The 56,907-nt window shown below is 60.5% G+C and carries 53 protein-coding genes (2 of these 53 only partly in view); 10 read left to right on the plus strand and 43 right to left on the minus strand.

Annotated elements, in window-relative coordinates:
- The 6 genes from fdhF to ACIQJ2_RS18880 all read right to left on the minus strand — a co-directional run.
- Positions 1-2,710, minus strand: partial view of a formate dehydrogenase subunit alpha gene (fdhF, locus tag ACIQJ2_RS18855; RefSeq protein ID WP_400674277.1) — the 5' portion only. The gene continues 170 nt to the left of window position 1, outside the view; the window shows 2,710 of its 2,880 coding nt (coding positions 1-2,710); it begins with the start codon at positions 2,708-2,710; its stop codon lies off the left edge, out of view.
- Positions 2,711-2,715: 5 nt separating this feature from the next.
- Complete coding sequence (locus tag ACIQJ2_RS18860; protein WP_400674276.1) at positions 2,716-4,272, minus strand: formate dehydrogenase beta subunit; 1,557 nt, start codon at positions 4,270-4,272, stop codon at positions 2,716-2,718.
- A complete protein-coding gene (locus ACIQJ2_RS18865; protein ID WP_400674274.1) occupies positions 4,269-4,748 on the minus strand; it encodes a formate dehydrogenase subunit gamma in 480 nt (159 codons plus the stop codon). Before ACIQJ2_RS18865 ends, ACIQJ2_RS18860 begins: the two co-directional genes overlap by 4 nt.
- 164 nt (positions 4,749-4,912) lie before the next feature.
- Entirely contained in the window at positions 4,913-5,806 is an 894-nt protein-coding gene (locus tag ACIQJ2_RS18870; RefSeq protein ID WP_400674272.1) for a LysR family transcriptional regulator, read from the minus strand.
- A 63-nt stretch (positions 5,807-5,869) separates the two neighbouring features.
- Entirely contained in the window at positions 5,870-6,214 is a 345-nt protein-coding gene (locus ACIQJ2_RS18875; protein WP_199143607.1) for a metalloregulator ArsR/SmtB family transcription factor, read from the minus strand.
- 102 nt (positions 6,215-6,316) lie between these two features.
- Positions 6,317-7,087 (minus strand): SDR family NAD(P)-dependent oxidoreductase, encoded by a 771-nt coding sequence (locus ACIQJ2_RS18880; RefSeq protein ID WP_400674269.1) that lies wholly within the window; start codon positions 7,085-7,087, stop codon positions 6,317-6,319.
- 97 nt (positions 7,088-7,184) lie between these two features.
- Here ACIQJ2_RS18880 and ACIQJ2_RS18885 point away from each other — a divergent pair, with 97 nt between their 5' ends.
- Together ACIQJ2_RS18885 and glpD are read left to right on the plus strand one after the other, a co-directional pair.
- Positions 7,185-7,958, plus strand: coding sequence for a DeoR/GlpR family DNA-binding transcription regulator (locus ACIQJ2_RS18885; RefSeq protein ID WP_199143610.1), 774 nt, complete (start codon positions 7,185-7,187; stop codon positions 7,956-7,958).
- 115 nt (positions 7,959-8,073) lie between these two features.
- Positions 8,074-9,585 carry a glycerol-3-phosphate dehydrogenase gene (gene glpD / locus ACIQJ2_RS18890; RefSeq protein WP_400674267.1) on the plus strand — a complete coding sequence of 504 codons (1,512 nt, stop codon included), beginning with the start codon at positions 8,074-8,076 and terminating at the stop codon, positions 9,583-9,585.
- Positions 9,586-9,693: 108 nt separating this feature from the next.
- Here glpD and soxR read toward each other — a convergent pair whose 3' ends face one another.
- Positions 9,694-10,158, minus strand: coding sequence for a redox-sensitive transcriptional activator SoxR (gene soxR, locus ACIQJ2_RS18895; protein WP_400674265.1), 465 nt, complete (start codon positions 10,156-10,158; stop codon positions 9,694-9,696).
- Positions 10,159-10,231: 73 nt separating this feature from the next.
- Between soxR and ACIQJ2_RS18900 the strand changes: the two genes are divergently transcribed.
- Both ACIQJ2_RS18900 and ACIQJ2_RS18905 read left to right on the plus strand, forming a co-directional pair.
- The gene (locus ACIQJ2_RS18900) at positions 10,232-10,807 is read left to right on the plus strand and encodes an NADPH-dependent FMN reductase (RefSeq protein ID WP_400674263.1); all 576 of its coding nucleotides are present in this window, start codon (positions 10,232-10,234) and stop codon (positions 10,805-10,807) included.
- Between the two features lie 170 nt (positions 10,808-10,977).
- Positions 10,978-12,189 (plus strand): acyltransferase family protein, encoded by a 1,212-nt coding sequence (locus ACIQJ2_RS18905; protein ID WP_400674261.1) that lies wholly within the window; start codon positions 10,978-10,980, stop codon positions 12,187-12,189.
- A 38-nt stretch (positions 12,190-12,227) separates the two neighbouring features.
- Here ACIQJ2_RS18905 and ACIQJ2_RS18910 read toward each other — a convergent pair whose 3' ends face one another.
- Genes ACIQJ2_RS18910 through ACIQJ2_RS18920 form a run of 3 tightly spaced genes read right to left on the minus strand, consistent with a single transcriptional unit; the run spans position 12,228 to position 16,055 of the window.
- Positions 12,228-13,349 (minus strand): mandelate racemase/muconate lactonizing enzyme family protein, encoded by a 1,122-nt coding sequence (locus tag ACIQJ2_RS18910; RefSeq protein WP_400674260.1) that lies wholly within the window; start codon positions 13,347-13,349, stop codon positions 12,228-12,230.
- A 59-nt stretch (positions 13,350-13,408) separates the two neighbouring features.
- Positions 13,409-14,908 (minus strand): aldehyde dehydrogenase, encoded by a 1,500-nt coding sequence (locus ACIQJ2_RS18915; protein ID WP_400674259.1) that lies wholly within the window; start codon positions 14,906-14,908, stop codon positions 13,409-13,411.
- 1 nt (position 14,909) lies between these two features.
- On the minus strand, positions 14,910-16,055 hold the full coding sequence (locus ACIQJ2_RS18920; RefSeq protein WP_400674258.1) for an iron-containing alcohol dehydrogenase: 1,146 nt from the start codon (positions 16,053-16,055) through the stop codon (positions 14,910-14,912).
- A gap of 116 nt (positions 16,056-16,171) precedes the next feature.
- Here ACIQJ2_RS18920 and ACIQJ2_RS18925 point away from each other — a divergent pair, with 116 nt between their 5' ends.
- Positions 16,172-17,077: a LysR substrate-binding domain-containing protein gene (locus tag ACIQJ2_RS18925; protein WP_400674255.1), complete on the plus strand. Its 906-nt coding sequence runs from the start codon at positions 16,172-16,174 to the stop codon at positions 17,075-17,077.
- Between the two features lie 274 nt (positions 17,078-17,351).
- Here the strand turns inward: ACIQJ2_RS18925 and ACIQJ2_RS18930 are convergent, their stop codons facing one another.
- The 8 genes from ACIQJ2_RS18930 to ACIQJ2_RS18965 all read right to left on the minus strand — a co-directional run bounded on the left by ACIQJ2_RS18930 (position 17,352) and on the right by ACIQJ2_RS18965 (position 25,819).
- Positions 17,352-17,759: a F0F1 ATP synthase subunit epsilon gene (locus ACIQJ2_RS18930; RefSeq protein WP_400674253.1), complete on the minus strand. Its 408-nt coding sequence runs from the start codon at positions 17,757-17,759 to the stop codon at positions 17,352-17,354.
- Positions 17,760-17,836: 77 nt separating this feature from the next.
- A complete protein-coding gene (gene atpD / locus ACIQJ2_RS18935; RefSeq protein ID WP_199143636.1) occupies positions 17,837-19,267 on the minus strand; it encodes a F0F1 ATP synthase subunit beta in 1,431 nt (476 codons plus the stop codon).
- Between the two features lie 23 nt (positions 19,268-19,290).
- Positions 19,291-20,175, minus strand: coding sequence for a F0F1 ATP synthase subunit gamma (locus ACIQJ2_RS18940; protein WP_199143638.1), 885 nt, complete (start codon positions 20,173-20,175; stop codon positions 19,291-19,293).
- Positions 20,176-20,204: 29 nt separating this feature from the next.
- A complete protein-coding gene (atpA, locus tag ACIQJ2_RS18945; protein WP_199089786.1) occupies positions 20,205-21,734 on the minus strand; it encodes a F0F1 ATP synthase subunit alpha in 1,530 nt (509 codons plus the stop codon).
- Positions 21,734-22,300, minus strand: coding sequence for a F0F1 ATP synthase subunit delta (locus ACIQJ2_RS18950; protein WP_400674250.1), 567 nt, complete (start codon positions 22,298-22,300; stop codon positions 21,734-21,736). Before ACIQJ2_RS18950 ends, atpA begins: the two co-directional genes overlap by 1 nt.
- Positions 22,301-22,562: 262 nt before the next feature.
- Positions 22,563-22,946: a DUF4345 domain-containing protein gene (locus ACIQJ2_RS18955; RefSeq protein WP_199089784.1), complete on the minus strand. Its 384-nt coding sequence runs from the start codon at positions 22,944-22,946 to the stop codon at positions 22,563-22,565.
- Between the two features lie 109 nt (positions 22,947-23,055).
- A complete protein-coding gene (locus tag ACIQJ2_RS18960; protein WP_400674248.1) occupies positions 23,056-25,287 on the minus strand; it encodes a primosomal protein N' in 2,232 nt (743 codons plus the stop codon).
- Positions 25,288-25,441: 154 nt separating this feature from the next.
- Positions 25,442-25,819, minus strand: coding sequence for a hypothetical protein (locus tag ACIQJ2_RS18965; protein ID WP_400674246.1), 378 nt, complete (start codon positions 25,817-25,819; stop codon positions 25,442-25,444).
- A 266-nt stretch (positions 25,820-26,085) separates the two neighbouring features.
- Here ACIQJ2_RS18965 and ACIQJ2_RS18970 point away from each other — a divergent pair, with 266 nt between their 5' ends.
- Positions 26,086-26,544 (plus strand): hypothetical protein, encoded by a 459-nt coding sequence (locus ACIQJ2_RS18970; RefSeq protein ID WP_400746562.1) that lies wholly within the window; start codon positions 26,086-26,088, stop codon positions 26,542-26,544.
- A gap of 106 nt (positions 26,545-26,650) precedes the next feature.
- Here ACIQJ2_RS18970 and ACIQJ2_RS18975 read toward each other — a convergent pair whose 3' ends face one another.
- The 3 genes from ACIQJ2_RS18975 to ACIQJ2_RS18985 form a co-directional block, all read right to left on the minus strand.
- Positions 26,651-27,295, minus strand: a complete 645-nt coding sequence (locus ACIQJ2_RS18975; protein ID WP_400674241.1) for a uridylate kinase — start codon at positions 27,293-27,295, stop codon at positions 26,651-26,653.
- A 172-nt stretch (positions 27,296-27,467) separates the two neighbouring features.
- A complete protein-coding gene (locus ACIQJ2_RS18980; RefSeq protein ID WP_400674239.1) occupies positions 27,468-28,604 on the minus strand; it encodes an AAA family ATPase in 1,137 nt (378 codons plus the stop codon).
- A gap of 83 nt (positions 28,605-28,687) precedes the next feature.
- Positions 28,688-29,632, minus strand: a complete 945-nt coding sequence (locus ACIQJ2_RS18985) for a GNAT family N-acetyltransferase (protein ID WP_400674237.1) — start codon at positions 29,630-29,632, stop codon at positions 28,688-28,690.
- Positions 29,633-29,875: 243 nt separating this feature from the next.
- Between ACIQJ2_RS18985 and ACIQJ2_RS18990 the strand changes: the two genes are divergently transcribed.
- The 3 genes from ACIQJ2_RS18990 (at position 29,876) to ACIQJ2_RS19000 (ending at position 33,279) form a co-directional block, all read left to right on the plus strand.
- Positions 29,876-30,811 carry a tyrosine recombinase XerC gene (locus tag ACIQJ2_RS18990; RefSeq protein ID WP_400674467.1) on the plus strand — a complete coding sequence of 312 codons (936 nt, stop codon included), beginning with the start codon at positions 29,876-29,878 and terminating at the stop codon, positions 30,809-30,811.
- A gap of 231 nt (positions 30,812-31,042) precedes the next feature.
- On the plus strand, positions 31,043-32,134 hold the full coding sequence (locus tag ACIQJ2_RS18995; protein WP_400674236.1) for a TraB/GumN family protein: 1,092 nt from the start codon (positions 31,043-31,045) through the stop codon (positions 32,132-32,134).
- 119 nt (positions 32,135-32,253) lie between these two features.
- Positions 32,254-33,279 (plus strand): TraB/GumN family protein, encoded by a 1,026-nt coding sequence (locus ACIQJ2_RS19000; RefSeq protein ID WP_400674234.1) that lies wholly within the window; start codon positions 32,254-32,256, stop codon positions 33,277-33,279.
- Here the strand turns inward: ACIQJ2_RS19000 and ACIQJ2_RS19005 are convergent.
- The 20 genes from ACIQJ2_RS19005 to sdhC all read right to left on the minus strand — a co-directional run bounded on the left by ACIQJ2_RS19005 (position 33,257) and on the right by sdhC (position 55,065).
- Positions 33,257-33,769 (minus strand): DUF2867 domain-containing protein, encoded by a 513-nt coding sequence (locus tag ACIQJ2_RS19005; RefSeq protein ID WP_400674232.1) that lies wholly within the window; start codon positions 33,767-33,769, stop codon positions 33,257-33,259. The genes ACIQJ2_RS19000 and ACIQJ2_RS19005 overlap by 23 nt on opposite strands.
- Positions 33,770-33,924: 155 nt before the next feature.
- A complete protein-coding gene (locus ACIQJ2_RS19010) occupies positions 33,925-36,786 on the minus strand; it encodes a M16 family metallopeptidase (protein WP_400674230.1) in 2,862 nt (953 codons plus the stop codon).
- A gap of 111 nt (positions 36,787-36,897) precedes the next feature.
- The gene (gene lpdA, locus ACIQJ2_RS19015) at positions 36,898-38,304 is read right to left on the minus strand and encodes a dihydrolipoyl dehydrogenase (RefSeq protein WP_400674228.1); all 1,407 of its coding nucleotides are present in this window, start codon (positions 38,302-38,304) and stop codon (positions 36,898-36,900) included.
- A 27-nt stretch (positions 38,305-38,331) separates the two neighbouring features.
- A complete protein-coding gene (locus tag ACIQJ2_RS19020) occupies positions 38,332-38,970 on the minus strand; it encodes a LysE family translocator (protein ID WP_400674226.1) in 639 nt (212 codons plus the stop codon).
- A gap of 18 nt (positions 38,971-38,988) precedes the next feature.
- Positions 38,989-39,747, minus strand: coding sequence for an SDR family oxidoreductase (locus tag ACIQJ2_RS19025; RefSeq protein ID WP_199143669.1), 759 nt, complete (start codon positions 39,745-39,747; stop codon positions 38,989-38,991).
- On the minus strand, positions 39,744-40,265 hold the full coding sequence (locus tag ACIQJ2_RS19030) for a hypothetical protein (protein ID WP_400674224.1): 522 nt from the start codon (positions 40,263-40,265) through the stop codon (positions 39,744-39,746). Before ACIQJ2_RS19030 ends, ACIQJ2_RS19025 begins: the two co-directional genes overlap by 4 nt.
- 2 nt (positions 40,266-40,267) lie before the next feature.
- Positions 40,268-41,017: a DUF4241 domain-containing protein gene (locus tag ACIQJ2_RS19035; RefSeq protein ID WP_400674222.1), complete on the minus strand. Its 750-nt coding sequence runs from the start codon at positions 41,015-41,017 to the stop codon at positions 40,268-40,270.
- Between the two features lie 14 nt (positions 41,018-41,031).
- The gene (odhB, locus tag ACIQJ2_RS19040; RefSeq protein WP_400674220.1) at positions 41,032-42,255 is read right to left on the minus strand and encodes a 2-oxoglutarate dehydrogenase complex dihydrolipoyllysine-residue succinyltransferase; all 1,224 of its coding nucleotides are present in this window, start codon (positions 42,253-42,255) and stop codon (positions 41,032-41,034) included.
- Positions 42,256-42,285: 30 nt separating this feature from the next.
- The gene (locus ACIQJ2_RS19045; RefSeq protein ID WP_400674218.1) at positions 42,286-42,486 is read right to left on the minus strand and encodes a hypothetical protein; all 201 of its coding nucleotides are present in this window, start codon (positions 42,484-42,486) and stop codon (positions 42,286-42,288) included.
- Between the two features lie 11 nt (positions 42,487-42,497).
- A complete protein-coding gene (locus ACIQJ2_RS19050) occupies positions 42,498-45,482 on the minus strand; it encodes a 2-oxoglutarate dehydrogenase E1 component (RefSeq protein WP_199143674.1) in 2,985 nt (994 codons plus the stop codon).
- 174 nt (positions 45,483-45,656) lie between these two features.
- Entirely contained in the window at positions 45,657-46,541 is an 885-nt protein-coding gene (sucD, locus tag ACIQJ2_RS19055) for a succinate--CoA ligase subunit alpha (RefSeq protein ID WP_400746566.1), read from the minus strand.
- Positions 46,542-46,553: 12 nt separating this feature from the next.
- Positions 46,554-47,045 carry a DUF1579 family protein gene (locus ACIQJ2_RS19060; protein WP_400678217.1) on the minus strand — a complete coding sequence of 164 codons (492 nt, stop codon included), beginning with the start codon at positions 47,043-47,045 and terminating at the stop codon, positions 46,554-46,556.
- 5 nt (positions 47,046-47,050) lie between these two features.
- Positions 47,051-48,244 (minus strand): ADP-forming succinate--CoA ligase subunit beta, encoded by a 1,194-nt coding sequence (sucC, locus tag ACIQJ2_RS19065; RefSeq protein WP_112400497.1) that lies wholly within the window; start codon positions 48,242-48,244, stop codon positions 47,051-47,053.
- 27 nt (positions 48,245-48,271) lie between these two features.
- A complete protein-coding gene (gene mdh / locus ACIQJ2_RS19070) occupies positions 48,272-49,234 on the minus strand; it encodes a malate dehydrogenase (RefSeq protein WP_400677973.1) in 963 nt (320 codons plus the stop codon).
- 180 nt (positions 49,235-49,414) lie between these two features.
- The gene (gene zapE / locus ACIQJ2_RS19075) at positions 49,415-50,578 is read right to left on the minus strand and encodes a cell division protein ZapE (RefSeq protein WP_400677975.1); all 1,164 of its coding nucleotides are present in this window, start codon (positions 50,576-50,578) and stop codon (positions 49,415-49,417) included.
- A 164-nt stretch (positions 50,579-50,742) separates the two neighbouring features.
- The gene (locus ACIQJ2_RS19080) at positions 50,743-51,270 is read right to left on the minus strand and encodes a protease inhibitor Inh/omp19 family protein (protein WP_199143684.1); all 528 of its coding nucleotides are present in this window, start codon (positions 51,268-51,270) and stop codon (positions 50,743-50,745) included.
- A 288-nt stretch (positions 51,271-51,558) separates the two neighbouring features.
- Positions 51,559-52,338: a succinate dehydrogenase iron-sulfur subunit gene (locus tag ACIQJ2_RS19085; protein ID WP_015341415.1), complete on the minus strand. Its 780-nt coding sequence runs from the start codon at positions 52,336-52,338 to the stop codon at positions 51,559-51,561.
- 17 nt (positions 52,339-52,355) lie between these two features.
- Positions 52,356-54,212: a succinate dehydrogenase flavoprotein subunit gene (gene sdhA / locus ACIQJ2_RS19090; RefSeq protein WP_199143688.1), complete on the minus strand. Its 1,857-nt coding sequence runs from the start codon at positions 54,210-54,212 to the stop codon at positions 52,356-52,358.
- A 7-nt stretch (positions 54,213-54,219) separates the two neighbouring features.
- Positions 54,220-54,600: a succinate dehydrogenase, hydrophobic membrane anchor protein gene (sdhD, locus tag ACIQJ2_RS19095; RefSeq protein WP_184709753.1), complete on the minus strand. Its 381-nt coding sequence runs from the start codon at positions 54,598-54,600 to the stop codon at positions 54,220-54,222.
- A 66-nt stretch (positions 54,601-54,666) separates the two neighbouring features.
- A complete protein-coding gene (gene sdhC / locus ACIQJ2_RS19100; protein WP_184709750.1) occupies positions 54,667-55,065 on the minus strand; it encodes a succinate dehydrogenase, cytochrome b556 subunit in 399 nt (132 codons plus the stop codon).
- Between the two features lie 302 nt (positions 55,066-55,367).
- Here sdhC and ACIQJ2_RS19105 point away from each other — a divergent pair, with 302 nt between their 5' ends.
- Positions 55,368-55,769, plus strand: a complete 402-nt coding sequence (locus ACIQJ2_RS19105; RefSeq protein WP_400677976.1) for a hypothetical protein — start codon at positions 55,368-55,370, stop codon at positions 55,767-55,769.
- Between the two features lie 78 nt (positions 55,770-55,847).
- Here ACIQJ2_RS19105 and ACIQJ2_RS19110 read toward each other — a convergent pair whose 3' ends face one another.
- Both ACIQJ2_RS19110 and ACIQJ2_RS19115 read right to left on the minus strand, forming a co-directional pair.
- Positions 55,848-56,564, minus strand: coding sequence for a class I SAM-dependent methyltransferase (locus ACIQJ2_RS19110; RefSeq protein ID WP_400677978.1), 717 nt, complete (start codon positions 56,562-56,564; stop codon positions 55,848-55,850).
- Positions 56,516-56,907: the 3' portion of an EVE domain-containing protein gene (locus tag ACIQJ2_RS19115; RefSeq protein ID WP_400677979.1), read on the minus strand. It continues 40 nt past the right edge of the window; the window shows 392 of its 432 coding nt (coding positions 41-432); the start codon falls outside the window, past its right edge; it ends in the stop codon at positions 56,516-56,518. The genes ACIQJ2_RS19110 and ACIQJ2_RS19115 overlap by 49 nt, the downstream gene beginning before the upstream one ends.

Here is a 56,907-nt window from a genome sequence, read left to right on the forward strand (position 1 = left end):
CCTGCGTGTCCGGATGATGGAACGTCGTGTAGACGACACCGGGTGCCACGCGGTCTGTAATCAGCGCACGGAGCGTCGTGTCGCCGGAACGGCTGCTGAGCTTGATCCAGTCACCCTCGCGAATGCCGCGCTGCTCGGCGTCGTGCGGATGGATTTCCAGACGGTCCTCCGCATGCCAGACGACATTTTCGGTACGCCGGGTCTGGGCGCCGACATTGTACTGGCTGAGGATGCGGCCGGTGGTGAGCAGCAACGGGAAACGCGGGCCGGTGCGTTCGTCGGTGGGCACATATTCCGTGCGAATGAACTTGCCCTTGCCGCGCACGAAGCCGTCGACATGCATGATCGGCGAACCGAGCGGCGTCTTCTCGTTGCAGGGCCACTGCACCGAGCCCATCTTCTCCAGATAATCGTAGGAGACCAAGGCGAAGCTCGGAGTCGTTGCGGCGATCTCATCCATGATCTCGGACGGATGCGCATAGTTCCAGTCAAGCCCCATGGCCTGAGCCATCTTCTGCGTCACTTCCCAGTCGGCATAACCGTTGCGCGGGGTCATGACCTTGCGCACGCGGTTGATCCGGCGTTCGGCATTGGTGAAGGTGCCGTCCTTTTCGAGGAAGGTCGAGCCGGGCAGGAAGACATGAGCGTAGTTGGCCGTCTCGTTCAGGAAGAGATCGTGGACGACGACGCATTCCATCGCGGCAAGGCCGGCGGCGACATGCTTTGTGTCCGGGTCGGACTGAAGGATATCCTCACCCTGAATATAGATGCCCTTGAACGTGCCTTCGACGGCCGCATCGAGCATGTTCGGGATGCGCAGGCCCGGCTCGTTGTTGAGCTTCACGCCCCAGAGCTTTTCGAAGATATCGCGCGTGGCATCGTCGGAGATGTGGCGATAGCCCGGCAGCTCATGCGGGAAGGAGCCCATATCGCAGGAGCCCTGCACGTTGTTCTGGCCACGCAGCGGGTTCACGCCGACGCCGGGACGGCCAATGTTGCCCGTCACCATGGCGAGGTTGGCGATCGCCATGACGGTCGTCGAACCCTGGCTGTGTTCGGTAACGCCGAGGCCGTAATAGATCGCGCCATTGCCGCCCTTGGCAAAGAGGCGAGCGGCACCCCTTACGAGCTCGGGAGAAACGCCGGTATATTTTTCCGTTTCCTCCGGGCTGTGCTGCGGCTCGGAAACGAAGGCTGCCCAATCTTCGAACTCCGACCAGTCGCAGCGCTCGCGGATGAACTTCTCGTCGAACAGTCCTTCGGTGACGATCACGTGAGCCAGCGCCGTCATCATGGCGACATTGGTGCCGGGCTTCAGGGGCAGGTGATAGCTGGCTTCCACATGCGGCGTGCGCACCAGATCGATGCGGCGCGGATCTATGACGATGAGCTTGGCGCCCTGACGCAGCCGCTTCTTCAGGCGCGAACCGAAGACCGGGTGGCCGTCCGTCGGGTTGGCGCCGATGACGACGACGACATCGGAATGCTCGACGCTGTCGAAATTCTGCGTGCCGGCCGAAGTGCCGAAGGCCTGGCCCAGACCATAGCCGGTCGGAGAATGACAGACGCGGGCGCAGGTATCGACATTATTGTTGCGGAAGCCGGCGCGCACCAGCTTCTGCACCAGATAGGTTTCTTCATTGGTGCAGCGAGAGGAGGTAATGCCGCCGACGGAATCTCGGCCATATTGATATTGCAGCCGCTTGAACTCGGTGGCGATATGGGCAAAGGCGGCCTCCCAGGTCACTTCGCGCCAGGGATCTGTGACCTTCTCGCGGACCATCGGGTTGAGGATGCGGTCCTTGTGGGTCGAATAGCCATAGGCGAAACGACCCTTGACGCAGGAGTGGCCGCGATTGGCCTGACCGTCCTTCCAGGGCACCATCCGCACCAGCTCCTCGCCGCGCATCTCGGCCTTGAACGAGCAGCCGACGCCGCAATAGGCACAGGTGGTGACGAGGGAGTGCTCCGGCTGGCCGATCGAGATCACGGACTTTTCTGTCAGTGTCGCCGTCGGACAGGCCTGCACGCAGGCGCCGCAGGAAACACACTCGCTGTCGATAAAGTTCTCGTGCATGCCGGGCGAGACGCGCGAGCCGAAGCCGCGTCCCTCGATAGTCAGCGCAAAGGTGCCCTGCACTTCCTCGCAAGCGCGTACGCAGCGCGAGCAGACGATGCACTTCGAAGGATCATAGGTGAAATAAGGGTTCGACTCGTCCTTCGGCATCCATTTCAGATTGATGTCGTCGTTGTTGCGCGCTTTGACATGATTGTCGCCTTCATAGCCGTAGCGCACATCGCGCAGACCGACGGCGCCTGCCATGTCCTGCAGCTCACAATCACCATTGGCAGCGCAGGTCAGACAGTCGAGCGGATGGTCGGAGATATAGAGCTCCATCACGCCGCGGCGGATATCCTTCAGCCTGCCGGTTTGCGTGTGAACGACGATACCGGGTGCGACCGGCGTCGTGCACGAGGCCGGCGTACCGTTGCGGCCTTCGATCTCGACGAGACAGAGGCGGCAGGAGCCGAAAGCATCGACCATGTCGGTGGCGCAGAGCTTCGGCACCTGGATGCCGGCTTCCATCGAAGCACGCATGATCGAGGTGCCCTCAGGCACACTGATCTGGCGCCCGTCGATGGTCAGCGTCACCATGGTTTCGGAGGTGGAGGCCGGCGTGCCGTAGTCAATTTCTGGAACGAGGGACATGGGTCTTACTCCGCCGCTTCAATCAAGGGAGCCGGAGAAAAGTCCTCCGGAAAATGGGTCATGGCGCTCACCACGGGATAGGGCGTGAAGCCGCCGAGCGCGCAGAGCGAACCGAACTTCATGGTGTTGCAGAGATCGGCAAGCAACGCCCTGTTCTTCTCGGGCTCGATACCGTTGGCAATCTTGTCGGCCGTCTCGACACCTCGCGTCGAGCCGATGCGGCAGGGCGTGCACTTGCCGCAGCTTTCAACCGCGCAGAATTCCATCGCGAAACGCGCCTGCTTCAGCATATCGGCGGTATCGTCGAACACGACGAGGCCCGCATGGCCGATGAGACCGTCCTTGGCCGCAAAGGCTTCATAGTCGAACGGCGTGTCGAAGAGGGCTCGCGGGAAATAGGCGCCGAGCGGGCCGCCGACCTGCACGGCCTTGACCGGCCGTCCCGTTGCCGTACCGCCGCCGATCTTGTCGACGATATCGCCAAGCGAGAGGCCGAAGGCCGTCTCATAGAGGCCGCCATACTTAACGTTGCCGGCGATCTGCAGCGGGATCGTGCCGCGCGAACGGCCCATGCCAAAATCACGATAGAAGGCAGCCCCCTTGTCCATGATCACAGGCACGGAGGCGAGCGAGATGACGTTGTTGATGACTGTCGGACAGTTGAACAGGCCCTTGTGCGCCGGCAGCGGCGGCTTGGCGCGCACGATGCCGCGCTTGCCTTCGAGGCTGTTGAGCAGCGCCGTTTCCTCGCCGCAGACATAAGCGCCTGCGCCAGTGCGGATTTCCATGTCGAAGGCCTTGCCGGAGCCGAGTACGGAGCTTCCTAGAATGCCCGCCTTCCGCGCAATCTCGACGGCTTCGGTCATCGCAGCGATCGCATGCGGATATTCCGAACGCGTATAGACGAAGCCCTTGGTCGCCCCGGTCGCCAGACCTGCGATCGTCATGCCCTCGATCAGCACGAAGGGATCCCCCTCCATGATCATCCGGTCGGCAAAGGTGCCGCTATCGCCCTCGTCCGCATTGCAGACGATATATTTGCGGTCGCCCGGTGCATCGAGCACCGTCTTCCACTTGATGCCGGTCGGGAAGCCGGCGCCGCCACGGCCGCGCAGACCGGAATCGGTGACTTCCTTGACGATATCGCCCGCCGCCATGCCGATGGCGCGGCGCAGCCCCTTCAGGCCGCCATGGGCTTCATAATCCTGCAGAGAAAGCGGGTCGGTGACGCCGCAACGGGCAAAGGTCAGGCGGGTCTGTTCCTTGAGGAATGGGAGGTTTTCGACCTCTCCAAGACAGAGCGGATGCTCGCCGCCTTCAGCGAGCCCCGCGTCGAACAATGCGGATACATCCTTCGCCTTCACCGGCCCATAGCCGATGCGCTTGCCGTCGATCTCGACCTCCACCAGAGGCTCAAGCCAGAACATGCCGCGCGAACCGTTGCGAACGATGCGCGCATCGAGGCCGCGTTTGGCGATCTCTTGCGTGATCGCTTTCGCGACCTTCTCCGCCCCCAGAGAAAGGGCGGCAGCGTCGCGGGGGATATAGATGGTGAGGGTCATTGGCGCGCCTCCTTCACAAGGTCCTCGGCGCTTTCATCATCGAGCCGCCCATGAAGCTCGCCATCCAGCATTGCAGCCGGCGCACAGGCGCAGAGCCCGAGACAATAGACCGGCTCCAGAGTGACGCTGCCATCCAGTGTGGTCTGATGGAAATCGATACCCAATAGCCGCTTGATGCGCTCCGCCAGCGCATCGCCGCCCATCGACTGACAGGCTTCGGCGCGACAGAGCTTCAGGACATGGCGGCCGGCGGGATGATCGCGATAGTCATGATAGAAGGTCATGACGCCATGCACTTCGGCGCGGGAGAGGTTCAGCGCCTTGGCGATCAATGGCAGTGCGTCTTGCGGCACATAGCCAAACTCTTCCTGAATCCCATGCAGGATGGGCAAAAGCGGCCCCTCCATCGATTTCATGCTATCGATGATGGTTCCGGCGCGGGTTGCAACATCGCCCGCAGCCTGATTCAAACTCATTAGCAGCCTCCCGCGCACAGCTTCCGAAAATCGAAGGCGAATCTTCGGAAAACGCTTATGCGGCACTTCCTCCGTGGCGTGCGATCGACACGCCCGGCAATAAGGTCGCAGGGAGAGGGTCAGGGATCAATAAGGCAGTCCCGTCAGTTGATAGGAAATTTCTATCAAGCCTTGTCGCTCTCTGCGAGCAATCTTGCCTCGTGCAGCAAAGCGGAGACGAGCGGTGTAAACGGCTCGCGATGCGTGGCGACCAGTCCGACGAGATGCTCGGCATCCGGTTCGGTTATCGGGATCTTGCGGATATCGACCGGAAAACCGAAGGAATCGGCGATATTCTTTGGCATGATGCTCGCCCAGCGTCCGGTCTGGACATGAGAAAACAGCACGATCATCGAATTGGATTCAAGCGTCGGCGTTGCCTCGATGCCGGCTTCGGCCAAGTGGCGGTTGATAATCCGGCGGTTTTGCATGTCGGCAGTCAATAGACAAAGCCGAAGGTTGCCGACCTCCTTCCAGGTGACGCTCTGCCTCTCTGAAAACGGACTGCCGGCCGCGGTAATCAGATGATAGCGCTCGGCATAGAGGGGCACGCTGGTGACACGGCCGAGCGGCTCGTTTTCCAGATAGGTGATGCCGGCATCGATCTCGAGATTTTCCAGCAGGCCCAGCACCTGCAGCGAGTTGCGCGATATGATGGAGAAGGTGACGTCGGGGTGCCGCTCCTGGAAAGGCGTAGTGATCCGAGACACCATGGCAAGCGCCGTGGGAATGGCAGCGATCCGGATATGGCCGGCCAGGCCCTTGCGCGCCGCCCGCATCTCCTCGCGCATCGTCCGGCTATCGCCGACGATGCGTCGGGCCCATTCCAACACGCGCTGCCCTTCCGGCGTCAGCCCCTGAAAGCGCGAGCCGCGGCTGACGAGCATCACACCGAGCTGATCTTCCAGCTGCCTGATCGCCGCAGACAGCGTCGGCTGCGTCACGCCGCATTCCTCGGCGGCGCGGCCAAAGTGCTTTTGATTCGCAAGCGCGATGAAGAATTCCAGCTTGTCGATCATCCCACTCTCCCGAAACGAAAGAGTTAGCCCCGCGCGCCGGCGAGCGCAACAAGCAAGACTGCCTCAAACCTCGACAACCGCCTTGCAGAAAGCCTCGTGCAGCGAATCGACAACGGCGCAGATTTCCGAACGCGAAACGGCATAATGGATGAGCCGCCCCTCACGACGCGTATCTACCAGCTTATCCAGGCGCAGGCGTGCGAGATGCTGCGAAACCACCGCCTGTGGCAGATCGAGTATCGCCTCGAGCTCCATCACGGTCTTTTCACGTTTTGCCAGCATGAACAGGATCGCCAGCCGGGTTTCATGCGAAAGCGCCTTCAGCAAGGCGCTGGCCTTGCGCGCCTTCTCTGTCATTTCCTCGACGTTATGCTCTACGGCACCGCCTTGCAGTGGAGACGACGACATTTCACTGCCTCTAGTGAGAACTCACATAGAGGCATGCTTATAATATCATCAAACCGCAAGTTGATTTAAAAATGACACGAAAACCAAAAAAGGTCCAAGTTTTCAGCAGATAAGCTGGCCGCCATTGATCTCGAGCACCTGCCCGGTGATGTAACCGGAGAGCGTTGGCGCAGCGAGAAAAAGATAGGCGGGGGCGCAATCAGCAGGCGTTCCAAGCCGCTGAAGCGGGATGGATTTGCGCGTCTGCTCCAGCTTCTCCCTCGACGAATAACGCTCGTGAAAATCGGTCGAGATCGTGCCCGGCGAGACGCAGTTCACGCGGATGCCGTCAGGCGCCAGTTCACGCGCCAGCGCCTTCGAATAGGTGGCGACGAAGGCTTTCGATGCCGAATAGATGGCAGAGCCGGGACTGCCGCCGGTCAGTGCGGAAATCGATACCGTATTGATGATTGCGGCCTGCCCTGCTGCCCGCAGCAGCGGCAACACGCCCCGGGTCACCTCCATGACGGAGGTCTGGTTGAGATGAACGATCTTCTCGTATTGCTCGTCCGTCAGCTCGCCCGCCGGAAAGCGACCGACCATGGTGCCGGCGTTGTTGACGAGCACATCGACGCGATCGAAGCGCTCACCGGCAGCGGCGATGAAATCCTGAACGCCATGACCGGCAGCGAAATCGGCGGCAATGAGAAAAGCACGACGGTCGGCCTCGGCCTCCAACAGGAAATCCGGCAGTTCGCGATCCGCATCGCGGCCGATATGGACGAGGACATGGGCGCCGCAATCGAGAAACTGCCGCGCCACTTCCAGCCCTATGCCGCGGCCAGCGCCGGTGATGACGACATTGCGACTTTCGAAAAGCTTCGGATGAAACACGACGACCTCCCCAAACGCGCAATTCGCGTGTCGGTAATTGCGGAATTTTCACTTTACCATATGATGGCGAAAAAACGAAAGAAAGGGAGCAAGCCCCATGTTCCTGTCCGGGCGCCAGACTGAGATTCTCGAGATTGCCAAGGCCGAAGGGCGCGTACTGGTTGAGGAACTGGCCTCGCGCTTTTCAGTGACGCCGCAAACCATCCGCAAGGATCTGAACGACCTCTGCGACGGCCGCGTGCTGTCGCGCGTCCACGGCGGCGCCATCTTTCCCGGCGGAACCGAGAATGTGAAATACGAGGCGCGCCGCTCCATCGCCGCATCGGAGAAGCAGGCGATCGGCCGCGCGGCAGCCAGCCTCATCCCCAGCAACAGCTCGCTTTTCATCAACATCGGCACGACGACAGAGGCCGTCGGCGAGGCATTGCTCGGGCATCACGAATTGATGGTCATCACCAATAACATCAATGTTGCCAACAAGTTGCGCATATTTCCATCCATCGAGGTCGTCATTGCCGGCGGCGTTGTGCGCGGCTCCGATGGCGGCATCGTCGGAGAAGCGGCGGTCGATTTCATCCGGCAGTTCAAGGTCGACTATGCCGTCATCGGCGCATCTGCCATCGATACCGACGGTGCGCTTCTCGATTTCGATTTTCGCGAAGTGAAAGTCGCACAGGCCATTATCGCCAACGCACGGCATGTCATCCTCGTAGCCGACAGCACCAAGTTCGAGCGTACCGCGCCGGTGCGGATCGGCCATCTGTCGCAGGTTCATACGTTCGTGACCGACGAATGCAGCATCGAATCGGTGCGCGCGATCGCAGCCGAGCATAATGTGCGCCTCGTGGAGACCGCCCGCCGGCCAAGCTGATCAGCGCGCTTTCCGTCAAAAAACCTTCGTTTGACATTCGTATTTATTTCATTTTAGATGGATTGACTTTCGAATTTCCATCTTCACGAGATTGCGTGCCTTTGCGGAGCGGCGGGTGAGCGAACAGGTCTACGATATTTTCGTTATCGGCGGCGGCATCAATGGATGCGGCATTGCCCGTGACGCCACCGGGCGCGGCTACAAGGTCGCCCTTGCCGAAATGAACGACTTCGCTTCCGGCACCTCGTCCGGCGCCACCAAGCTCATTCACGGGGGCTTGCGCTATCTCGAACATTACGAGTTTCGGCTCGTTCGCGAATCCCTGATGGAGCGCGAAGTGCTCTGGGCCATGGCGCCGCACATCATCTGGCCGATGCGCTTTGTGCTGCCTTATCACAAGGGCGGCATCCGGCCAGCCTGGCTGATCCGCCTCGGCCTCTTCCTCTACGATCACCTCGGCGGCCGCAAGCTGCTGCCGCCAACGGCGACGCTCGACATGAAAACCGATCCGGCGGGAAAGCCGCTGAAAGCGCTCTTCACCAAAGCCTTCGAATATTCGGACGGCTGGGTGGACGACGCCCGCATGGTGGTGCTGAACGCCCGCGACGCAGCCGATCGCGGCGCGACGATTATGCCGAGGACGAAGGTGATCTCCGCCCGCCGCGAGGGCGCGATCTGGACGATCGAAACGGAAGATACGATCACCGGCCAGAAACGGCAGTTCCAATCACGCATGCTGGTCAACGCCGCAGGCCCGTGGGTCGATCACGTTCTCTCCGACGCCTTCGGAAAGAATCAGGTGCACAATGTCCGCCTCGTCCAGGGTAGCCACATCATCGTTCGCAAGAAGTTCGATGGTCCTCGCGCCTACTTCTTCCAGAACCCGGACAATCGCATCATCTTCGCTATACCCTATGAACAGGATTTCACCCTGATCGGCACCACGGATCGCGACTACAAGGACGATCCCAAGGATGTGAAGATCAGCGAGGAGGAAACCACCTATCTGTGCAACGCCGCCAGCGAGTATTTCAAGGAGCCCGTTCGCCCCGAAGATATCGTCTGGACCTACTCAGCCGTGCGCCCGCTTTATGACGATGGCGCCTCGAAAGCGCAGGAAGCAACGCGCGATTATGTGTTGAAGGTCGAAGGCGCGGAAGGGCAAGCACCGCTGCTGAACGTCTTCGGTGGCAAGCTCACCACCTATCGCCGCCTGGGCGAACATGCACTGGAGAAGATCGGCGAGGCCATCGGCCTCAAGGGCACGCCCTGGACGGCCAAGAGCTCGCTGCCGGGCGGCGATTTCCCGGTCCGCGGTTACGAGGCCGAGGTTTCAAAACTCAAGTCGCGCTATCCTTTCCTTGTCGACCAGCATGCCCGTCGCCTTGTTCGCCGCTACGGAACGCGCGCGACGATGATCCTTGGCGACGCCAAGACGATTGCCGATCTCGGCCGATGCTTCGGAAGCGACCTCTACGGGGCGGAGGTGCGCTATCTGATGGAGCACGAATGGGCCTATACCGCAGCCGACATTCTCTGGCGCCGCTCCAAGAAAGGCCTGTATCTGTCGAAAGATGAAGCGGCCGCACTCGAAGACTATATGGCCGAAAGCCACATCCACGCATGACCCAATTCCAGGAGGGGCGCAACGTTTCTCCGTCCGGAGTCGCGAAGCGACAACAAGGTAGGCGGCTAAGTACATCCGTCAGATATTCAGCCGTGCCATGCCTTCGCTTCAATCGTCAGGATCGAGAAGGCGCGGGCCTGCTCCTTCCTCGGAAAGCCGATCCCAGGGATTTCTGAGCGGACAATTGTCCATCGAGAGGCAACCGCAGCCGATACAGCCGTCGAGTTGATCGCGCAGCCCCTGCAGCCGGCTGATACGGGCATCGAGATCATCTTTCCAGCGTGCCGACAACACCTTCCAATCCGCTGCATTCGGCGTGCGCCCCTGCGGTAGCGATTGCAGTGCCTCCTGAACTTCGGCGAGCGGAATGCCGACCCGTTGGGCGACCTTGATGATCGCGACCCGACGCAATACCTCGCGAGCATAGCGCCGCTGATTGCCCCGGCTGCGCTGGCTTTCGATCAACCCGCGCGCTTCATAGAAATGCAGCGCCGAAACCGCCACGCCGCTTCGGGCCGCCACCTCACCGACCGTCAGAAGCTTGGAAACTTGACCAGGCTCGATTTTTCCCATTTGCGCTATTGACCTCAACTATAGTTGAGGTTTTATAAACGCTGCTCCAAACCGCGTAAAGCAGGAGCAAGACATGAAAGAATCAACCCGGCTGGCTATCGTTTACGGCAGCACTCGTCCGGGCCGCTTATGTGATCGGGTGGTCAATTGGGTCGCCCGGGAGCTGGTGCATTATCCCCTTCTTGAAATCGACGTGATCGATCCGCTCGAATTCGATTTGCCGTTCCAGCATGACCGCGAACACGACGGCGTCGTCGCCCTTGCCGCCCGGCTGGCAGCCGCCGACGCCTTCATCATCGTCACGCCGGAATACAATCACAGCTTCACAGCCTCGCTCAAATTCGTGCTCGATCTCGTTTACGAACCCTGGCACGGCAAGCCCGTCGCCTTCGTTTCCTATGGCGGCATTTCCGGCGGTCTGCGTGCCGTGGAGCAATTGCGTGTCGTCTTCGCCGAGCTGCATACCGTCACCGTGCGCGACACCGTGAGCTTCGCCAATCCATGGGGCAGATTTGCCGAGGACGGCACGCTGGAGAATCCGCTCGACGCCAGAAAATCCCTCGTTCTCATGATCGCGCGGCTGAACTGGTGGAGCAACGCCCTGAAGCCGGCCCGTGAAATGCGCCCCTATCGCTCCGCCGCGGCTTAAACAATTCCGAAACATGCCAATCCGGCTCTCGTCTCTGGCAGGTGCGAGAGATCGGTTCGACGCCCGGGCCTGACACCAAAAGCCCGGGCGTCATGCTGTCAATGAACGGTCTTGCCGAAACCGGCACGATGACCTAACGCAATGGAGAGGGAGTTTCGGCGGATACGGGCATGGAGAACGGAAAACGTCTGGGAGGAGCAGACTTCATGCGGGCCGTCGCATGTCTGATGGTGCTTGTGCATCATCTCGTGCTTCGCATGAATTTCTACAAACTCCCCCCGGATCTGGACGTGATCTTCACAATCGCACGCTTCGGCAATCACGGCGTCTCCGTCTTCTTCGTTCTGAGCGGCTTCCTGCTCTCACGCCCTTTCTGGCTGGCGCTGGACAAGGGTCAGCCTTTGCCGTCGCTGAGGCTGTACGCCATGCGCCGCGCCGCACGCATCCTGCCGGGCTTCTGGCTTGCCCTAACGGTTGGTTTTGTGATCAGCTTCACGGTCTATGGCTTTCCACTCGATATGGAACTTGTCGGCCGATACATCGCCGGCTTCTTTCTGATGAGCCAATGGCACTGGCGCACCTTCTTCCCGGTGCAGGGAGACGGCCCTCTATGGTCGATCCCCTTCGAGACGACCTGCTATGTCCTGATGCCGATCGGCTTCATGTTGCTGTTTCGTCCAAAGCTGAGATCGCGCTCCGTTTTCGTCAGCCGCCTGCTCTGGATTGGCATTATCGGAGCGACGTTGGTCGGGCATTGGCTTGTGGTGACTTATCTTCCGACTGATAGCGTCGGGCGAGGATGGCAATATAGTTTCCAGGGCGGCGCCAAGGAATGGATGCCGCGCTATAACCCCATCGGCTTCTTCGCGATCTTTGCGATCGGCGTTTTGGCCGCCGGAGTCCAGACCATAGTTCCCGCGCGCCGTTCGGTGATCTACGACATCGTCGGAGCGCTCGCGATCCTCATCGGAGCATGGCAGTTGCCGCAATCCATCGGCGGACCGGGAGAAGGCTATGCGTGGCTTGGAATTCCCTATCAATTCCCGCTATTGCCTCTGGCTGTCGCCGCCACCCTCTGCACGCTTCCGCAGTCCCGGATGTTGGCAAGGCTGCTGGACAATAGGCTCAGCCGTTATATCGCCACCGTCTCCTTCGGCGTCTACATCTGGCAGGACATCGTTCTGACATTGATGCAAAAGCTCTTGCCCTGGACCTTCGGCACCGGCTCGGATGACGTGCTTGGCGGCTGGATCACCTCAAGCCTTGTCGCGACCGCCATCATCTTCGCCATCGGCACACTGAGCTATGTGCTGCTTGAAAGCCCCGTCATGCGATGGGCTCGCGCCCGGGAAGATAGAATGGCACGACCCGCCATCGCATGACGGGTCGGTAGAAAATATCATCCGCAAAAGCGGAGAATTTAAATCCGCGTCGTCTTCAGACGCTCCTCATCAAGAACGGCGCCGAGTCCCGGCGCATCGCCAAGATCCAGCCAGCCGGCCTCATGCTTGAGCGGCGAAGCCATCGGGTAGTCACGGCGGGCCTCGCTCCATTCCGGATTGTCATAGGGATATTCGAGCCACGCGGCGTCGGCAACGCCAGCAGTCAGATGCGCATTGGCCAGTACTCCGATGCCGTTCGTCCAGGAGTGCGGCGTGAACTGCACGCCAGCCTCGCGCGCCTGATAGGCGAGCCGCCGGCAACCGGTGATGCCGCCGACGAGCGCGACATCGGGCTGGATGACATCGAAGGCACGCTCCTCGATGATGTCGCGAAACTCGTAGAGTTCGCGCGTCATCTCGCCGCCGACGATGCGCACCGACGTCGCCTGCTTCAATTCCTTCATGCCCTTGCGGTCCGAGCGATAAAGCGGTTCTTCCATCCAATAGACGCCGAGCCGTTCCAGCTCCTTGGCGACAGCCAGTGCATCCTTGAAAGTCCAGGGCAAGGTCGTATCCCACGGCATGCGCCAACCCTGATTGCAGTCGACCATGAGTTCCAGACGGTCGCCGACACGGGCGCGGATCGCCTCCAAGGCCTTGACGTCCTCACGCCAGCCGCCACGGCCGCCCGAAGACGAGGAGAAGCGCACCTTCATGGCCGGAAAGCCTTCGTCGATATAACGCTCGGCCTGATCGGCCATGGCGGAAGGTTCGCGCAGCACACCGGAAGAAGCATAGAGCCGCACGCGGCTGGCGCGGCCGCCGAGCATCCGCCAGACCGGCTCGCCGGTAATCTTGCCGGAGAGATCCCACAGCGCCAGATCCATCGGCCAGCAGCGGCCGTAATGGAAGTTGATGTGCGAGAGGACTTCATAATGCCGTTCGACGTGCCGGGGATCCTGCCCGATGAACAGATCCTCGTGCCCCTCGAACCCCTTCATGAGGTCGCCGGAGCCGATGCCTTCGCGGCCCTCATCATCCCTGACGCGGACGATGGTCGCATCGAAATGCTTGCGCGGACGCCCATCCCAGCTCGCCTTGAACGCCGGATCGAGCGGCAGGCGATGATGGGTGATTTCGATGGAAACGATCTTGCTCATGGTGGCTCCCCTCTCCCGAAGCTTGATCCTCCAGACAGGATCAAGCCGATTTCTATCTATCAGCCGAACTGCTGCCAGATCGTCTTGTAGTCGCAATATTTATCGATCGCATGCACCGAGCGGTCGCGGCCAAAACCGGATTGCTTGAAGCCGCCGAAGGGCGTCGCGAAGTTCGACATGTCGTAAGTGTTGATCCACACCGTACCCGCATGGATCTCCTCGGAAAAGCGGTGAGCGCGATCCATGTCCTTGGTGAACACTGCGCCGGCAAGCCCGTAGATCGTATCGTTGGCTATTCTGAGCGCCTCTTCTTCGGTATCGAACGGGATGGCGGCCAACACGGGTCCGAAGATTTCCTGACGCGCCAGGCTCATGTCGTTGGTCATGTCGACGAAGACACCCGGCGAAACATAGTAGCCGCCGGTTTCGCTGAGCACACGCTCAGCGCCAAAGGCACGGCGTGCGCCTTCCTTCTCGCCGGCCGCGATCATCGCCAGCACCTTGTTCATATGCTCTTCCTCGATCAGCGCGCCGATCTGCGCCGAGGGGTCTAGCGGATGCTTGAGCGCGATATCGGAGCGGGTCACCGCCTCGATCTTTTCGATCAACTTCTCCTGCACCGAGCGTTGTACGATCAGGCGTGTCGAAGCATGGCAGGTCTCGCCGGAATTGTAGAAGCAACCCCAGGCAGCCGCGACGGCGGCGGCATCAAGATCGGCATCTTCGAAAACGACCAGCGGCGACTTGCCGCCAAGCTCCAGCGCCACACGCTTGACGTTCGATTGTGCCGCATAACCCATGATCAGCTTGCCGACTTCGGTCGAGCCGGTAAAGGCGATCATGTCGACATCCATATGCAGCGCCAGCGGCTTGCCGGTCTCTTCGCCATATCCGGTGACGACATTGAAAACACCTGCCGGCAGACCGGCTTCAATCGCGAGTTCGGCAAGACGAATCGCCGAAAGCGAGGACTGTTCAGCCGGCTTCAGCACCACGGAATTGCCGGCAGCGATTGCCGGCCCCAGCTTCCAGGCATCGATGATCATCGGATAGTTCCAGGGCGTGATCGCCCCGATGACCCCGAGCGGCACTTTACGAACCAATGCGCGCGCATTCGGGCCGGTCGGCGCGATCTCGTCATAGATCTTGTCGATCATCTCACCGTAGAACTGGATGCCTTCGGCGCAGAGACGCACATCGACGCCAAGCGACGCCATGACCGGCTTGCCGACATCGATCGTCTCCAGCATGGCCAACTCGTCGCCATGGGCGCGGATGAGTTCGGCCCATTTCAGCATGATCTTCTTCTTTTCCAGCGGCTCCTTCTTGCGCCAGACACCGCTTTCGAAGGCGGCGCGGGCGGAAGCGACGGCGGCATCGACATCAGCGGCATTGCCGCGCGCAAGCTCGGCACCGGGCTTGCCGTCCATCGGCCGGATGCGGGTGAAGGTTTGGCCAGATGAGGCGGCACGATGGGCGCCATCGATGAAGTGGCGGCCCTCGGGCTTCAGGCCTGAGAGAACGCCTTCCCAATAGTCGCGCGTATAGTTCTTGGTCATCTCAGATTCCTTTCGGCAGCGCCATGATAGCGGCGGCAAAGCGGTCGATATCGGCATCCGTGACGTCGCGGATCGTCGAACGCCGCATGGGCTGGTTTTCCGGCGCCCGCATTTCGCGGGCAAGGTCGGTGTCATCGAAGGGCTTGAAAGCAGCCGGAAGCGATCGTGTGATACCGCAGCGCTCCATCCAACCGGAGACGAACACCGGTAGTTCAGCGGCACTCCCGACGCCGCATGCCTTCGCGGCCGCATTGAGGTCGGCCGTATCCGCTTCGACAAGCCAAGCAAGCGTCGCTTCGAAACCGAGCGCAGTCGCAAGACCGTGATGAACGGGGCCAAGCCCTGCCAGCGCGTGGCTGACATTGTGCGCGATCGCCGTACCGCAATTGTCGATGGCAATGCCCGCAAAACAGGAACCGAGCAAAACGTCGCCGCGCGCTGCCATGTCATCAGGATGCTTTACGGCCGTCTCCAGCGCGCCGGTGATCAGCCGCAACGCCTGATGCGCGTAGAATTGGGCGCCACGGTGGGTGTTGCGGTTCGTGGCGGCCTCGAAGGCATGGATGAAGGCATCGAGGCCGCACCATGCCGTCAGATTGGCAGGCAAGGTCTTCGTCAGCGCCGGATCGAGAATGACGAGATCGGCCTTCGTTTCCGGTCCCCAGATCCAGAGCTTCTTGCCTTCGGGTCCGGCAAAGATATTCGTTGCCGATGTCTCCGAACCGGTGCCGGCGGTCGTCGGGATCATGATCTTCTTCAGTGGGTTTTTCGGCAGTGGATTAGCCGCCAGCGCATAGTGCATCGGGTCCTCACCCGAGGCGATGCAGCAGGCGACAATCTTGCCAATGTCGAGCGCCGAACCGCCGCCGACGCCGATCACCATGTCCGCGCCCTTGCCGGCCTCTATTGCCGCATGCAGATGCGCAAGCTTCGGCTCGCCGGCAAAATCGGAAAAAACCTGCGTCTTCACGCCCGTTTCGCCAAGCTCGGTGCTGATCCTGGCCGCAAGACCGGACTGCGCCAGGAAGGCGTCGATCACGAGCAGAACGGTGTGGACACCATCGAAAGATTGGACCGCAGCGGGAAGACCGGAGAGTGTGCCCTCACCGAAACGAATGTCTGGAATGGCTGATATGGAGAAGGACACGAGGGATCCCCTTGGAAAGCGGCTGAAAATGATGCCGTGATCCTGCATCACAATTTCAGATCTTCAAATCCGGCCAATTATCGGGAATATTGATGATCTGAAGTTATGGAGAGCCGATGTTAGAGAAAATACCGCTGGAAGCCTTCCGCGTCTTCGATGCGGCTGCGCGCGCCATGAACTTTTCCCGCGCCGGTCGCGAGCTGAACATTACCCAGGCAGCCGTCAGCCGCCGCATCAAGGGGCTGGAAGACCACCTCGGTGCAACTCTCTTTACCCGGCGTGGCCGAAATCTGGCGCTGACGGCGGATGGCGAGCGGCTGTTCCAGCGCGTGCGCGCCACTCTGGAATATCTGGAAGAAAGCCTGGAGCCCTTTCGCGGCGGCACAGGTGAAATCATTTCGATTGCGGCGAGCGGTTCGATTTCGCATCTCTGGCTCGGACAGCGGCTCAGGGACTTCGGCAAGGAAAACCCCGGCATTTCAGTGCGTCTCCTGACAACGGACGTCCATTCCGAACTGGCATCGGAAAACAACGACCTCATCATCATCTATTCCACCGGCGAACACCCGCGCTGGAACCTGACGCCTCTGATGAAGGAGGTGCTGGTGCCAATCGCCTCGCCTGACTATCTGGCGGTTCGCGGCCTCGACCCACAGGCCTTGACGGCGATGGACATAGCCGCGCTTGATCTCATCGACTACGAGCGCGCCAACGCCCACTGGATCAGCTTCCGCCAATGGTTCGGTCGCATCGGCGACCCCTTGAAAGGTAAGCCAACGAGGCCGCGTCTTTCCTTCTCGACCTATATCATGGCAATCGAGGCCGCGCTCAGAGGGGAAGGCATAGCGCTCGGCAGCCTGGGTCTCATCGAGGAATATCTGCAATCCGGCGCGCTTGTTACCGTCGGCAACGACAGAGTGGAAAGCGGCTTTGGATACTATCTCGGTGCGCCGCGCTTCCGCTCGCTTTCTTCCGAGGCAGCGCAACTGCACCGGTTCCTGCTGCAAGGCCCACAAGCTTGATGCGGGTATCGCGGCACCTTGGCGGTGAGAGGTTGGGGATTTGAAGAATGCGTCGCACCCCCACTCGTGGTTCGAGACGGCCTTGCAGGCCTCCTCACCATGAGGGCTGATCTTACGTGCCTCGCCACAGGGCATGCTCCACCTCATGTGAGGTGCATTGTCGTGAAGCGGAGCGAAAACGGTGAAGCCTCGAGCCGCGAGGTGGCCCCGGCACCTTCCAAAAAAAAGCGGCCCGTAGGACCGCTTTCATCTTATTCACCGCGTCAGGTTCGCATCAATCCTGCGGGATCGAGCCGCGCAGATGCGAGAGTTCCATGATGAAATGCTCAAGGCGCGACTTGTGCTCGTGATGCTCGGCATCTTCGAGTTCGGCCTTGGCGGCATTGATGCGGCGCTCAAGTTCGTCGCGGCTCATGTCTTCCACCGGAACGGCGGATTCGGCAAGCAGCGTGCAGCCGGCCGGCAGGATGTCGGCGAAACCGCCGAAAACGACGTAGTCCTGCTTCTTGCCAGAAGCCGAATGCACCTTGACGACGCCTGGCTTGATCGTGGTCATAGTCGGAGCATGATGAGCCATGACGGTCATCTCGCCCTCGGTCGCTGGGATGACGACATCGATGACCTGTTCCGACAACAGCAGGCGCTCCGGAGAAACCAGTTCGAAATTGAAATTGTCAGCCATGGCCCGTCACTTCTCGATTGTCTTATTCGCAAGGCAAGGGCGCGCGGGCAATGCCGCGCGCCGATGGATTGGCCTGATTAGGCAGCCAGCTTCTTGGCCTTTTCGATCGCTTCGTCGATCGAGCCAACCATGTAGAAGGCAGCTTCCGGCAGGTGGTCGTATTCGCCGTTGACGAGGCCCTTGAAGCCCTTGATCGTGTCTTCGAGCGCAACGAGCTTGCCCGGCGAGCCGGTGAAGATTTCGGCGACGAAGAACGGCTGCGACAGGAAGCGTTCGATCTTGCGGGCGCGGGCTACGGAGAGCTTGTCGTCTTCCGACAGTTCGTCCATGCCCAGGATGGCGATGATGTCCTGCAGGGACTTGTAGCGCTGCAGCGTCGACTGAACCTTACGAGCAACTTCGTAGTGCTCTTCGCCGACGACCATCGGGTCGAGCATGCGCGAGGTGGAGTCGAGCGGGTCAACGGCCGGGTAGATACCCTTTTCAGCGATCGAGCGCGACAGAACCGTCGTTGCGTCCAAGTGGGCGAACGAGGTAGCCGGTGCCGGGTCGGTCAAGTCGTCGGCCGGAACGTAAATGGCCTGAACCGAGGTGATCGAGCCGGTCGTCGTCGTGGTGATGCGTTCCTGCATCTGGCCCATGTCCGTGGCGAGCGTCGGCTGATAGCCCACGGCCGAAGGAATACGGCCGAGCAGAGCCGACACTTCCGAACCAGCCTGCGTGAAGCGGAAGATGTTGTCGACGAAGAACAGAACGTCCTGGCCTTCATCGCGGAAGTTTTCAGCGACGGTCAGACCGGTCAGAGCAACGCGAGCGCGGGCGCCCGGCGGTTCGTTCATCTGGCCGTAAACCAGCGCAGCCTTGGAGCCTTCACCGCCGCCGTGCTTGTTGACGCCCGATTCGATCATTTCGTGGTAAAGGTCATTGCCTTCGCGGGTACGTTCACCCACGCCTGCGAATACCGAGTAACCACCGTGCGCCTTGGCGACGTTGTTGATCAGTTCCATGATGAGAACGGTCTTGCCAACGCCGGCGCCGCCGAACAGGCCGATCTTGCCGCCCTTTGCGTAGGGAGCAAGGAGGTCGACGACCTTGATGCCGGTGACGAGAATCTGCGCTTCCGTGGACTGCTCGACGTAGGACGGAGCATCCTGGTGGATGGCGCGCTTCTTGGCGGTGTTGATCGGACCGGCTTCGTCCACCGGCTCGCCGATGACGTTCATGATGCGGCCGAGCGTCTCATGTCCAACCGGAACCGAGATCGGTGCACCGGTGTCGTTGACACGCTGTCCACGAACCAGACCTTCGGTCGAGTCCATGGCGATCGTGCGTACGGAATTTTCGCCGAGGTGCTGTGCGACTTCGAGAACCAGACGATTGCCGTTGTTGTCGGTTTCAAGCGCATTCAGGATCGCCGGGAGTTCGCCTTCGAAAGCAACGTCCACAACGGCGCCGATAACCTGCGTAACCTTACCGACAGAACCTGCGGGGGTAGCTGCGTCAGCCATATTCTTACCCTCTTTTCCTAACCTCAGAGCGCTTCCGCGCCCGAAATGATTTCAATCAATTCCTTGGTGATCTGAGCCTGGCGCTGACGGTTGTAGTTCAGCGTCAGCTTGTTGATCATCTCACCAGCGTTGCGCGTCGCATTGTCCATGGCGCTCATCTTGGCGCCCATCTCGCCGGCGACGTTTTCGAGCAACGCGCGGAAGATCTGGACGGAGATGTTGCGCGGGATCAGGTCCGCGAGAATGGCAGCCGCATCCGGCTCGTATTCGTAGACGGCGCCCTTGTGGGCTGCATCTTCCTCAACGGCGGCCGGAGCCGAAGCCGGGATGAGCTGCTGTGCCGTCGGCACCTGGCTGATCACCGACTTGAATTCGGAGTAGAACAGCGTGCAGACGTCGAATTCGCCGGCTTCGAACATCTCGATGACGCGCTTGCCGATGGCGTCGGCATTGTCGAAGCCGATGCGCTTGACGTCGCGCAGTTCCTTGCGCTCGACGATCAGCGATGCGTATTCGCGACGCAGCACGTCATAGCCCTTCTTCCCGACGGTAAAGATCTTTACCGTCTTGCCTTCGGCCAGAAGCTTGCGGGCATGGTCACGAGCGAAACGAGAGATCTGCGAGTTGAAGCCGCCGCAAAGGCCGCGCTCGGCCGTGCAGACGACGAGCAGGTGCACATCGCTTTTGCCGGTTCCGGTCATCAGCAGCGGCGCGCCATCAGCATCGCTGACGGCTGCCGAAATGTTGGCCAGAACAGCGGCCATGCGCTGCGAGTAAGGCCGGGCGGCCTCGGCCGCCTCCTGGGCACGCCGAAGCTTCGCCGCGGCGACCATTTTCATCGCCTTGGTGATCTTCTGCGTCGCCTTGACGGAGGCGATCCGGTTTTTCAGATCCTTTAGTGAAGGCATCCTTGGTCCGTCCTAGAGCTTGGGCCCGATTACGTGAAAGACTTGACGAAGCTGTCGAGAGCAGCGGTGAGCTTGCCCTTCGTTGCGTCGCTGATAGCCTTTTCGGTGCGGATGGTGTCGAGGATGTCCTTGCCTTCCGAGCGAAGGTAAGACAGCAGGCCCTGTTCGAACTTGCCGACCTGCGCAACAGGCAGCTTGTCGAGGTAGCCGTTGACGCCGGCGAAGATCACTGCAACCTGCTCTTCCGTCTTCAGCGGCGAGAACTGCGGCTGCTTCAGGAGTTCCGTCAGGCGCGAACCGCGGTTCAGCAGGCGCTGGGTTGCGGCATCGAGGTCGGAACCGAACTGGGCGAAGGCGGCCATTTCGCGATACTGGGCGAGTTCACCCTTGATCGAGCCGGCAACCTGCTTCATCGCCTTGATCTGAGCGGACGAACCGACGCGCGAAACCGACAGACCGACGTTAACGGCCGGACGGATGCCCTGGTAGAACAGGTCGGTTTCGAGGAAGATCTGGCCGTCGGTGATCGAGATCACGTTGGTCGGAATGAAGGCCGAAACGTCGTTGCCCTGCGTTTCGATGACCGGGAGAGCGGTGAGCGAACCAGCGCCCTTTTCATCGTTCATCTTTGCGGCGCGCTCGAGGAGACGCGAGTGCAGGTAGAAAACGTCGCCCGGGTAAGCTTCGCGGCCCGGCGGGCGGCGCAGCAGCAGCGACATCTGGCGGTAAGCAACGGCCTGCTTGGAAAGGTCGTCATAGCCGATCAGGGCGTGCATGGCGTTGTCGCGGAAGTATTCGCCCATGGCGCAACCGGCGAACGGAGCCAGGAACTGCATCGGAGCCGGATCGGAGGCCGTCGCAGCAATGATGATCGAGTACTTCAGCGCGCCGCGCTCTTCGAGCACCTTGACGAACTGAGCAACGGTCGAACGCTTCTGGCCGACAGCGACGTAGACGCAGTACAGCTTTTCGCTGTCCGGGCCGGCATCGTGGATGGCCTTCTGGTTCAGGATCGTGTCGAGAATGATGGCGGTCTTGCCGGTCTGGCGGTCGCCGATGACGAGCTCGCGCTGGCCACGACCAACCGGGATCAGCGCGTCGATGGCCTTGAGGCCGGTCGACATCGGCTCATGAACCGACTTACGCGGAATGATGCCCGGAGCTTTGACGTCGACGCGCGAACGGCGGGTCGCATTGATCGGGCCCTTGCCGTCGATCGGGTTGCCGAGTGCGTCGACAACGCGGCCGAGCAGTTCCGGACCGACCGGAACGTCGACGATCGCGCCGGTACGCTTGACGGTGTCGCCTTCCTTGATGTCGCGGTCGGAGCCGAAAATAACCACACCGACGTTGTCGGCTTCGAGGTTCAGGGCCATACCGCGAATGCCGCCGGGGAATTCGACCATTTCGCCGGCCTGGACGTTATCCAGACCGTAGACGCGGGCGATACCGTCACCGACGGAGAGAACCTGGCCGACTTCGGAGACTTCAGCTTCCTTGCCGAAGTTTTTGATCTGATCTTTCAGAATTGCGGAAATTTCCGCGGCGCGGATATCCATCAGCCGACCTCTTTCAATGCAAGCTTAAGGGTGGAGAGTTTGGTGCGAAGGGACGTATCGATCTGACGGGAACCGACCTTGACGATCAGACCACCCAGGATCGAAGGATCGACCGTGACAGCAATTGCCACGTCCTTGCCGGTGACGCCCTTCAGCGCCGCCTTCAATTCATCTTCCTGCGCTTGGGTAAGCGCATGTGCCGAGATAACCTCGGCGGAAATCTCGCCGCGATGACGTGCGGCGATGATACGGAAAGCCTTGATCATGCCCGGCAGCGCAAAAAGACGCCGGTTGCTGGCCACAAGCTTCAGAAAATTGGTGACATAGGCGCCGAAGCCTGCCTTCGTTGCCAGCGCCTGAATCGCGCCGACCTGCTCATCGGCCGAAAAGACCGGGCTGAGGACGAAACGCTTCAGATCTTCGCTCTCGTCGAGCATGACTTGGAAGCGATCGAGATCGGCAGTTACTGCCGACACGGCACCTTCTTCAAGGGCCAACTCGAAAAGCGACGAGGCATATCGTTCTGCAACGCCAGAAACATGCTGGGATGTGTCTGCCACGGGCACAAAATTCCCTGATTTCAACCCAAGAACCCAGCTTCCGGGTAACGGAAGCCATATGCCCTTGAATTCGTTTTGATTTCCCCCAGAAATCAGCAGGAGTACACTCCCGCCTCATCCGAAATTCGGGGTTCGTCTAACATAGGATATTGAGACTCGCAACACGCGTATTCGCCGAATACGCTATTCGGGCGAATTTATGATGGCAAAAATTCAAAAGCATGGGGATAGCGCGGGCAAACAAGGCCGCCCCGAAGCCGTTTTCGGCTCAAATATAGCCCAGTCCGTACAGGAAAGGTAATGCGGCAAGAATCGCTTGCACAACCAGAAGGAGAAGACTGAAAAGTACACTGCCGCGGTCGGACATGAGCGCGAGAATGCGGCCGAACGCCGCGACGCCGAAGGAAGCGCCAAGCGCAAGATAAATCATCGGCTGCGCCAGGAGGATCGCCACCAGTCCGAAACCGAGCATGAAGCCGCCCGCCGAACGGGCCTCCGCGTAGGCTTCCGTTCGTCCTTCACGCACCTGAAGCTTGAGGATGCGATAGGTATAACCCGGCGCGAACATCATGAAGAAGCCGATCAGCGCCGTGACTGCGGCAGAACAATAGGCAAGCCGCTCGCCGAATTCGGTCGGAAAATAAAGCTCCATCGGTCACCCTCAAAAATCAGCCGCGCGCAAATCACGTAAGTGAGACGGCGACTTATGGCATGATCCGGTCAGACAGGGAAAGGCACAGTCAATATATCTGCCGCGCCAATCACAGAAAGCTTTGCGGATCGACGTCGAGCTGCACCTGTACGGAGCCGCGCTCCTTCGGCGATTGCGCCAGCATCGCCCGTAAGAAGCCCTGCATATCGGAATTGCGCCGGCCGTGCACGAGCAGGCGGAAGCGATGGCGCCCGCGCACGAGCGCGATCGGCGCTTCCGCCGGGCCAAGCACCGAAATGCCGGAGACCTGCGGCGCGGCGTTGCGCATGCCGCGCGCATGCGTCTCGGCATCCTGCCTGCTGTCGGCCGAGACGATGATCGAGGCAAGCCGGCCGAAGGGCGGCAATATGGCCCTTTCGCGCTCAAGGATCTCGCGCTCGTAGAAAGCGCCGGCATCGCCGGAGACGATCGCCTGCATGACCGGATGCTGAGGCTGGTAGGTCTGCAGCAATCCGTGGCTCTTCAAGCCGGTGCGCCCGGCACGCCCCGTCACCTGCGACAGAAGCTGGAAGGTTCGCTCGGCAGCACGCGGATCGCCATTTGCCAGGCCGAGATCGGCATCGACGATGCCGACCAGCGTCATCAATGGAAAATTATGACCCTTGGCGACGAGCTGCGTGCCGATGACGATATCGGCCTCGCCCTTGGCGATCGCATCGAGCTCCAGTCTCAGTCGCTTGACGCCGCCCATGATATCGGACGAAAGCATGATGGTCCGCGCGTCGGGGAAATGACGCTCCACCTCCTCGGCGATACGCTCGACGCCCGGCCCGCAGGCAACGAGATGGTCGAGCGTGCCGCATTCGGGGCAGGCTTCCGGCGTGCGCTCGGCATAGCCGCATTGATGGCACTGAATCTGGTTTCGGAACCGATGTTCCACCAGCCAGCTCGAACATTGCGGGCACTGGAAACGATGGCCGCAGACACGGCAGAGCGTCAGCGGCGCATAGCCGCGCCTGTTGAGAAACAACAGCGCCTGCTCGCCCTTGGCGACCGTCTTGCCGATCGCGCGCAGCAGCACCGGCGACAGGAAGCCGCCGCGCTCGGGCGCGTGCCGGCGCATGTCGACCAGATGAAGGTCGGGAAGTGCCGCATCGCCGTAACGCGTCGGCAAATGGATCGTGGTGTAGCGCCCGCTCTGGCCGTTGACCTGGCTTTCGACCGAAGGCGTGGCCGACACCAGCACGACCGGAAAATCGCCGATGCGGCCGCGCACGACGGCCATGTCGCGGGCATTATAATAGACGCGGTCTTCCTGCTTGTAGGCGGGGTCATGCTCTTCGTCGACGATGATGAGCCCGAGATCCTCGAAGGGCAGGAAGAGAGCGGACCGCGCACCGGCAACCACCCGCACTTCGCCCGTGACGGCCTGACGCCAGACCTTCTCGCGCATCTTCGGCGCAAGATCCGAATGCCACTCGGCCGGCTTGGCGCCGAAGCGATCCTGAAAGCGCTCGAGAAAACTTGCCGTCAGCGCAATTTCCGGCAACAGGATCAGCACCTGCTTACCGCGCCTCAGCGTTTCGGCGATGGCCTCGAAATAGACCTCGGTCTTGCCCGAGCCGGTAACGCCGTCGATCAGCGAGACGGCAAATTCGCCCTTGCGCACGTCCGCCAGGATCTCATCGGCCGCTTGCCTCTGCGGCCCCTGCAGCCGCGATGCGGTAAACTCCGGATCGGGCTTAGCGACCACCGGCGGCGGCGGCAAGAAGATGATCTCGAAAATGCCCTGCGAGATCAGCCCATCGACGACGCTGGTGGAAACGCCGGCCGCATGCGCCAGACCGAGACGGGTCCACGACAGCCCATCAGCAGCAATTTCCATCACCTTGGCACGGGCAGGCGTTAACCGCTCCGGCTGGCCACCGATGAACCGCAATCCCTCGATCATCGGCTCGGGATCGAAAGCGGCGGGCGCCCGGAGCGCCATGCGCGCCACCAGCCCCGGCGGCGACAGCGTGTAAGTCGCAACCCAGTCGATGAAATCGCGCATATGCTTGCCGAGCGGCGGGCAATCGAAAACATGGCTGATCGGCCGAAGCTTCTTCGGATCGACGCCACCGTCATCCTCGCCATCCCAGACGACGCCGATGACCTGTCGCGGCCCGAGCGGCACCTGCACGACGGAGCCCGGCTCCACCGCCATGCCCTCGGGCACGGCATAGGAATAGGCCCGCGGCGCCGGCATCGGCACGAGAACGGGCACGGTACGGCTCATCACAGGCTTCGCGGGCGCGGCTTCAAAAAGCGCACCGAACAGATCAGAAGAATCTTTGCTCATTGCGCCAGACCATGCCCCGGACGGGGGGAAAAGAAAACCCGGGAGTGGTGCTTGGCCGCTCGCAAAATGCGAATGGTCTGCAGCCGTAGAGAATATTCAGCGTTAGGTAATGATGCCGACAAGGGCCATTTTCTGCACGAGGCAGATATTGATTTTAGAGGTCCACATATTTCATCATATCAGGAAATCGGCGAAGTAGATCATCGCAATCTTCGCTCTTGAAGCTTTCAGTCAACCTATGAAGGATTTCAAATTTATCCGGGTCTTGACTGTCTCTAAATCGCGTTGCCAGTCGGTCGCTCTTCTCGGTCTCTTCGAAATAGATGTTGCAGTAATCCCTCATCGCGGCCACGGCGGCGAGCCGATGCACTTCATATGCCGAGAGAGGCATAGCGGGCCCGGACGGTGTCGGTGCCCAGGTGCTATGCATCAGTCCCCAAACATGTTCGACAGATTCAGCCACGGTGGCCCCCATAGTCACCCCCATGGTGAGCAGTGCCCCGGTTGCCATCCCATAGACGAAGTTTCGCATTGGTATCCGTGGTGCTGAATATGAAGACTGAATCCCTAGAGGGGAATGGTGACTACCAGGTATTTGCGCAACCTTGCAGGTTGAGCGCGATAATGCGTTGCCTAATTTTCTGTGACGCTGATTGCAAAATCAGCTCATACCATGACTGCAATCAACCGGAAAAGTTCGCCGATAACGAGTACCATAAAATACCGCTATCTCCGTTTGCAAAGCATTATCGCACAGGTGTCAAGTTCGAGATAACATTAAACGAAGAGGGATCGGACATGAGAACCGGTAGAACAAAATTGCTGTGGCTTCCTCTCGTCGCTATTTTGGTGAGCTGCGCACCGGAAGAAAAAAGTCCCATAGTCCAAAAATTGGAAACAAGCGAACTCCATGAATTGGGAACTTCCTGTGCCGGAACCTTTTTTGCTTTTGATGGCAAAAACCTCGTCATGGTCGAAAAGGGCAAAAGCGAAATTATCCTCGAAAATGTAACATTCGAAGACATTGGAAATAGTCAGGTCACGATGACCGCACATTACAGCGCAGCTAGGGTCATTTCGCGCTTTCACCTTAATCGCGATAAAACGGTCATGAACTACGAAACTATGTACGTCGACCCACACCTAACGCCGGAACAACTTGCTCGTTTAGGCCTCAAGCCAGATTATGAAGCAAACATTGATCGCCAGATGAGCACCATGCCACCATTGGTTTTGTGCCCGAAGCCGACCAGTTAGTCAGTCTATGTCGAACGGACCTGTACATGTTCGCAATTGGCGCGAGGATAAAGCAAACGGCTTCCACACCAAGCCGGTCGCATCTGCCTCCGCGTTCCGTGAATAATCAAAGCTCTCGCGACACCCCAAACAGCCTCCCACCCTCGCGAATCAGAAGAGCCGGCCGATCAAAATCGTCATTATTGACAATCGCGTCGGCAGAATGAGCCGGCGCAGCCAGGCTTTCATAAAGCGCAAAGGCCGGCCGGTAACGATCTGCGTAGAGCTGGCGGGTTGCCTCCGTACCACCCAGAAGCGCCATGTCACGCGCAATGCCGCGGTGCTCGGAAACATGTTCCGAGGTTTCGACGAAGATGGCGAGATCCCAGCCTTCCCGCAGCTCCGGCCGCTGCAGAAAGGTGCCGTCGACGATGAGGATCGTGTCGGCAGGCGCGAATTGCGGAGCCTGGTCGATCGGTACGTCGTTGTGCAGATCGAAGGAGGCGGTGCGATACCACCCGTCGCCGCCCGGCCCCAAAGGATTGAGAAGCAGCGTATTGATGGCGGGAAGATCACGCGCGTCGTAATAATAACCCTCGGCAGAGTGCCGCCCGCGCGCATAGCGCTCCACCTTCGGCCGATGGAAGCCATCGATCGAGGTTCGGATGATCTCTCGTCCACTGCCTCTGAGGCACTCGGCCAGTTCGTTCGCCAGCGTGGTTTTGCCCGAAGCCGTCCTGCCATCGATCGCGACGCGAATCGGTCGCGCCATTTTCCGGTTCGCAATCATGTCTGCCAAGTCGCTCAAAAGAGCGGCCCTATCCAATGAGGTCATTTCAACAATCCCATTTCAATAAATCTAACTATTAAAAATCCCGACCGAAATTTGCCCTTGCCGATTCTCCTTCGATATTGAGCAGGCCCGGTGAAAACTCCAAAATCTGTTATTCGTCGTCCTCATCGATCACACCGGTCAACCGCATGCCATCGATCCAGGTGGAACCGTCCTCGCGGATCACGCGGCGCGGCTTTGCGCCGCAGCGCTCGCGTACGGCCTGCGCCAGTACCTCGGAATGGGTGACGATCCAGATCTGGCTGGTCTTCGCGGCTTGAGCAATCATATCGGCAAGCGGCGGCAGCATGTCCGGGTGCAGGCTCGCCTCGGGCTCGTTGAGCGCGATCAGCGGCGGTAGTCGATAGGACATCAAGGCGGCAGCGAGACCGAGGAAACGGACCTGACCATCGGATAATTCGCGCGGCTGGAAAACGCGATTGGGAAATTCCGGCAGCATGAGCCCGAAATCAGCCGTTTCCTGCGGCTCAGGCACGACGAGCCGCGCGCCGCCGAGGGCTGCGGCAAGAACCCGATCCAGCTCGACGGTATCTTCGCGCGTATGGACGAGCGTAGCGAAGACGGCAGCGATATTCGCGCCGTCTTCATCCAGCATGGGCGCCGTGACGGCAAGGCAGGGAGCGCGCAGCGGCGAGCCGCGATCGGTGCGGAAGCCATGATAGAACCGCCAGGTATCGACGGCACGCCGGAAGGTGCCGATCTCGGGAAAATATCCGGCATCGCCGAGCAGCGCGATTGCTGTTTCGGAGGTCAGCGCCTGCTCGCGATGCTGCTCCATACGGCCGGTCTCTCCGCGCACCGAAATACCCGGGCCGTCCCGCCTCATCATCGTCACCGGCCGACGACCGGTCTCGAGCGAAAGCTCCTCGGTCTTGATCTGCGGCTCGAGCGGAAAACCGGCTGAGGCAGAGGGCGGCCGCATGCCCGCCTCGATGGAGTAGCGAAAGGTCGCAGCCCGCTCCATATCGAGCAGCTCGACGTCAAAGCGGATGCGGGCGGACTCGTGGCTGCGCCGCTTGCCCGACCACATGGCCGAGAACATGCCGCCTTCGCTGGAAATCTCGTGCGCCAGCCGCCCGCGAACTGCCGCCTGCACCAGCTGCAGCGAGCGATAGAGGTTGGACTTGCCGACGCCATTCTCGCCGATGAACAGATTGACGTCGGAAAGATCCATGCGGATCGAGCGCAGGGACCGATAGTTCTGGGCAAACATGGATCTAAGTTGCATGCATACCCTCTCTCTGTCTCATGCAATTCCGGACGCAAAATCGCTGCGCACTTTTGCTGGAGTTGCCCTAACCGATTCCGGGTTTAGAGAGAACGGGTGATCAGAGCTTCATCCTGCACCGGAGCAACGAGCGGCGAGAAAGTGGCATTCCCATCCGCCGCGAGGTCGAACACCGTATGCCTCTCCAGTGCCTTGGTGACATCGTTGACGTCGCCGTCCAGATGCTCGACGGGAATGAGATTGCCCACCAGGAAGTCGAACCGGTCTCCGCGCTTGTTCAGCAGCTCGTGGAAGACAGTCATGTCGCGCAGCTCGGTCGACCATTTTGCGAACCAGTAGAACAGGCCGGAATTGCGCGCCGTCAGATGAACCGGCAAAATCGGCAGATTGTATTTGCGCGCCAGCCCCACGGCCGACGTCTTCCAGGGCCGCTCGTTCAACTTGCCGTTCGCCCAGTAAGCGATGCGGCCGGACGGAAACAGGACCGTAACCTTGCCATCGGCAACGGCGCGATTGGTAAGCTGCAGAGTCTCGCGCGTTTTCGGCTTGCTCTTGTGCTCCTCCCGCCATTCGACCGGAATGATCATCTCGGCAAAGCGCGGATTGACGCGCACCGCATCGCGATTGGCAAAGACCATCATGTCGGGCCGCCGCGACTTCAGGAGATCGAAGACGGCTACGCCGTCGGCAATGCCTGTCGGATGATTGCTGACGAGAATGAAGCCGCCGCTGGCCGGAATGCGATCGGCATTGACAACGCCGATGTCGAGCCGCAGCAGATCGCTCATATATTCGAAGCACTGAAAGCCGGAAAGCTTGGCGACGTCATCGGCAAATTCGATCGCCTTGTTGTAGCGCAGCAGCGTGTAGAGAAACGGGCGCATGAGCGGCCAGAGCGGATTGCGCACGATCTTCTGGCCGCGCTCGGCAATCAAAGTATCGACGATATGTCCGGGCTGGCCCTGGGACACCAAAGCAATCGTTTCTGCGAGCTGTCCCAATGCAGTTATCGAGCCGCGACGCGCCATGAAGTGTCCTGAATGGTTGGGATATATTCTATCGCAATCGAATATGATCGAAGCATGACAAGCGCCTCGCACATACCAGCTGAACCGTCGGGGGCTTGGGAGCGGATACATGCCATCATTTTAAAGTGCCGCTGCTCCCGCAGCGCATGAAAAATGCAAGCGGGTCAACGGGAAAGTTAGTGATTCCATAACCTTCCCTCTTTCAAAGTGGCAGAAGGAATCCGAATTTCAAGGGGTTTTCCACTGAACGAATTATTGATCATCGCCGACTCAGGGTTGATGGCCGAACGCAGCCGCTGGCTCGACGCGCTCGGTCAGGAACGCAGGCTCGCAGCGCATACGCTGAACGCCTATGAGCGCGACACGCGGCAGTTCCTGACGTTCCTCACCGGCCACCTCGGCGGCCCGGCAACGATCGCCGATATTCACGCATTGCGCCCTGCCGACTTTCGCGCCTTTCTCGCCGCCCGCCGCAAGGATGGCGCCGGTGCGCGTTCGCTTGGTCGCAACCTTGCCGGACTTCGTTCACTCTTGCGTTATCTCGAAAAGAAGGGGCTGGTGAATGCCGCAGGCGCTGCCGCGGTGCGTTCGCCGAAGCAGCCGAAATCACTTCCCAAACCACTCTCCGATACCCAGGCGGTGACCGTGGTCAGCGACGAAGCGCAGTTGCACGAGGAGCCATGGATCGCCGCACGCGACGCCGCCGTTTTGACCTTGCTTTACGGCTGCGGCCTGCGCATTTCCGAAGCGCTCGATCTGAAGCCGCAGGATTTTTCGCCCGGTGCCACCTCCTTGCGCATCACCGGCAAGGGCAACAAGACGCGACTGGTGCCGCTGCTGTCGATCGTCATTGAAGCCGTTGATCACTATCGCAAGATTTGCCCTTATCATCTCGATGCGGAAGGACCGCTTTTCCGAGGCGCGCGCGGCGGCAAGCTGCAGCCGGGCATCATCCAGCACGGCATGCAGAAACTGCGCGGCGCCTTCGGCTTGCCGGATACCGCCACGCCGCATGCGCTTCGCCATTCCTTCGCCACCCATCTGCTGGCCGGCGGCGGCGATCTGCGCACCATTCAAGAGCTGCTCGGCCATGCCAGCCTATCGACAACCCAGGTCTATACCGGCGTCGATTCCTCACGGCTTCTGGAAGTCTACGACCGCGCCCATCCTCGCGCGTAAGGAAAGATTAACCTCTCGCGTTAAGGGAATCTCCGTCTGGCGCGCGTAAAGCAGAACCGAGAGCATTTCCGGGAAAAGTGCGTAGCGGTTTTCCGTCCGGAATGCGAAAGAAACAAGAACATGGAGCATTTTTGCGGTTCGCAGAACAGCGCAATGCTCCTGTCCCGGCATGCCTCTCGAAAGCCGCTTTCCAGCGCTACGGATCATGCCCTCTGCGAACGGAAGATTTTGATGATTTCTGCCCTCGGGTCCAAGGCGATGCGGTCGATAAAGCCGACGCTTGGCGACATCCTGCTCTGGCTTGCCACAGCCTTCCCGTTCGCGCTGGCGATCTTGCTGGTAGCGACCATGCTGACGCTACGACCCGCTCATGCCGACCGGGCCGTATCGGATAAGTGCGGCGGCAAGGATCTGATGGCCGAACTGCAAAAGACCGATCCGGCGAAATATGCGTCCATCATCGCAGCCGGCGACAAGGTGGAAAACGGCAAGGGCATCTTCTGGAAGATCGAGAAGCCCGGCCTGAAGCCGTCCTGGATGCTCGGCACGATGCATGTTTCCGATACACGTGTGCTCGCCATGCCGAAGGGAGCGGCGGAAGCCGTGGCCTCCGCCGACACGATCGTCGTGGAATCCGACGAAATTCTCGACGACAAAAAGGCGGCGGCCGTACTCTTCGCCAATCCGTCGCTGACGATGATCACCGATGGCTCGACCATCAGCGAGCATCTCTCCCCGGAAGACAATGCACGCCTTGAGGCCGGGCTGAAGGAACGCGGAATTGCTCTTGCGGCCGTCTCCCGCATGCAGCCCTGGCTGATCGCAAGCTCCTTCGAAATGACCGGCTGCGAAGTCCGCCGCAAAACCTCCGGCGCAAAATTCCTCGATCAGAAGCTGGCAAGCGATGCCGCAGCCGAGGGCAAGCAGGTCAAAGGTCTCGAAACCCTGGCCGAACAGGCCAAGGCGATGAGCGATCTGCCGATCGCACTTCATCTGAAGTCGCTGATCCAGACGCTGGAACTCGGCGACAAGATCAACGACGTCAACGAAACGATGACCGACCTCTATCTCGCCGGTAACATCGGCGCGATGGTGCCGATGCTGAAGGTGATCGAGCCGGATCAGAAAATCACGGACGACGATACCGCGGCCTTCGAGCAGCGCATTATCCTCGATCGCAATAAGGTGATGGCCGAACGCTCCACGCCGATCCTCGACAAGGGCAATGCCTTCATAGCGATCGGCGCGCTGCATCTGGTCGGAGATCAGGGGCTGGTCGCGCTCTTGCGCAAGCAGGGCTTTACGGTGACACCGGTAAACTGAGTGTTTCAGATCTGCCGGCGCTGATTCACCGCTGTCGCTTGAGTTGTGCAGCTGTGTCGGCCATACTGACGAACGTTGTTTCGAACTAGCGCCGGATTCTTATGAGAAACAATTCCCTTATGGCTTTGACGGACCGCGTCAAAGGCACGGCATCCCGTCTTGCCGCCCCTTTCCTGTTGGCTGCCGTTCTTGTCGCATCGATCCTTTCGCCGGCGTTTGCAGACAATGCCAGAACGTGCCCTGGCAAGGATGTCCTTTTACAACTACGCAAAACCGATCCGGCGCTTTACGGGACGATGCTTGACGCCGCATCGAGGGTCGATAACGGCTACAGCATCTTCTGGAAGATCGAAAAGGCCGGGACGAAGCCTTCCTGGCTGTTCGGCACCATGCATTCAAACGATGAGCGCGTGCTGAAACTGCCGACCGCCTTCCATGGCGCCTTCGACAAGATCGACACCTTGGTCCTGGAGTTGAAGGAAATAGCCGAGCCCAATACGATTGCGATGGAGCTTCTCAAGCATCCGGAGCTGACGATGCTGCCGCCCGGCAAGAGCCTGGACCATATTCTTCCCGCGGAAGAAACCGGGCAAATTGCGGCAGGACTTGCGAAGAAAGGCGTGCCGATCGCAACTGTCCTGCGCATGCGCCCGTGGTTCATCTACATATCGCTCCTGACGTGCGCCGCCGGCCAAGGTCCCAACGACAAATATGTGCTGGACAGGCAATTGGCCGTTCAGGCCGCGAGAAATGGGATTGATGTCGAGGGCCTCGAAACGCCGCTCGAGCAATTCCAGGCGATGGCGGACCTTTCCGACGACCTGACCATGAAAGGCCTTCTGGAGAGCTTTCGATCGCCCTACGATGTAAACGACATCACGGAAACCTTTGTAGGCCTTTACTCGACCGGAAATAGCGGCTTGATGAAAGCTCTTGTCGAAGGCCTCTCCGACGATAAAGCCACCGACGCGGCCATCGTGAAACGCATTGTTACCGACCGCAACGAGGTGATGGCGAAACGCATCGTGCCTTATCTCGAAAAAGGGAATGTGATGATGGCCGTCGGCGCACTCCACCTTCCGGGCGATCACGGCGTAGTCGCGCTGCTGCGCAAGCAGGGCTTTACGGTGACGCCGGTAAACTGACGGAATTCACGCGCTTGCCGAAATTGGCCAGCATCTTGGAAACTATCAGCCGGTGAAATGGCGTAATCAGCGCGATGTAGATTCGACCCAGCAATATCTTTCGCCGCACCAGTGTTGTCGTGTCGATCAGCCTGCGCCCCTCGCCGTCGTCCCGCACGCCGATGACGACGCGAAAATCGAGATGACGGTCGTCAAAGCCGAGAACGACCTGATCGTCCGACTGACTGACGATCGGAAAAAAGCCGATCTTTCCCTTGTCGCCCGCAAGATTGCTGCCGGTGGACTTCAATCCGAATACGTTCGTCACAGAATTGCGCAGCGTCATCAGCAACCGCACCCAGGGCGGAAAGCGACTGAGCATCGCGCGCGCCACATCAATTGCGGTAAGATCCGCTGTCGGTACCTGTAGCTCATAGCAATCCGCCCAATCGGCATCCGGCATGGCGGGATGCGGCATATGCGGTTTCACCATCAGGGGTCTTGCAGACATCTTTTCACCCGTCATTTCGATGACTGCAGATTATCACATCGGGCAACGCAGCCAGCGCAATAAAGCCGGCTGCGGCAATTTACCCGGGGCAGGCTGGAGCGAAGCGTCTTCAGGAAAAACCCGTTGCGGCTCTCCATCCTGGATGCGGAAATGCTCTACCGAACAGCCGATCCGTCAGCCGGCAGGATCTTCAGTCGCCATGCCGTATCCGACTTCAGATATTGCGTCGCAATCGCTCGAATGTCCTGCGCTGTTACAGACTGATAATTGTCGATGCTGCCGCGGATCCGCTCCAGACGCCGTGGGTCCGTTTGCGCACCGTGAAGGCTCTCTAGCCAGTAATTATTGGTCTGTTGCGAGCGCTTGATCTCCTCGACGATCGGTGCACGCGCCCGGGTCAGCTCATCGGGCGAAACCTCTTTGTCCCGCAGGTCGGCGGCGATCTTGTCAACGAGATCGAAGAAGTGGTCGACCTTGGCCGGGGTCGTCTCCACATAGACGTAGCCGAAGCCGTAGCCCGGCAATGATTTGGACAGATCGACACTGCCCTGCGGACTGTAAGTCGCGCCCTCGGCAACACGGAACTGATCGACTAGGCGATTGCGGAAGATCGCTCCCGTAACATTGGCGGCGGCGGCACGCGGCAGATCCGAGAAAAAATCACCGATCGGCATGGCGACGAGCGCACCGGCATTGTCGCCTCGTCCATCCTGAAGCCGCACGACCGGTTCCGCCGTCGGAGCCGGAAAAAGCGCACTGTTGCTGGCAGTCTGCTCCGGCGCATCGAGCCGAGCCGGCAGTGCACCGAATGTCTCTGCCGTCAGTCGAATGGCGTCGTCCACGGTGACATCGCCGGTGATGATGACTTCGATCTGTCCCTTTGCAAGGTAAGGCCGCAGGAATGTTTCGAATTCCTCCGGCTTGGCATCGAGCAACTGCGTCCGGTCGGGGAAGGCCCAGCGCGGGTCGCCGGAATGCAAGAGGCCGGGAAGATCGCGGCCGACCACGCTCCGTGGCGTCGCCTGAAGTTGGGCGAGACTATTCAGATAGGCCTGCTGCACCCGCTTGAAGGCATCGGGCCGATAGATCGGATCGGAAATATACGCCGTCATAAGCTGCAGTTGCGTCACGAGATCGCTCGGCCGCGTGGCACCCTCGAACCTGAAGGCGCCGTCGCGGATGGAAAAGTCGCTGCCGACCACCTTGCTCGCCAATGCCTTCTGCATGTCCTCGTAACCGATCGCCTTGAGACCGGAGAGGGAAACCGAAGGAGCTGCCCAGATCGGCAGCGGGCGGTCATGCGGCAGATCGAGCAGGCCGTGGCCGATATTGGCGCGAACCAATATCTCGTCCGCACGAAGCTTGGTCGGCTTCACGGTCAGGCGGACGCCATTGGCAAACCGCACCATCGTAACGCCGAGGTCGTCGAGCACGCGTCGCTCGACCACGGTGCCCGCTGGTCCGAAATCGGTGTATGGCCATTCGACCGCTGCCGTATGCAACGGTGCGCTGACGACAACCGCACGCGAAGTTGCATAGGCTTTTTCGACGGCTGCCTCTCCGCCTTCGGGCATTTGCGGAATCTGCAGCACCAGCTGCGGACCGTTGCCTGCAAAGGCGAGCTTGAGACTTTCGTTGACCTCGGCCGCCGTCAGGCCTTTCATTGCAGCGTCGAACAATGAGAGGTCGTCCGCAGGCGACGTAAACACCACATCCGCGCCGACGCTCCACGCCAAAGCACCCGCAATGTCGGGGCTCGTGCGCGTCGTGGCACCGCCGGCAGCGGCCTGCAGCATCGACCGATACTCGGCAAGCTCCCGGTCGATTTCGCTTTGCGCGACGCCGAATTCGGCAATCCGGCGCTGCTCCTGATCGATGGCGGCAAGCGCAGCCTGCCACCTGTCCTGATCGGTATCGGCGGCAATGATCGTGGCACGAGCGGATTTCAACAGATTCTGCGAGCCTGCCTGCGCGCTGACGAAGGGGGCGTTGGGCTGTTGCGCCAAAACCGAGATGCGCCTGTTGAGAACGGCAAGACCAATACCCTCGACCAGCTGTTGACGGCGCTTGGCAACCGTATCTTGCGAAGCATCATATGGCCGGGTCCAGGCCATCTGCACGCGCGTCGCGCCGCCCGGCACGATGACGGTTCCGACGCGTTCGCCGTGCTTTTCGAGGCTGCCCAGATCGATCGCCGCCGGAGCAGGCGTATTGGATATCCAGTTGCCGAAGCGGTTGCGGATATCGGCTTCAATGGCGGCAGCATCGATGTCGCCGACCACGACCAACGTCGCGCGCTCCGGCCGGTAGTTGGTGCGATAGTAATCGCGCACCAGATCGACGGGCGCATTGCTGATAATATCGGTCTTGCCGATCGGCGGACGCTGCGTCACCCGCTGGCCGGGCAGCACCTGATTGAGGAAGCCGATACTGCCACGATATTGCGGCGTATCGCGCAGTTTTTCTTCGGAAAGAATGACCCCACGCTCACGGTCGAACGCACCGGCGTCGAGCGTCAGCTCGCTCGCTGTCTCGCGCATCAGCATCAGGCCGGTGGAAACCCGCTCGGGATCCGCCTCGGGCAGATCGAGCGAGTAAGTCGTTTCGCCATAGCTAGTAGAAGCATTGGTATCGGCACCGAACGCCAGACCGAGACGCTGGAGGATGCGGATCATCTCGCCTTCGGGAACGTGGGTCGACCCCTTGAATGCCATGTGCTCGAGGAAGTGCGCCAGCCCCTGCTGATTGTCGTTTTCCTGCAGCGAGCCGCTGCCGATGCGGAACCGGATCGCCACCTGCCCTGCCGGCGTCGCATTGTGCATGATCGCAAAACGCATACCGTTCGGCAGCGTGCCGAAGCGAATACCCTGCTCCACCGGCAGATCGCTGGCGGCCTGTGGCCAGCCGGCTACGGGGGGTTCGGCGTGCGCCGGCACCACACCAACCACAAGGCCTGTGAATGCGGCGACAATGGAGAGTTGCAGAGATACGAAAAGTGCTGGGATTTGACGTGACATGCCGACTTCGATGAATGGAAGAGCTTCGATGATGCGATGCACAAAGGCCGTACATCGCATCATCGGGCTTGCATTGCAACCCAGCACCCGGCTCGGCTGGGATGCCGGTTCTTACATGTGGATCGGCTTGAAGAAGGTCGCGAGCGCGGCTTCCTTCACGGCTTCCGACATGGTCGGGTGCGCGTGGCAGGTACGGCCGAGATCTTCCGACGAACCGCCGAATTCCATCAGAACGGCAATCTCATGGATCATTTCGCCAGCGCCAAAGCCGACGATATGGCCGCCGAGAACACGATCGGTTTCCTTGTCGGCCAGGATCTTGACGAAGCCGTCCGTCGCCAGCATCGCGCGGGCGCGGCCGTTGGCCGAGAACGGGAACTTGCCGACCTTGTAGGCGACGCCTGCAGCCTTCAGTTCTTCCTCGGTCTTGCCGACGGAAGCGACTTCCGGCTGCGTGTAGACCACGCTCGGGATGACGTCGTAGTTCACGTGACCAGCCTGACCGGCGAGAATTTCGGCAAGGGCAACGCCCTCGTCTTCTGCCTTGTGCGCCAGCATCGGTCCCTTCACCACGTCGCCGATGGCGTAGATGCCCGCGACATTGGTCTTGAAGTGGCCGTCGATTTCGACGCGGCCGCGATTGTCGAGAGCAACGCCGGCTTCTTCGAGGCCGAGACCTGCCGTGTAGGGCTTGCGGCCGGTCGCAACCAGCACGACGTCGGCATCGAGCACGACCTTGTCACCACCCTTGACGGGTTCGAAGGTAACCTTCGCACCATTGCCGGACTTCTCGACGCCGACAACCTTGGCACCGAGGTGGAATTCGATACCCTGCTTGGCCAGCATACGCTGGAACTGCTTGGAGACTTCACCGTCCATGCCGCCGAGGATGTTGTCGAGATATTCGACGACGGTGACCTTGGCGCCAAGGCGCGACCAGACCGAGCCGAGCTCGAGGCCGATGACGCCACCGCCGACCACGATCATCTTGCCCGGCACCTTGTCGAGCGCGATACCGCCGGTCGAAGAGATGATGACCTTCTCGTCGATTTCGAGCGGAACGCCCGGAATGCCGGCAACGTCGGAGCCAGTGGCGATGACGATGTTCTTGCCTTCGATCTCGGTCACCTTGCCGTCTTCAGCGGTGACGGAGACCTTGCCGGCGGCAACGATCTTGCCGGTGCCCTGGAAGGCATCGATCTTGTTCTTCTTGAACAGGAAGGCGACGCCGTCGACATTCGACTTCACGGTCGCGTCCTTGTGGGCCAGCATCTTGCCGAGGTTCAGCTTCGGTGCGGCCACTTCGACGCCCAGCGCATCCATGCCATGGCCGGCATGATGGAACACTTCGGAAGCATGCAGCAGCGCCTTGGATGGAATGCAGCCGACGTTGAGGCAGGTGCCGCCATAGGTCGCGCGCTTTTCGACGACCGCGACCTTCAGGCCGAGCTGCGCTGCCTTGACTGCGCAAACATAGCCACCGGGGCCTGTTCCGATAATGATCACATCGTAGGACATGTTTGATTTCCTTGTTTTATATATTCGTTAGTCGGTCGCCCGTGCCAAGGCGAGGCGGATGCCGAAGCCGACGAGCGCCGCTCCGGTGATGCGGTTGAACCATTTGCCCGAGGCGATGAAACGATCGCGCACCGGCTTGACGGTAAAGAAGGTGGAAACGCCGGCAAACCAGGCGACGAGCGCCGTTGCCATGCCGATGCCGTAGCTGAACTGGGTGAGCGCCGGCGTGTCGTGATGAACGAGCGTCGAAAAAAGCGACAGGAAGAACAGCACCGGCTTGGGATTGAGGGCATTGGTGACGAAGCCCGTTGCCAGGCAGCGCCAGACCGAAACCGGTTTGCGGTCTTCCTCGGTGATCTCGACATCCTTCACCTTGAAGCCGGGTTCGCGGAAAGACTTGATGCCGAGATAGACGAGATAGAGAACACCGGCCCACTTCACCACGCTGAACAGCATGAGGGACTGCGACACGATCAGGCCGAGGCCGAGAATGGTGTAGCTGATGTGAAAGAGCAGCGAGAAGCCCATTCCGAGCCCGGTCATCATGGCGGCGCGACGGCCATGCACGATGCTCTGGCGCAGGATCACGGCGAAGTCGGCGCCGGGAACGACGATGAAGATCGAGAAAACCGCCATCAGGCCGAGGAATTCGAGAATATACTGCATGTCGTCAATCCCTTCCGATCAGCGTCCGCCGCTCACATCCAGCAATGCACCCGTTATATAGGATGCATGGGGGCTCAGCAGGTATAGGACGGCGTCGGCCACCTCGTCGGGTGTTCCCGCGCGCTTCATCGGCAGCTGCGGCGCGATATCCCGAGCCCTGTCCGGCGAGCCGGCGGTGGCGTGAATATCCGTGTCGATGATGCCGGGTCGTACCGCGTTGACGCGGATGCCCTCGGCCGCCACTTCACGCGCAAGCCCGACCGTAAACGTATCGATCGCACCCTTGGATGCGGCATAGTCGACATATTGTCCGCCAGCGCCGAGCGTGGCGGCAACAGACGAAAGATTGACGATCACGCCGCCTTTGCCGCCATGACGCGTTGACATGCGGCGCACGGCTTCCGCCGCAGCCAGCATCGTGCCGCTGATATTGATGCGGAACATGCGATCGAGCCGCTCGGGCGTCATCTCGTCCAGACGCTGGATGACATCGACGACACCGGCATTGTTGACGAGACCGTCGATCCGGCCGAAATAGGCATCGACCTTGGCGAAGATGGACTTGATATCGTCAGGCTTACCGACGTCACCTGCGACAGCGATGGCCTCGCCGCCAGCATCGAGGATCGTCCCGACCACAGCCTCAGCCGCCTCCCTGTTGGAAGTGTAGTTGACCGCCACGGCCCAGCCATGCTGAGCGGCGGCCAGGCAAATCGCGGCGCCGATGCCGCGGCTACCGCCGGTTACGAGAAGAACAGGCGCATCATCGTCGGTCATTGATAGCATCCTTTCAAGCTGAGGACGTCCCAGGGCGCCACGGTCGCCTTGCCTTCGCCCCAGAGGGAAGACTTCTGAATAGAGGGACCAAGCGCCGGCAGGAAGAGCCTGTCGGCCGCACTTTCCCCTTCCGCCGGCAATGCGCGGATATGCCCCTTGAGGTCGGAGGCGTAAACCATGCCTTGCCAAACCGTACAGGCTCGGAGATCGGCTCCGGTCACATCGCCCTCCGGGCATTCGAACATGATCCGGCCATCAGCGCGCAACTGGTCGTCCGTGCGCATGACGACGCCCTCGGCCACCACGGCTGTGTTGCGCACCGCAAGCTTGAACCTGTTGCTGACGGACGATTCCGATCCCATGGGTTCGAAGCGCAGCTCGTAAGCGTCGTCCATGTCGACATAGACAGCCTTTTCCTGCGCGCACTCAATCGCGAAGGCAGGCAACGGATTGGCCGCGAAAACCAGCATCGCACCGCACAAGGGAGTCCGCTTCACGATCGTTGACATTGCCGGCATGGTTAGTTTCCTCCCGGCTCACGCCGGCCATCGGCATTTTCAATCACACCGAAATCTGTGAACAGAACCAGCGGCCGGCCGCTCCCATCGAGCCCCCAGAAAACCGGATAGAAACCGTCGCCCCAGCCGCTCGAGAAAACGGCGACATTGCCGCGCTTGCCCGATATCGGCCGGTGCAAGGCGTAATCATCGTTATTTGCCTGCAATTCGGTTGCCAGGACGTCATCATAGTAATTGATATCCGACGACGACTTTTCCGCCTGGACCTGCTTCTCGCGCTCCTGGATCAGCGCATATGTGTCGGCATCCATGTAGCAGCCGAGACCGGCATCGACCGGATAGCCGAAGAACTCGTCACCCTTCAGGGAATTGATATCCTGACCCGGTATCATAGCCAGTTCCCAGCGCACCGGCTTGCCTTCGGCAAAGCGCATACTCGCTGCCGCGATACGGCCGGAAGCTTGATACAAGGTGACGGGATAATCGCCGGGGGGAACCGTCCGGACAAACGCCGGGTGATCCGGCCCGACAAGCGGATCGCTGGCGACGGTGCGCCCGGAGGTCAGTTCCACCTTGCCGATGCGAATGACATTGACCGAGCGGGCAGAGAGATCGGCGTCGCCGAGCGACGCCAGATCGAGATTGCTGCTGAGCTTGGAAATGTCGAGCTCGCCCGCATCGGCGGACGATGGCATCCATGTAGCGACAGCGCACAACAATCCGCGCAGCGTCCGCATGGGCCATGTCGACATGATCCAATGCCTCCTTAGAGATCGAGAACGAGACGTTCGGGATCTTCCAGGCTTTCCTTGACGCGCACGAGGAAGGTAACTGCTTCCTTGCCGTCGACCATCCGGTGGTCGTAGGAGAGTGCCAGATACATCATCGGACGGATGACGACCTGACCGCCGATGGCGACCGGACGCTCCTGGATCTTGTGCATGCCGAGAATACCGGACTGCGGCGCGTTCAGGATCGGCGAGGACATCAGCGAGCCGTAAACACCGCCATTGGTGATGGTGAAGGTGCCGCCCTGCATGTCAGCCATCGACAGCGTACCGTCGCGGGCAGCCTTTGCCAGACGGCCAAGTTCCTTCTCGACCTCGGCGATCGACATCTGGTCGGCGTCGCGGATAACCGGAACGACGAGACCCTTGTCGGTGCCAACAGCCATGCCGATGTGGCAGTAGTTCTTGTAGACGATATCGGTGCCGTCGATCTCGGCGTTGACAGCCGGCAGTTCCTTCAGCGCGTGGGTAACGGCTTTGGTAAAGAAGCCCATGAAGCCGAGCTTCACGCCATGCTTCTTCTCGAAGATGTCCTTGTACTTGTTGCGCAGATCCATAACGGCCTTCATGTCCACCTCATTGTAGGTGGTGAGCATGGCGGCAGTGTTCTGCGCATCCTTGAGGCGACGGGCGATCGTCTGGCGCAGGCGGGTCATCTTGACGCGTTCTTCGCGGTTGACGTCCTCGACAGCGGTCGGCGCGCGGGCGGCGACAGGAGCAGCCGGGGCTGCGGCCGGCGCCGAAGCAGCCTTGGCAACGGCTGCGATGGCGTCGCCCTTGAGCACCTGGCCGCGCTTGCCGCTACCATCGACCTGATCGGCGGAGAGATTGTTTTCAGCAAGCAGCTTTGCAGCGGCCGGGGCCGGCGGCATGGAAGACGCCGGAGCGGCAACGGCAGGAGCTGCAACCGGAGCAGCAGCGGCCGGGGCCGGTGCGGCAGCCTGTGCCGGAGCAGCGGCAGCGCCACCGGCAGAAATCTGACCGAGCAATGCACCGAGACCTACGGTTTCACCAGCCTGGACAACGATTTCGGACAGGGTGCCTGCTGCCGGTGCGGGAACTTCGATCGTTACCTTGTCGGTTTCAAGCTCGAGAAGCGGCTCATCGGCCTTGATGGCATCGCCGACCTTCTTGAACCAGGTGCCGACGGTCGCCTCGCTGACGGACTCGCCGAGGGTAGGAACGCGGATTTCAGTGGCCATTGTTCAGATCCTGATTTTCGTCATTATGAGTTAGATGGAATTCCGGCGACAGATGGTCGGGGGACTGAGAACGCCACGCGCGGCAATAGCCCAACCGGAAAAAACCGATCGGGCCTCTGCCTTGTCATGGCGGTAGGCGGCACATTGCTGCATGGCGGCCATCTTTTCCCCCGTCGCATCATGCGGAAGGCTGGAGCGCGACGAGGCGATTTTCAGACGAAAACGCGTCATCGCGCAACCCCTCAACCGCCGAGCGCGTCCTCGAGGAACGCCGCAAGCTGCGACAGATGCTTGGACATCAAGCCCGTCGCCGGAGAGGCGGCGGCCGGACGGCCGGTGTAGCGAACACGCTGGTACTTGGCATCGATATGGGCGAGCACCCATTCCAGATAAGGATCGATGAACGACCATGCGCCCATGTTCTTCGGCTCTTCCTGGCACCAGACCATCTCCGCGTTGCGGAAGCGGCTGAGCTCGTTGATGAGAGCCTTGGCCGGGAACGGGTAGAGCTGTTCGATGCGCAGCAGGTAGATATCGTCGATGCCGCGCTTCTCGCGCTCTTCCAGGAGATCGTAGTAGACCTTGCCCGAGCAGATGACGACGCGACGAATCTTGTTGTCCTTCTGCAGCTTGATCGGGCCATCCTTGATCACTTCCGCATCGTCCCAGAGCAGGCGATGGAACGAGGTTTCCCCCGCCATCTCCGCAAGGCTCGATACGGCGCGCTTGTGGCGCAGCAGCGACTTCGGCGTCATCAGGATCAGCGGCTTGCGGAAGTCACGCTTCAGCTGACGGCGCAGGATGTGGAAGTAGTTCGCCGGCGTAGTGACGTTGGCGACCTGCATGTTGTCTTCGGCGCAAAGCTGGAGATAGCGTTCCAGACGAGCGGAAGAGTGCTCCGGACCCTGGCCTTCATAGCCATGCGGCAGCAGGCAGACGAGACCGGACATGCGCAGCCACTTGCGTTCGCCCGACGAGATGAACTGGTCGAACACGACCTGCGCACCGTTGGCGAAGTCGCCGAACTGAGCTTCCCACAGGGTCAGCGCATTCGGGCGGGCCAGCGAATAGCCGTACTCGAAACCGAGAACTGCTTCTTCCGAAAGCATCGAGTTGATGACTTCGTAGCGTGCCTGGGTCGGCGAGAGATTGGCGAGCGGGATGTAACGCTCTTCGGTTTCCTGATCGTAGAGAACCGAATGGCGCTGCGAGAAAGTGCCGCGTTCGCAATCCTGACCGGACAGACGGATCTTGTGGCCTTCGATGACGAGCGCGCCGAAAGCGAGCGCCTCCGCCATGGCCCAATCGATGCCTTCGCCCGTCTGCACCATGTTGGCGCGGTTTTCCATAAAGCGCTGGATGGTGCGGTGCGCATGGAAGCCGGCCGGAATTTCCGACAGCTTGCGCCCGATTTCCTTCAGCGTCTTCATCGGCACGCCGGTCTTGCCGCGGCGCTGCTCGTCGGCATTGTCTGCCGTGTGCAGACCCGACCACTCACCATCAAGCCAGTCGGCCTTGTTCGGCTTGTAGGACTGGCCGGCCTCGAACTCCTGCTCGAGATGCGCGCGCCAGTCGGCCTTCATCTTTTCGACTTCGCCCTCGGTCAGCACGCCTTCGCTGATCAGCCGCTGCGAGTAGATCTGCAGGACCGTCTTGTGGGCGCGGATGACCTTGTACATGTTCGGCTGCGTGAAGGACGGTTCATCGCCTTCATTGTGGCCATAGCGGCGGTAGCAGAACAGATCCATCACGACCGGCTTGTGGAACTTCATGCGGAATTCGGTCGCGATCTTCGCGGCATAGACAACCGCTTCCGGATCATCGCCGTTGACGTGGAAGATCGGCGCTTCGATCATCTTGGCGACGTCGGACGGATAGGGCGACGAACGCGAGAAAGCCGGATTGGTGGTGAAACCGATCTGGTTGTTGATGATCACATGCATCGTGCCGGCAACGCGGTGACCGCGCAGACCGGAGAGGCCGAGGATTTCGGCAACCACGCCCTGGCCAGCAAAAGCGGCATCGCCGTGGATCAGCAGCGGCACGACCTTGGCGCGTTCAGACAGCGGAATGATGTCGCCATCCCATTGGGTGGCGCCCATGTCCTGCTTGGCGCGGGCCTTGCCCATGACGACCGGATTGACGATTTCCAGGTGCGACGGGTTTGCCGTCAGCGAAACGTGCACTTTGGCGCCATCGAAATCGCGGTCGGAGGAAGCACCGAGATGGTACTTGACGTCGCCGGAACCTTCGACTTCGTCAGGCGCATAGGAGCCGCCCTTGAACTCGTGGAAGATAGCGCGATGCGGCTTGCCCATGACCTGGGAAAGCACGTTCAGACGGCCGCGGTGAGCCATGCCGAACACCGCTTCCCGAAGACCGAGCTGGCTGCCGCTCTTCAGGATCTGTTCGAGCGCCGGGATCAGCGATTCGCCGCCGTCGAGGCCGAAGCGCTTGGTGCCCTTGAACTTGACGTCGAGGAACTGCTCGTAGCCTTCGGCTTCGATGACCTTCTGGAGGATGGCCTTCTTGCGCTCGGGGTTGAAAGCGATGCCCTTGTCCGGACCTTCGATGCGCTCCTGAATCCATGCCTTTTCCTCCGGGTTGGAGATGTGCATGAATTCGACGCCGAGGGTCGAGCAATAGGTACGCTCGAGGATCTCGATCATCTCGCGAACGGTCGCGAATTCGAGGCCGAGCACGTTGTCGATGAAGATCTTGCGATCGAGGTCCGCCTCCGTGAAGCCGTAGGCTTCCGGCGACAGTTCCTTGTAGTCTTCGACCGGCGCCGCGATGCCGAGCGGGTCGAGCTTGGCATGCAGATGGCCGCGCATGCGATAGGCGCGGATCATCATGATGGCGCGAACGCTGTCGCGCGTCGCCCGCAGGACGTCGGTCGTGTCGGCCGGTGCGCCGGCGACTTCGGCCTTCGCCTTCAGCTTGGTTTCGATGACTTTTTCAACGATTCCCCAATCGCCGTCGAGCGCTGAAACCAGATCGCCCTTGGCGGGGATCGGCCAGTTCTTGCGCTGCCAGGAAGCGCCCTTGGCCGCTCTCTTCACGTCGTCGGGATTGTCCTCCAGCGCCTTGAAGAAAGACCGCCATTCGTCGGAGACCGACGACGGGTCGTCCTCATAGCGCGCATAAAGCTGCTCGATATAAGCAGCGTTGGCGCCATCCAGGAACGAGGTGATCTGAAATTGCTCGTTGGCTTCTTGCCTTGCCATGGTGATCTGCGGACAGCCTCGTCCGCCTCCCGACTTGTTGCTTTGCCGGCTTGTGGTCATCCGGCGACCTTATTTCGTTCGACCGTTGCGGCCGTAGTCTGCACTTGCGAATTCGAAAACCGGATGGAGTTGGCGGCTGCCGCCTACCCCATCCGGGTCTTGCTATAGGTAGGCTCAGCCCTTCAGGACTTCCACCAGCGTCTTGCCGAGGCGCGCCGGCGAGGGCGACACGCGAATGCCTGCCGCTTCCATTGCCGCGATCTTGTCTTCCGCGCCGCCCTTGCCGCCGGAAATCACGGCGCCAGCATGGCCCATGGTGCGGCCGGCGATGAAGCCGACCATCGGCTTCTTGCGGCCCTTCTTGGCTTCGTCCTTCAGGAACTGTGCGGCTTCTTCTTCGGCCGAACCACCGATTTCGCCGATCATGATGATCGACTTGGTTTCGTCGTCGGCGAGGAACATCTCGAGGATGTCGATGAATTCCGTGCCCTTGACCGGGTCGCCGCCGATGCCGACGGCCGTCGTCTGGCCGAGACCTTCATTGGTGGTCTGGAACACGGCTTCGTAGGTCAACGTGCCGGAACGCGAGAGAACGCCGACGGAACCCTTCTTGAAGATGGAGCCCGGCATGATGCCGATCTTGCACTCGTCCGGGGTGAGGACGCCCGGGCAGTTCGGTCCGATCAGGCGCGACTTCGACTTGATCAGGCGATCCTTGACCTTGACCATGTCGGCAACCGGAATGCCTTCCGTGATGCAGACGATGAGCGGGATCTCGGCGTCGATCGCTTCGAGGATCGCGGCTGCGGCGCCTGCCGGCGGGACGTAAATGACCGAAGCGTTGGCGCCGGTGGCATCCTTGCCTTCGGCGACGGACTTGAAGATCGGCAGCTTTTCGCCCTTGGAGCCGGTCCAGGTTTCGCCACCCTTGGAGGGGTGGATACCGCCGACCATCTTCGTGCCGTGATAGGCAAGCGCCTGTTCAGTGTGGAAGGTGCCGGTCTTGCCGGTCAGGCCCTGAACCAGAACCTTGGTGTCTTTGTTGATGAGAATAGACATGCGAGGCCTTTGTTACGAGAGGTTGGAAGACGCAGAGGCAACGCGACGATAGACGCCGCTGACGACCTCCTGCCATGTATCGCTGCCGACGGGCGCAAAAGTGACGCCCATACGGTAGCAGTCATTATTTTCGAACTGAAAGAGAGTGCGCTGCGCACCGCGCGGCGAGGCTTTGATCAAGACAAGCTTGTCGTCGATCCATTCGCCGGAGGCCGGCGCGGCGGGCGCAAAGCCGACCGTATCGAACTGATAAAGCTTGTAGGCCTGTTCCGCAGCGTCGAAACCAAGAATGTTCCGGGCTTCGAACGATGTGGCGCCGTCCCGCTTCTGGACGTAGCGCTGTTCGACGAAAAATCCGCCGAACAGACACTCCGCGGTAAGCCGCGCGACTGCCGTGCCTTCCTTCGTCCAGGCCGAAGCCGCAACATGCTCTTCCCCTTCCCAGATGCCGGCAAAGGCACTGAGGCGAAGATGAGCAGCCGTTGGAGCGAAGGAGGCAGCCATTCCCGTTAGCCCTTGACTGCCTTGACGATCTTCTGGGCGGCATCGTCCAGGTCATCGGCGGAGATGACGTTGAGACCGGATTCGTTGATGATCTTCTTGCCGAGTTCGACGTTGGTGCCTTCGAGGCGAACGACGAGCGGAACCTTCAGACCGACTTCCTTGACGGCTGCAAGCACGCCTTCGGCAATGACGTCGCACTTCATGATGCCGCCGAAGATGTTGACCAGAATGCCCTGGACAGCCGGATCGGCAGTGATGATCTTGAAGGCGGCCGTAACCTTTTCCTTGGTGGCGCCACCGCCGACATCGAGGAAGTTCGCCGGCTCAGCGCCGTAGAGCTTGATGATGTCCATGGTTGCCATGGCGAGACCAGCGCCGTTGACCATGCAGCCGATGTTGCCGTCGAGGGCGACATAGGCCAGATCGTATTCATGCGCCTGGATTTCCTTTTCATCTTCCTCCGACGTGTCGCGGAGCGCGCGGACGTCTTCATGACGGAAGAGAGCGTTGCCGTCGAAGGAAACCTTGGCGTCGAGAACGCGCAGGCGGCCGTTGGTCATGACGATCAGCGGGTTCACTTCGAGCAGGGCCATGTCCTTTTCGACAAAGGCCTTGTAGAGGATCGGGAAGAGCTTGGCGGCGTCTTCGCGAGCAGCTCCTTCGAGCTTCAGCGCGTCGGAAAGAGCAGCCGTGTTGGCAGCCGTAACGCCCGTCGACGGATCGATGGCGACGGTGATGATCTTTTCCGGCGTGTCGTGCGCGACGGTCTCGATGTCCATGCCGCCTTCGGTCGAAACGACGAAAGCAACCTGACCGACGGAGCGATCAACCAGGATCGAGAGGTACAGTTCGCGGTCGATGTCGGCGCCGTCTTCGATGTAGAGACGGTTGACCTGCTTGCCGGCCGGGCCGGTCTGCTTGGTGACGAGCGTGTTGCCGAGCATGTCCTTGGCGTTGGCGACGACGTCGTCAACGGACTTGGCAAGGCGAACGCCGCCCTTGGCGTCCGGGCCGAGTTCCTTGAACTTGCCCTTGCCGCGGCCGCCGGCGTGGATCTGGCTCTTGACGACGTAAAGCGGGCCGGGAAGCTGCTTGGCAGCAGCGGCGGCTTCGTCGGCGGAGAAGATGGCAACGCCGTCCGCGACGGGTGCGCCATAGCTCTTCAGCAGAGCCTTGGCCTGATATTCATGAATGTTCATGGACTTATCCCTGTTATAACGCGGAAATTACTTCAGCGACGGCGCGATCGTGGCGCAAGCGCCGCAGAGGCCGGCAACGGCAGCGACCGACTTGTCGAAGGCTTCCTTCTCGGCCTTGTTCAGGTCGATCTCGATGATGCGCTCGATACCGCCGGCACCGATGACCGTGGGAACGCCGACATACATGTCCTTGACGCCGTACTGGCCGTCGAGGTGAGCGGCACAAGGCAGAACGCGCTTCTTATCCTTGAGGTAGGATTCGGCCATCGCGATGGCGGAAGCGGCCGGTGCGTAGTAGGCCGAGCCGGTCTTCAGCAGACCGACGATCTCGGCGCCGCCGTCACGGGTGCGCTGGATGATTTCTTCGAGACGCTCGGCGGTCAGCCAGCCCATGGTGACGAGATCCGTCAGCGGAATACCGGCAACCGTGGAGTAGCGAGCGAGCGGCACCATCGAATCGCCGTGACCGCCCAGAACGAACGCGGTGACGTCTTCGACGGAAACGTTGAATTCCTTGGCGAGGAACAGGCGGAAGCGCGAGCTATCGAGCACGCCGGCCATACCGACGACCTTGTTGGCCGGGAGGCCCGAGAACTTCTGCAGCGCCCAGACCATGGCGTCGAGCGGGTTGGTGATGCAGATCACGAAAGCATTCGGGGCATACTTCTTGATGCCGGCACCGACCTGCTCCATGACCTTCAGGTTGATACCGAGAAGATCGTCGCGGCTCATGCCCGGCTTGCGGGGAACGCCGGCGGTGACGATGCAGACGTCAGCGCCTTCAATCGCGGAATAGTCGCTGGCGCCGGTGAGATTGGCGTCAAAGCCTTCGACCGGAGAAGACTGGGCGATGTCGAGACCCTTGCCCTGAGGGATGCCGTCCGCGATGTCGAACAGGACGATGTCGCCCAGTTCCTTCAAGCCGGCGAGATGCGCCAGCGTGCCACCAATCATGCCAGAACCAATAAGTGCGATCTTGTTGCGCGCCATTTCGGTGTATCCTTTGCGATCAAAATCCGTGGCGGGACGCCGAGCAAGGCATCCACAATAGCCGTCAATCGCATAGCCCCAAAGGCAGAAATTGGCAATTGATTATTTTGAGAGCAGCAATTTCAATCGGTTAGATCGAAAAATTCTTACGTAAACGTAAGGTGTCATGTCGCTGAATTGTCATTCAGCGGCTCGTCTCGCCGGAGTCTGGGCGAGATATTCCGCACTGCGCATCTCGAAAAGACGCGAGGTCGTGCGATCGAATTCAAAGCCCTCGGTCCCCCGCCGCTCCGTCAGAAGGTCCTCCGGCATCGCCTCTGCGGAGACGTAGAGACGGATGTTGTGGTCGTAGAGCGTATCAATGAGAATGATGAAACGCTTCGTTTGGTTCCGTTTGTCCGGTCCAAGTTTCGGAACGCGATCGAGGAAGATCGTATCGAAACGTTCGGCGATGGCGAGGAAGTCTGCAGGACCGAGTGGCGCATCGCAAAGATCGGCAAACGAAAATCGCGCCATGCGATCCACCGCAAGCGGCACGTGGATGGAGCGCCCCTTCATCGGAATCTCAGTCGGCTGCGCCTTGCGCCCATGCAGCGCCTGCATCCATGAGGCGTCCATGGCCATCTCGGCGCGCTGGTCGAGCGGCGTGAGGTAGACCGGCTGGCTGTTCAGCTTCTCCATGCGATAATCGGTCGGGGAATCCAGCGTCACGACGTCGACATGCTTCTTTAGCAGATCGATGAAAGGCAGGAAGAGACCGCGATTGAGCCCGTCACGATAGAGATTGTCCGGCTCGACATTCGACGTGGCGATAAGGACGCAGCCGAGCGAGAACAATTCTGAAAACAGCCGCGAGAGGATCATCGCATCGGCAATGTCGGTGACGGTGAATTCGTCGAAGCACAGCAGTTCGGCTTCGGCATAGAGATCGGCGGCGACAGGCGGAATGGGATCCGCCTGCTTGGTCTCGCCGTTCTTGAACTTCAGCCGCTGCGCCGCGATGCGGTTGTGCACATCGGTCATGAATTCGAAGAAGTGCGCCCGGCGCTTCTTCTGGCAGGGTGCCATCGAGAAGAACATGTCCATCAACATGGTCTTGCCGCGTCCGACGCTGCCGTGAATATAGAGACCCTTGATGGCGTCGACCGACTTCTTGCGCGCGGCAAACATCCAGCCGAGCGCGCTGGACTTCGCAGCAGGCCGCTTCCGCTTGAGATCTGCAAGCACGCGATCCAGCATTTTCGCCACATCGATCTGCGCCGAATCCACCTGAAGGGACCCGGACACCGTCAACGCCTTCAGCTGTTCGCAGACGCTGAGCGAGTAATCTGGCATGGGCTGCATGGGGAAGTATCCGCCTGTGCAAATGGGGCGCGCCCAGAGGGTGCCACCCCGTCAACTAAAGCAATCCCAGGAAAAGTGCGCAGCGGTTTTCCATCCGGAATTGCGTGGAACGACATTCTAGATCCGTCAAACGATTCCATGAAGCGCTTGGCGGTTCTGGGAACTTATCGGCTGAGGCTGAGCGGTTGGCCGGACGCCGTCGAGCCGTCGAAGCGCGAATCGGCCGTCTTGTAGAGCGTGCCGACCGTCGAGCCGTCGCGGTTCTTCAGGAGCACCTGCTTGCCCGAGACTTCCCAGGATCCCATCGAGGTAAGCTCGCCCGAGCAGCCGCGCGTACCGCCGCGAGAGCCGCTGCCGAGGTTCGTGAGCGTCAGGAACATGTCGCAGCTCGATCCGCCGTTGCTGACCTTCCAGCTGCCGACCATCGATTCCTTCGTGACATCCATGGCGGAAGCGGCCATCGCCTGCTGCTGCTGTGGGTTGCCCGCATTCGGCGCACCTGTCGGAGCAGCCGGGAATTGCGAGCCGTTTGCACCACCTGCAGGCGGAAGCTGGCTGGATTGTACGGGATTGACAGGCTGAGCCTGCAGTGGGGCCGGAGATGAATAGGTGTCGTTGTTGTATGCCGTGCGCTGGCAACCGGCAAGCGACAGGCCTATCGCCGCAGCCGTCACTGCATATTTGAACTGCATCATCACACTCCTAGTTATTTGTCCACCGCTGACATTCGCAAAGTGATGCTCAATGACGTGCGAATTATCGTATTTCACTTTGGTTAATCAAGTCGATACCGCGATAAATTGCCGAGAGGCCATAGCTGGACAAGAATCGGGTAGTTTCAAGGCTTGATCCGGCAAACCGCATGCAAACGAAACCGAAAGGCGAGTTTCAACATGTTGTGATCGCTCCAGCCGATGTCGCTGGTCCGCAACAGAGCCTCACGGAAGGATCCGATGCGAGCAGAAATGCCAAACGGCGGGTTAAACCCGCCGCTCGACCATCATCTTCTTGATTTCGGCAATTGCCTTGGCTGGGTTCAGACCCTTCGGGCAGGTCTGCGCGCAGTTCATGATCGTGTGGCAGCGATAAAGGCGGAAAGGATCCTCGAGGTTGTCGAGGCGCTCGCCCTTGGCTTCGTCTCTGGAGTCGATCAGCCAGCGATAGGCCTGCAGCAGCACGGCCGGACCGAGATAGCGGTCGCCGTTCCACCAATAGCTCGGACAGGAAGTCGAGCAGCAGGCGCACAGGATGCACTCATAGAGGCCGTCGAGCTTCAGACGGTCTTCATGGCTCTGCTTCCATTCCTTGGCCGGCGGCGGGGAAACCGTCTTCAACCAGGGCTCGATCGAGCGATGCTGCGCATAGAAGTTCGTCAGATCAGGCACGAGGTCCTTGACGACGGGCATATGCGGCAGCGGATAGACCTTCACCGTGCCCTTGATCTCGTCCAGACCCTTGGTGCAGGCGAGCGTATTGGTGCCGTCGATGTTCATCGCGCAGGAGCCGCAAATGCCTTCGCGACAGGAGCGGCGCAGCGTCAGTGTCGGGTCGATGTTGTTCTTGATGTAGAGCAGACCGTCGAGCACCATCGGGCCGCAATCGTCGATATCGATATAATAGGTATCGATGCTCGGATTCTGGCCGTCATCCGGGCTCCAGCGATAGACGCGGAATTCGCGCGTGTTCTTGGCGCCGACCGGCTTCGGCCAGACCTTGCCTTCGCGCATCTGAGAGTTCTTGGGGAGAGCGAGTTCAACCATGGTCAGTTCCTCTCAGATCAGTACACGCGTGCCTTCGGCTCGATCTTGTGCGGATCGATGCCTTCGGCGATCAGGTCGGTGTGAACGGGACGATAGTCGAGCTTCACGTCGCCGGCGTCGTTGACCCAGGCGAGCGTATGCTTGCGCCAGTTGTCGTCGTCGCGACCGGCAAACTTGCCCTCGGTGTAGTCCTCGCGGGCATGCGAACCGCGGCTTTCCTTGCGAGCCTCGGCGCCGTAGATCGTCGTGATGGCGTTGGCCATCAGATTGTGAAGCTCCAGCGTCTCGACGAGATCCGAGTTCCAAATCAGCGACCGGTCGGTAACCTTGATGTCGGCCATTTCCTTCCAGATCTCCGAAAGGCGGCGGCAGCCGGATTCCAGCGATTCCTGCGTGCGGAACACGGCGGCGTCTTCCTGCATGGCACGCTGCATCTTCTCGCGGAGCGCTGCCGTCGGCGTCGAGCCGCTGGCATGACGCAGGCGATCGAAGCGATCCATGATCTTGTCGCAAGCGGCAACATTGACCGGCGGAACCGGACCGTCACGGTCGATGACCTGACCGGCGCGGATGGCAGCGGCACGGCCGAAGACGACAAGGTCGATCAGCGAGTTGGAGCCAAGGCGGTTGGCGCCGTGCACCGAAGCGCATCCGGCTTCGCCGACGGCCATCAGGCCCGGCAGCACGCGCTCGGGATTGCTGCTGTCTGCGTTCAGCACTTCGCCCCAATAGTTCGTGGGAATGCCGCCCATGTTGTAGTGAACGGTCGGCAGGACCGGGATCGGGTCGCGGGTCACGTCGACACCGGCGAAGATACGGGCGCTCTCGGAAATGCCTGGCAGGCGCTCGTGCAACACGGCCGGATCGAGATGGTCGAGATGCAGGAAGATGTGGTCCTTGTTCTTGCCGACGCCGCGACCCTCGCGGATCTCCAGCGTCATGCAGCGCGAAACCACGTCGCGCGATGCGAGGTCCTTCGCCGAAGGAGCATAGCGCTCCATGAAGCGCTCGCCCTCGGAATTGACGAGATAGCCGCCCTCGCCGCGTGCGCCTTCGGTGATCAGGCAGCCCGAGCCGTAAATGCCGGTCGGGTGGAACTGAACGAATTCCATATCCTGCAAAGGCAGGCCGGCGCGAGCCACCATGCCGCCGCCGTCGCCGGTGCAGGTATGGGCAGACGTTGCCGAGAAATAGGCGCGGCCGTAGCCGCCGGTCGCCAGCACCACCATCTTGGCGGCGAAGCGATGGATCGTGCCGTCATCGAGGCACCAGGCGACAACGCCGGTGCAGCGGCTGCCATCGTCGGACATGATGAGGTCGAGCGCGAAATACTCGATGAAGAATTCTGCGTTGTTGCGCAGCGACTGGCCATAGAGCGTGTGCAGGATGGCGTGGCCGGTACGGTCGGCGGCAGCACAGGTGCGTTGCACCGGCGGCCCCTCGCCGTAGTTCTGCATATGGCCGCCGAACGGACGCTGATAGATCTTGCCTTCCTCGTTGCGCGAGAAGGGCACGCCGTAGTGCTCGAGCTCGTAGACGGCCTTCGGCGCTTCCATGACCATGTACTGCATGGCGTCGACATCGCCGAGCCAGTCGGAGCCCTTGACGGTGTCATAGAGGTGCCACTGCCAGCTGTCCGGCGTCATGTTGCGCAGCGAAGCGGCGATGCCGCCCTGGGCGGCAACGGTGTGCGAGCGAGTCGGGAAGACCTTGGTGATGCAGGCGGTGCGGAAACCCTGCTCGGCCATGCCGAGCGTGGCGCGCAGGCCGGCGCCGCCGGCGCCGACGACGATCACGTCATAGGAGTGATCGACATATTTGTAGGCCTTGCCGTTTTGAGCAGCCCCATTCTGAGCGGATGAGTTCGGTGCCATGATGCATTTATCCTACGAACGCGATCTTCAGAATGGCGAAAAGACAGAGCCCCGCCAGAATGACCGCGAAAAACGTGTTGAGCATGAGAAGAACGATCTTGCCGAATTCGCCGTGGACGTAGTCCTCGATGATGACCTGCATGCCGAGCTTCATGTGAATGATGCCGGAGATCACCATCAGGCCGAAGATGACGGCGACGAGCGGGTTCGACAGCGCGTGCACGACTTCCGCATAGGGCGCGCCGGCATAGATCATCAGGAAGATGACGAAGAAAATGAAGAGCGGAACGTTGGCGACGGCGGTCAGGCGCTGGCGCCAGAAATGATCGGTGCCTTCCTTGGCGGAACCGAGACCGCGGACTTTGCCCAAAGGGGTGCGCATATCCATGAGAAATATCCTCTAAAGCATAATCCCGAAAGGCATCCCTGCGCTTCCGGAAACGATCATGCCAGTTCAACCCAGCCGGATGGCGATGCCGATGACCCAGACCAGTACGGTCAGACAGATCGAGGCGATGATCGTGATCTTGGCCATCTTCGTCGAAACGGCAGGGTCGAAACCGTAGCCGAGATCCCAGACGAAATGGCGCATCCCGCCGAGCATGTGATGCAGCAGCGCCCAAGTATAGCCGAACAGGATGATCCGGCCGATGATCGAGCCCATGATCCAGTTGACCAGGTCGAAATAGCCCTGGCCGGTCGCAGCGGCAATCAGCCACCAGGCAACCAACACCGTGCCGAAGTAGAGCGCGCCGCCGGTAATACGGTGGACGATCGACATGACCATGGTGGGAATGGGTTTGTAGATTTGCAGATGCGGCGACAAGGGCCGGTTTTGTGTGACGTTCGCCATCAGAACCTCGCGGCGTTACGATACGCTTAGAACCCGGAACTCCGGGGCAACGCGCGCACAGGACGTGCAGTGTGCGTTGCATCATTGCGACCATTAATCGCGGAAATGCCTATCGACAAGCACAATTGATGCCTGCATCGAATTTAATCGATTGGGATCGCCCTGCACTTTGGCGAGCAAGCAAACACGGGCTCCTCATTCCGGGCCGTTTACCATTTCATCAGCCCTGACGTGGACTTCGCACCGCTCTTGGGGCAATCTGCTGTTAAGATTTCATTAACGAACTGAAACGGTGACGAATCATGAGCCCGCATCTTTTCAAGGCAGCAGTGCTCGTTTTGGCGGCAGCGACCGCAGTTTCGACCACCTCGGCACTGGCTGGCGACTATCGCCATTGGCGCCATCACGATCATTCAGGCCTGGTGCGCTTGCCGCAGATAGCGCCTTCGCTGGGCTTCAAGCAGCAGCAACCGGCCAGAATCGTGCTCATGGAGAGGCATGAGGCGGCAAGCACCGGCACGTATGCCGGCACGGCGGATGTCTACCGGGCCAATGGCGGGACTTATGTCGTCGGTTATAGCGACTATGACCCCTATGCACGCCCGGCAGCGCCGCAGCCGAGACCGCGCGCCAAGGTCATCAACATCCGCTATGCTCCAGACCCGTGTTCGCATGAAGCCGGTGTCTGCGTGATTCGCCCCTGAGGGCCTCAAGACCAGATCAGCAAAAATGTGCCGGTGTTTCCCTCGGGAAGAGCCCAAGGTCCGGACGGATGACCGCTCTCAGTCGGTGAGAAATCGCCAGACCGTCGTTTTCTTGACTTCGCTATCCTCCAGCGCCCGTGTGACAGGCACCTGATAGGTCGCCTGCGCCTCCAGGCGGTCTTTGGGAAGATAGGCCCGGCCGGGATCGCCGACCAGAACCGTCCTGGCCTCGCCCGCCAGTCCGCGGAACCAGGGGACGAGGCTCGCGGCAAAATCGCGATCGTAGAAAACGTCGCCGGCAAGAATGACATCCGCTTCGATCATGCGGCCAATGATGTCTTCTCCGGAAAAATCCAGGGCGACGCCGTTTTCGACGGCATTCAGCCGGATCGCCGTTCCCGCCCAGGGATCGATATCGACCGCAAGCACATGGCTTGCACCCGCTCGCTTGGCTGCTATCGCGACAAGCCCGGACCCGCTGGCGAAATCAAGTACGCTTCTGCCGGCAACACTTTCCGGATGATCGAGGATGTAGCGCGCCAATCCCTGGCCGCCCGCCCAGGCAAAGGCCCAGAAGGGCGGCGGCAAGCCAATCTCCTCCAGCTCTTCCTCGGTTTTCAGCCAGAGTTCGTGCGCTTCGCTCGCAAGATGCAGCCGGATTTCCGGCACATGCGGCGGCGCCATCAGACTGGTATTGGCGCGGATGAAACTTTCCGGATCGGTTTTCAAAGAATCCTCGAACCGGATCAGACCGGCGGATTGTCCAGACCGCCCATGCGGCAGACTTCGAGCCACTCCTCATCCGTCACCGGCTGCACCGAAAGCCGCATGGAAGTGACAAGTGCCATCTGCGAGAGCTTCGGGTTGGCCTTGACGTCCTTGAGGGATACCGGCTTCGGCATGTCGCGGACAGCGCGGATATCGACGCATTCCCAGCGAAGATCGTCCTTTGCGGTCGAATCCGGATGCGCCAGCGCGCAGACTTCGACAATGCCGACAATCTCCAGCCCGTCATTGGAGTGATAAAAGAAGCCTTTGTCGCCAATCTGCATGGCCCGCATATTGTTGCGGGCGAGATAGTTACGAACGCCGGTCCACTCGGTCCCCTTGTCGCCGGCATCCTTTTGCTGCTGCCAGG

Origin of the sequence: Rhizobium sp. NPDC092011 (genome assembly GCF_044756305.1) — a bacterium.
Classification (GTDB): domain Bacteria; phylum Pseudomonadota; class Alphaproteobacteria; order Rhizobiales; family Rhizobiaceae; genus Rhizobium.

Coding starts and splice junctions, on each gene's coding strand:
- atpD (WP_199143636.1), bottom strand. CDS start 19,267: ATGGCTGACGCAGCTACCCCCGCAGGTTCTGTCGGTAAGGTTACGCAG.
- mdh (WP_400677973.1), bottom strand. CDS start 49,234: ATGGCGCGCAACAAGATCGCACTTATTGGTTCTGGCATGATTGGTGGC.
- odhB (WP_400674220.1), bottom strand. CDS start 42,255: ATGGCCACTGAAATCCGCGTTCCTACCCTCGGCGAGTCCGTCAGCGAG.
- ACIQJ2_RS19020 (WP_400674226.1), bottom strand. CDS start 38,970: ATGCAGTATATTCTCGAATTCCTCGGCCTGATGGCGGTTTTCTCGATC.
- ACIQJ2_RS19030 (WP_400674224.1), bottom strand. CDS start 40,265: ATGCCGGCAATGTCAACGATCGTGAAGCGGACTCCCTTGTGCGGTGCG.
- sdhA (WP_199143688.1), bottom strand. CDS start 54,212: ATGGCACCGAACTCATCCGCTCAGAATGGGGCTGCTCAAAACGGCAAG.
- ACIQJ2_RS19005 (WP_400674232.1), bottom strand. CDS start 33,769: ATGTCTGCAAGACCCCTGATGGTGAAACCGCATATGCCGCATCCCGCC.
- ACIQJ2_RS18910 (WP_400674260.1), bottom strand. CDS start 13,349: ATGAGCAAGATCGTTTCCATCGAAATCACCCATCATCGCCTGCCGCTC.
- ACIQJ2_RS18980 (WP_400674239.1), bottom strand. CDS start 28,604: ATGCAACTTAGATCCATGTTTGCCCAGAACTATCGGTCCCTGCGCTCG.
- ACIQJ2_RS18905 (WP_400674261.1), top strand. CDS start 10,978: ATGGAGAACGGAAAACGTCTGGGAGGAGCAGACTTCATGCGGGCCGTC.
- ACIQJ2_RS18930 (WP_400674253.1), bottom strand. CDS start 17,759: ATGGCTGACAATTTCAATTTCGAACTGGTTTCTCCGGAGCGCCTGCTG.
- ACIQJ2_RS18860 (WP_400674276.1), bottom strand. CDS start 4,272: ATGACCCTCACCATCTATATCCCCCGCGACGCTGCCGCCCTTTCTCTG.
- ACIQJ2_RS19105 (WP_400677976.1), top strand. CDS start 55,368: ATGAGCCCGCATCTTTTCAAGGCAGCAGTGCTCGTTTTGGCGGCAGCG.
- sucD (WP_400746566.1), bottom strand. CDS start 46,541: ATGTCTATTCTCATCAACAAAGACACCAAGGTTCTGGTTCAGGGCCTG.
- ACIQJ2_RS18925 (WP_400674255.1), top strand. CDS start 16,172: ATGTTAGAGAAAATACCGCTGGAAGCCTTCCGCGTCTTCGATGCGGCT.
- lpdA (WP_400674228.1), bottom strand. CDS start 38,304: ATGTCCTACGATGTGATCATTATCGGAACAGGCCCCGGTGGCTATGTT.
- zapE (WP_400677975.1), bottom strand. CDS start 50,578: ATGCAGCCCATGCCAGATTACTCGCTCAGCGTCTGCGAACAGCTGAAG.
- ACIQJ2_RS18970 (WP_400746562.1), top strand. CDS start 26,086: ATGAGAACCGGTAGAACAAAATTGCTGTGGCTTCCTCTCGTCGCTATT.
- ACIQJ2_RS19000 (WP_400674234.1), top strand. CDS start 32,254: ATGGCTTTGACGGACCGCGTCAAAGGCACGGCATCCCGTCTTGCCGCC.
- ACIQJ2_RS19010 (WP_400674230.1), bottom strand. CDS start 36,786: ATGTCACGTCAAATCCCAGCACTTTTCGTATCTCTGCAACTCTCCATT.
- ACIQJ2_RS18975 (WP_400674241.1), bottom strand. CDS start 27,295: ATGGCGCGACCGATTCGCGTCGCGATCGATGGCAGGACGGCTTCGGGC.
- ACIQJ2_RS18960 (WP_400674248.1), bottom strand. CDS start 25,287: ATGAGCAAAGATTCTTCTGATCTGTTCGGTGCGCTTTTTGAAGCCGCG.
- ACIQJ2_RS18870 (WP_400674272.1), bottom strand. CDS start 5,806: ATGATCGACAAGCTGGAATTCTTCATCGCGCTTGCGAATCAAAAGCAC.
- ACIQJ2_RS19045 (WP_400674218.1), bottom strand. CDS start 42,486: ATGACGCGTTTTCGTCTGAAAATCGCCTCGTCGCGCTCCAGCCTTCCG.
- ACIQJ2_RS19025 (WP_199143669.1), bottom strand. CDS start 39,747: ATGACCGACGATGATGCGCCTGTTCTTCTCGTAACCGGCGGTAGCCGC.
- soxR (WP_400674265.1), bottom strand. CDS start 10,158: ATGGGAAAAATCGAGCCTGGTCAAGTTTCCAAGCTTCTGACGGTCGGT.
- ACIQJ2_RS19060 (WP_400678217.1), bottom strand. CDS start 47,045: ATGGCTGCCTCCTTCGCTCCAACGGCTGCTCATCTTCGCCTCAGTGCC.
- ACIQJ2_RS18915 (WP_400674259.1), bottom strand. CDS start 14,908: ATGACCAAGAACTATACGCGCGACTATTGGGAAGGCGTTCTCTCAGGC.
- ACIQJ2_RS18900 (WP_400674263.1), top strand. CDS start 10,232: ATGAAAGAATCAACCCGGCTGGCTATCGTTTACGGCAGCACTCGTCCG.
- ACIQJ2_RS18940 (WP_199143638.1), bottom strand. CDS start 20,175: ATGCCTTCACTAAAGGATCTGAAAAACCGGATCGCCTCCGTCAAGGCG.
- ACIQJ2_RS18995 (WP_400674236.1), top strand. CDS start 31,043: ATGATTTCTGCCCTCGGGTCCAAGGCGATGCGGTCGATAAAGCCGACG.
- ACIQJ2_RS18965 (WP_400674246.1), bottom strand. CDS start 25,819: ATGCGAAACTTCGTCTATGGGATGGCAACCGGGGCACTGCTCACCATG.
- ACIQJ2_RS18865 (WP_400674274.1), bottom strand. CDS start 4,748: ATGAGTTTGAATCAGGCTGCGGGCGATGTTGCAACCCGCGCCGGAACC.
- ACIQJ2_RS18875 (WP_199143607.1), bottom strand. CDS start 6,214: ATGTCGTCGTCTCCACTGCAAGGCGGTGCCGTAGAGCATAACGTCGAG.
- ACIQJ2_RS19050 (WP_199143674.1), bottom strand. CDS start 45,482: ATGGCAAGGCAAGAAGCCAACGAGCAATTTCAGATCACCTCGTTCCTG.
- atpA (WP_199089786.1), bottom strand. CDS start 21,734: ATGGATATCCGCGCCGCGGAAATTTCCGCAATTCTGAAAGATCAGATC.
- ACIQJ2_RS18985 (WP_400674237.1), bottom strand. CDS start 29,632: ATGGCGCGTCGCGGCTCGATAACTGCATTGGGACAGCTCGCAGAAACG.
- sucC (WP_112400497.1), bottom strand. CDS start 48,244: ATGAACATTCATGAATATCAGGCCAAGGCTCTGCTGAAGAGCTATGGC.
- ACIQJ2_RS19085 (WP_015341415.1), bottom strand. CDS start 52,338: ATGGTTGAACTCGCTCTCCCCAAGAACTCTCAGATGCGCGAAGGCAAG.
- ACIQJ2_RS19080 (WP_199143684.1), bottom strand. CDS start 51,270: ATGCAGTTCAAATATGCAGTGACGGCTGCGGCGATAGGCCTGTCGCTT.
- ACIQJ2_RS19035 (WP_400674222.1), bottom strand. CDS start 41,017: ATGTCGACATGGCCCATGCGGACGCTGCGCGGATTGTTGTGCGCTGTC.
- sdhD (WP_184709753.1), bottom strand. CDS start 54,600: ATGGATATGCGCACCCCTTTGGGCAAAGTCCGCGGTCTCGGTTCCGCC.
- ACIQJ2_RS18885 (WP_199143610.1), top strand. CDS start 7,185: ATGTTCCTGTCCGGGCGCCAGACTGAGATTCTCGAGATTGCCAAGGCC.
- ACIQJ2_RS18955 (WP_199089784.1), bottom strand. CDS start 22,946: ATGGAGCTTTATTTTCCGACCGAATTCGGCGAGCGGCTTGCCTATTGT.
- sdhC (WP_184709750.1), bottom strand. CDS start 55,065: ATGGCGAACGTCACACAAAACCGGCCCTTGTCGCCGCATCTGCAAATC.